This is a genomic window from Mesorhizobium delmotii (genome assembly GCF_900149755.1).
GTDB lineage: Bacteria > Pseudomonadota > Alphaproteobacteria > Rhizobiales > Rhizobiaceae > Mesorhizobium > Mesorhizobium delmotii.
The window spans coordinates 8895-66565 of the sequence record NZ_FUIG01000024.1; the positions used below are offsets into that span (position 1 = coordinate 8895).

General features: G+C 62.0%; 45 protein-coding genes (1 of these 45 only partly in view). 23 read left to right on the plus strand and 22 right to left on the minus strand.

Annotation, left to right across the window (positions count from 1 at the left end):
* Positions 1-366: 366 nt before the first annotated feature.
* Together BQ8482_RS14000 and BQ8482_RS14005 are read left to right on the plus strand one after the other, a co-directional pair.
* Positions 367-1440 (plus strand): P-loop NTPase family protein, encoded by a 1074-nt coding sequence (locus BQ8482_RS14000; protein ID WP_208867683.1) that lies wholly within the window; start codon positions 367-369, stop codon positions 1438-1440.
* Positions 1419-3026, plus strand: coding sequence for an ABC transporter transmembrane domain-containing protein (locus tag BQ8482_RS14005; protein ID WP_123148182.1), 1608 nt, complete (start codon positions 1419-1421; stop codon positions 3024-3026). The genes BQ8482_RS14000 and BQ8482_RS14005 overlap by 22 nt, the downstream gene beginning before the upstream one ends.
* A gap of 983 nt (positions 3027-4009) precedes the next feature.
* On the opposite strand, the gene BQ8482_RS39235 is transcribed toward BQ8482_RS14005, so the two are convergent.
* Entirely contained in the window at positions 4010-5482 is a 1473-nt protein-coding gene (locus BQ8482_RS39235; RefSeq protein WP_244602798.1) for a coiled-coil domain-containing protein, read from the minus strand.
* A 1327-nt stretch (positions 5483-6809) separates the two neighbouring features.
* Positions 6810-7661 (minus strand): ABC transporter substrate-binding protein, encoded by an 852-nt coding sequence (locus BQ8482_RS14020; protein ID WP_165848564.1) that lies wholly within the window; start codon positions 7659-7661, stop codon positions 6810-6812.
* A 296-nt stretch (positions 7662-7957) separates the two neighbouring features.
* Here BQ8482_RS14020 and BQ8482_RS14025 point away from each other — a divergent pair, with 296 nt between their 5' ends.
* From BQ8482_RS14025 to BQ8482_RS14035, 3 genes are all read left to right on the plus strand, one after another.
* On the plus strand, positions 7958-8398 hold the full coding sequence (locus BQ8482_RS14025; protein ID WP_244602799.1) for a hypothetical protein: 441 nt from the start codon (positions 7958-7960) through the stop codon (positions 8396-8398).
* Positions 8399-8681: 283 nt separating this feature from the next.
* Positions 8682-9500 (plus strand): aldo/keto reductase, encoded by an 819-nt coding sequence (locus BQ8482_RS14030; protein WP_244602827.1) that lies wholly within the window; start codon positions 8682-8684, stop codon positions 9498-9500.
* Entirely contained in the window at positions 9501-10166 is a 666-nt protein-coding gene (locus BQ8482_RS14035) for a DUF6064 family protein (protein ID WP_123148186.1), read from the plus strand.
* Between the two features lie 37 nt (positions 10167-10203).
* Here BQ8482_RS14035 and BQ8482_RS14040 read toward each other — a convergent pair whose 3' ends face one another.
* The 4 genes from BQ8482_RS14040 to BQ8482_RS14055 all read right to left on the minus strand — a co-directional run bounded on the left by BQ8482_RS14040 (position 10204) and on the right by BQ8482_RS14055 (position 13152).
* Positions 10204-10845 (minus strand): ThuA domain-containing protein, encoded by a 642-nt coding sequence (locus tag BQ8482_RS14040; RefSeq protein WP_123148187.1) that lies wholly within the window; start codon positions 10843-10845, stop codon positions 10204-10206.
* A gap of 67 nt (positions 10846-10912) precedes the next feature.
* Entirely contained in the window at positions 10913-11554 is a 642-nt protein-coding gene (locus BQ8482_RS14045; protein ID WP_123148188.1) for a LysE family translocator, read from the minus strand.
* A gap of 24 nt (positions 11555-11578) precedes the next feature.
* Positions 11579-12508, minus strand: coding sequence for a dihydrodipicolinate synthase family protein (locus BQ8482_RS14050; RefSeq protein WP_123148189.1), 930 nt, complete (start codon positions 12506-12508; stop codon positions 11579-11581).
* Between the two features lie 11 nt (positions 12509-12519).
* Positions 12520-13152 carry a LysE family translocator gene (locus BQ8482_RS14055; protein ID WP_123148190.1) on the minus strand — a complete coding sequence of 211 codons (633 nt, stop codon included), beginning with the start codon at positions 13150-13152 and terminating at the stop codon, positions 12520-12522.
* 171 nt (positions 13153-13323) lie between these two features.
* Here BQ8482_RS14055 and pdxR point away from each other — a divergent pair, with 171 nt between their 5' ends.
* Positions 13324-14832 (plus strand): MocR-like pyridoxine biosynthesis transcription factor PdxR, encoded by a 1509-nt coding sequence (gene pdxR / locus BQ8482_RS14060; RefSeq protein WP_123148191.1) that lies wholly within the window; start codon positions 13324-13326, stop codon positions 14830-14832.
* A gap of 178 nt (positions 14833-15010) precedes the next feature.
* Here pdxR and BQ8482_RS14065 read toward each other — a convergent pair whose 3' ends face one another.
* The 3 genes from BQ8482_RS14065 to BQ8482_RS14075 form a co-directional block, all read right to left on the minus strand.
* Positions 15011-15346: a hypothetical protein gene (locus BQ8482_RS14065; protein ID WP_244602800.1), complete on the minus strand. Its 336-nt coding sequence runs from the start codon at positions 15344-15346 to the stop codon at positions 15011-15013.
* Between the two features lie 108 nt (positions 15347-15454).
* Complete coding sequence (locus BQ8482_RS14070) at positions 15455-16627, minus strand: acetate/propionate family kinase (RefSeq protein WP_165848565.1); 1173 nt, start codon at positions 16625-16627, stop codon at positions 15455-15457.
* Entirely contained in the window at positions 16627-19038 is a 2412-nt protein-coding gene (locus BQ8482_RS14075) for a phosphoketolase family protein (RefSeq protein ID WP_123148192.1), read from the minus strand. Before BQ8482_RS14075 ends, BQ8482_RS14070 begins: the two co-directional genes overlap by 1 nt.
* A gap of 288 nt (positions 19039-19326) precedes the next feature.
* On the opposite strand from BQ8482_RS14075, the gene BQ8482_RS14080 reads away from it, so the two are divergent.
* Positions 19327-21318, plus strand: coding sequence for a protein-L-isoaspartate(D-aspartate) O-methyltransferase (locus tag BQ8482_RS14080; protein ID WP_123148503.1), 1992 nt, complete (start codon positions 19327-19329; stop codon positions 21316-21318).
* 98 nt (positions 21319-21416) lie between these two features.
* The gene (locus BQ8482_RS14085) at positions 21417-21623 is read left to right on the plus strand and encodes a hypothetical protein (RefSeq protein ID WP_027151394.1); all 207 of its coding nucleotides are present in this window, start codon (positions 21417-21419) and stop codon (positions 21621-21623) included.
* Positions 21624-21644: 21 nt separating this feature from the next.
* On the opposite strand, the gene BQ8482_RS14090 is transcribed toward BQ8482_RS14085, so the two are convergent.
* The 4 genes from BQ8482_RS14090 to BQ8482_RS14105 all read right to left on the minus strand — a co-directional run bounded on the left by BQ8482_RS14090 (position 21645) and on the right by BQ8482_RS14105 (position 27617).
* A complete protein-coding gene (locus tag BQ8482_RS14090) occupies positions 21645-22235 on the minus strand; it encodes a DUF1772 domain-containing protein (protein WP_244602801.1) in 591 nt (196 codons plus the stop codon).
* Positions 22236-22760: 525 nt separating this feature from the next.
* Positions 22761-24329, minus strand: coding sequence for a SpoVR family protein (locus BQ8482_RS14095; RefSeq protein ID WP_123148193.1), 1569 nt, complete (start codon positions 24327-24329; stop codon positions 22761-22763).
* Between the two features lie 11 nt (positions 24330-24340).
* Positions 24341-25648: a YeaH/YhbH family protein gene (locus BQ8482_RS14100; RefSeq protein ID WP_123148194.1), complete on the minus strand. Its 1308-nt coding sequence runs from the start codon at positions 25646-25648 to the stop codon at positions 24341-24343.
* Positions 25649-25667: 19 nt separating this feature from the next.
* Positions 25668-27617 carry a PrkA family serine protein kinase gene (locus tag BQ8482_RS14105; protein ID WP_123148505.1) on the minus strand — a complete coding sequence of 650 codons (1950 nt, stop codon included), beginning with the start codon at positions 27615-27617 and terminating at the stop codon, positions 25668-25670.
* A gap of 387 nt (positions 27618-28004) precedes the next feature.
* On the opposite strand from BQ8482_RS14105, the gene BQ8482_RS14110 reads away from it, so the two are divergent.
* Entirely contained in the window at positions 28005-28184 is a 180-nt protein-coding gene (locus tag BQ8482_RS14110; protein ID WP_123148195.1) for a hypothetical protein, read from the plus strand.
* Between the two features lie 37 nt (positions 28185-28221).
* On the opposite strand, the gene BQ8482_RS14115 is transcribed toward BQ8482_RS14110, so the two are convergent.
* The gene (locus BQ8482_RS14115; protein WP_123148506.1) at positions 28222-28659 is read right to left on the minus strand and encodes a DUF2267 domain-containing protein; all 438 of its coding nucleotides are present in this window, start codon (positions 28657-28659) and stop codon (positions 28222-28224) included.
* Positions 28660-28869: 210 nt separating this feature from the next.
* Between BQ8482_RS14115 and coxB the strand changes: the two genes are divergently transcribed.
* The 6 genes from coxB to BQ8482_RS14145 all read left to right on the plus strand — a co-directional run bounded on the left by coxB (position 28870) and on the right by BQ8482_RS14145 (position 35834).
* Positions 28870-29847 carry a cytochrome c oxidase subunit II gene (gene coxB / locus BQ8482_RS14120; RefSeq protein ID WP_123148196.1) on the plus strand — a complete coding sequence of 326 codons (978 nt, stop codon included), beginning with the start codon at positions 28870-28872 and terminating at the stop codon, positions 29845-29847.
* Entirely contained in the window at positions 29844-32360 is a 2517-nt protein-coding gene (gene ctaD, locus BQ8482_RS14125) for a cytochrome c oxidase subunit I (protein WP_123148197.1), read from the plus strand. Before coxB ends, ctaD begins: the two co-directional genes overlap by 4 nt.
* Before the next feature lie 7 nt (positions 32361-32367).
* Complete coding sequence (locus BQ8482_RS14130) at positions 32368-32748, plus strand: hypothetical protein (RefSeq protein ID WP_123148198.1); 381 nt, start codon at positions 32368-32370, stop codon at positions 32746-32748.
* Positions 32745-33368 (plus strand): cytochrome c oxidase assembly protein, encoded by a 624-nt coding sequence (locus BQ8482_RS14135; protein WP_165848566.1) that lies wholly within the window; start codon positions 32745-32747, stop codon positions 33366-33368. Before BQ8482_RS14130 ends, BQ8482_RS14135 begins: the two co-directional genes overlap by 4 nt.
* Positions 33368-34453, plus strand: a complete 1086-nt coding sequence (locus tag BQ8482_RS14140) for a c-type cytochrome (RefSeq protein WP_123148200.1) — start codon at positions 33368-33370, stop codon at positions 34451-34453. The genes BQ8482_RS14135 and BQ8482_RS14140 overlap by 1 nt, the downstream gene beginning before the upstream one ends.
* Positions 34454-34559: 106 nt before the next feature.
* The gene (locus tag BQ8482_RS14145) at positions 34560-35834 is read left to right on the plus strand and encodes a PQQ-dependent sugar dehydrogenase (RefSeq protein WP_244602828.1); all 1275 of its coding nucleotides are present in this window, start codon (positions 34560-34562) and stop codon (positions 35832-35834) included.
* 95 nt (positions 35835-35929) lie between these two features.
* On the opposite strand, the gene BQ8482_RS14150 is transcribed toward BQ8482_RS14145, so the two are convergent.
* The 3 genes from BQ8482_RS14150 to BQ8482_RS14160 form a co-directional block, all read right to left on the minus strand.
* Positions 35930-37060, minus strand: a complete 1131-nt coding sequence (locus BQ8482_RS14150; RefSeq protein WP_123148202.1) for a GNAT family N-acetyltransferase — start codon at positions 37058-37060, stop codon at positions 35930-35932.
* The gene (locus BQ8482_RS14155; RefSeq protein ID WP_123148203.1) at positions 37057-38052 is read right to left on the minus strand and encodes a sterol desaturase family protein; all 996 of its coding nucleotides are present in this window, start codon (positions 38050-38052) and stop codon (positions 37057-37059) included. Before BQ8482_RS14155 ends, BQ8482_RS14150 begins: the two co-directional genes overlap by 4 nt.
* A 245-nt stretch (positions 38053-38297) precedes the next feature.
* Entirely contained in the window at positions 38298-40199 is a 1902-nt protein-coding gene (locus BQ8482_RS14160; RefSeq protein WP_123148507.1) for a heparinase II/III family protein, read from the minus strand.
* A gap of 126 nt (positions 40200-40325) precedes the next feature.
* On the opposite strand from BQ8482_RS14160, the gene BQ8482_RS14165 reads away from it, so the two are divergent.
* Together BQ8482_RS14165 and asnB are read left to right on the plus strand one after the other, a co-directional pair.
* The gene (locus tag BQ8482_RS14165) at positions 40326-41558 is read left to right on the plus strand and encodes a glycoside hydrolase family 5 protein (protein WP_244602802.1); all 1233 of its coding nucleotides are present in this window, start codon (positions 40326-40328) and stop codon (positions 41556-41558) included.
* Positions 41559-41879: 321 nt separating this feature from the next.
* Positions 41880-43769 carry an asparagine synthase (glutamine-hydrolyzing) gene (asnB, locus tag BQ8482_RS14170; RefSeq protein WP_123148204.1) on the plus strand — a complete coding sequence of 630 codons (1890 nt, stop codon included), beginning with the start codon at positions 41880-41882 and terminating at the stop codon, positions 43767-43769.
* Between the two features lie 75 nt (positions 43770-43844).
* Here asnB and BQ8482_RS14175 read toward each other — a convergent pair whose 3' ends face one another.
* Entirely contained in the window at positions 43845-44963 is a 1119-nt protein-coding gene (locus tag BQ8482_RS14175; protein ID WP_123148205.1) for a glycosyltransferase family 4 protein, read from the minus strand.
* 153 nt (positions 44964-45116) lie between these two features.
* Here BQ8482_RS14175 and BQ8482_RS14180 point away from each other — a divergent pair, with 153 nt between their 5' ends.
* Positions 45117-46556 (plus strand): lipopolysaccharide biosynthesis protein, encoded by a 1440-nt coding sequence (locus BQ8482_RS14180; RefSeq protein ID WP_123148206.1) that lies wholly within the window; start codon positions 45117-45119, stop codon positions 46554-46556.
* A gap of 110 nt (positions 46557-46666) precedes the next feature.
* Here the strand turns inward: BQ8482_RS14180 and BQ8482_RS14185 are convergent, their stop codons facing one another.
* Genes BQ8482_RS14185 through wecB form a run of 3 tightly spaced genes read right to left on the minus strand, consistent with a single transcriptional unit; the run spans position 46667 to position 49951 of the window.
* Complete coding sequence (locus BQ8482_RS14185; RefSeq protein WP_123148207.1) at positions 46667-47470, minus strand: WecB/TagA/CpsF family glycosyltransferase; 804 nt, start codon at positions 47468-47470, stop codon at positions 46667-46669.
* Complete coding sequence (wecC, locus tag BQ8482_RS14190; protein WP_123148208.1) at positions 47467-48804, minus strand: UDP-N-acetyl-D-mannosamine dehydrogenase; 1338 nt, start codon at positions 48802-48804, stop codon at positions 47467-47469. The genes BQ8482_RS14185 and wecC overlap by 4 nt, the downstream gene beginning before the upstream one ends.
* On the minus strand, positions 48797-49951 hold the full coding sequence (gene wecB, locus BQ8482_RS14195) for a non-hydrolyzing UDP-N-acetylglucosamine 2-epimerase (RefSeq protein WP_123148209.1): 1155 nt from the start codon (positions 49949-49951) through the stop codon (positions 48797-48799). The genes wecC and wecB overlap by 8 nt, the downstream gene beginning before the upstream one ends.
* A 263-nt stretch (positions 49952-50214) precedes the next feature.
* Here wecB and BQ8482_RS14200 point away from each other — a divergent pair, with 263 nt between their 5' ends.
* Positions 50215-51594 (plus strand): glucosamine inositolphosphorylceramide transferase family protein, encoded by a 1380-nt coding sequence (locus BQ8482_RS14200; protein WP_123148210.1) that lies wholly within the window; start codon positions 50215-50217, stop codon positions 51592-51594.
* Positions 51595-51612: 18 nt separating this feature from the next.
* Here BQ8482_RS14200 and BQ8482_RS14205 read toward each other — a convergent pair whose 3' ends face one another.
* A complete protein-coding gene (locus BQ8482_RS14205) occupies positions 51613-52926 on the minus strand; it encodes a VpsF family polysaccharide biosynthesis protein (protein WP_123148211.1) in 1314 nt (437 codons plus the stop codon).
* Between the two features lie 172 nt (positions 52927-53098).
* Between BQ8482_RS14205 and BQ8482_RS14210 the strand changes: the two genes are divergently transcribed.
* The 4 genes from BQ8482_RS14210 to BQ8482_RS14225 form a co-directional block, all read left to right on the plus strand.
* Positions 53099-54664: a GumC family protein gene (locus BQ8482_RS14210; RefSeq protein ID WP_123148212.1), complete on the plus strand. Its 1566-nt coding sequence runs from the start codon at positions 53099-53101 to the stop codon at positions 54662-54664.
* Positions 54665-54673: 9 nt separating this feature from the next.
* Positions 54674-55780, plus strand: a complete 1107-nt coding sequence (locus BQ8482_RS14215) for a glycosyltransferase (RefSeq protein WP_123148213.1) — start codon at positions 54674-54676, stop codon at positions 55778-55780.
* 163 nt (positions 55781-55943) lie between these two features.
* On the plus strand, positions 55944-57152 hold the full coding sequence (gene uxuA / locus BQ8482_RS14220; protein WP_123148214.1) for a mannonate dehydratase: 1209 nt from the start codon (positions 55944-55946) through the stop codon (positions 57150-57152).
* Between the two features lie 181 nt (positions 57153-57333).
* Positions 57334-57671, plus strand: the start of a protein-coding gene (locus tag BQ8482_RS14225; protein ID WP_123148215.1) for a tripartite tricarboxylate transporter substrate-binding protein. The gene runs 634 nt beyond the window's last position; 338 of the gene's 972 nt are visible here — the first part of the coding sequence; its start codon is at positions 57334-57336; its stop codon lies beyond the right edge, outside the window.

Here is a 57671-nt window from a genome sequence, read left to right on the forward strand (position 1 = left end):
AAACCATAGCGCGCCATGGCGAAGGCGGCTTCGGCGCGCTCTGCCAGGTCGTGCAGCCGGGCAAGATCAGGCAGGGCGACCGGGTCACCTTGAACGAAGCCTGACCTTCTTCCAGCTTTCGATGCCGGACGGCGGCAGCACGTCATGGCGCTAGCGGTCAAAACCTGACGCTTGGTACCCGAAACGAAATACCGCTTTTGCCCCCCAAGCATTCGTCTGCGTACAAAATCGAATCCTAAGCAGACACCCGACCGGCTGAGCCTTCTGAAAACGCGGAAAAATTGCAACTTCGCCGAGAATAATCCTGGTTCGTCCACGTTCTCCCTCCCGCATCGCGCCCCTCGGGCGCCTATTGAGGAGACCACTATGGAAATTCTCGACTCCGCACGCATTGCCAAGGCCAAACGGGCCTTCACGACCCGCCGTGTACCCGTCGAGCGCATGCAGATGTTGCTTCCGCCTCCCGCCGAACCGAAAGCAGGCGACCTGGTGCTCGCGCGAATCGAGGCGCTCGGTCACCACAAGTCAGTCGAGCTGCCCTCAGGACGCAAGGCGGCACTTGCCGCAACGGACGAAATCGTCCTGGCCTACGGCAACCGCTACGCCCCCGATCAGTTCGAGGCGATCGTGCCGCCAGATCTCGGGCCGTGCCATATGGTGGCGGCAGGCGGAGTGGCTTCGCGGGCGACGGCATGGCACGACAAGACCATGTCTCCGACCGCGATCGTGCCGCTCGGCCTCTCCTGCGGCCGCGTTCTGAACGTTGCTGACTTTGCGGTCGCGCCGAAGCCGGCGCGGCTCACACCGCCGGCAATCGTTATCTACGGAACGTCGATGAATTCGGGCAAAACGACAACAGCTGCCAGCCTCGTGCGTGGACTCGCCAAGGCGGGTTTCGCGGTTGGTGCGGCAAAGGTGACCGGAACTGGCGCCGGCAATGACCTCTGGTCCATGATGGATGCCGGAGCATGCGCCGCGCTCGATTTCACCGATGCGGGCTTTGCCACGACCTATCTTGCTCCGATCGATGCCCTCGTGGAGGGCGCGCAGCATTTGCTGCATTCTCTTGCCGCGACCGGGGCGGAGATTGCGGTTCTGGAGGTCGCAGATGGGCTATTCCAGCCCGAGACAGCCGCGCTCGCAAAGTCCCCGAAATTCCGGGAGCTGACCCGCGGCGTGCTGTTTGCCGCAGGAGATGCGATGGGGGCGGTGGCGGGCTGCGAAAGGCTGCGCGAGCTTGGATACGACGTGCTCGGGCTCAGCGGGCTTCTGACGTGCTCGCCGCTGGCGCGCCGAGAAGCAGGCGCTGCCAATGCCCCTGTCTACGGCGTCAAGGAACTCACCGATCCGGGGACCGCGGCAAGCATCGTCTCCGGGATTTGGAACCCGCGCCTGATGGTGATCGCTGGAGGTGCCCAATGCGCCTTCCAGGAATCCTGACCCGCGCACGAATGGGCGCTTTGGCGGTTCTCATAGCCAACGGCTTTGCCCAGGCGGCCACGTCGCTCGCTCTTGTCGCCATCGTCGGCACGGCGGTTTCCGGGGGGCAGCCGGCGGTCGATCAAGGCTGGCTGATCGGTGCGGCCAGCCTTTCGCTCGGCATCACCCTGTTCTCACTCAGGGTGATGCAGCGCCGGCAAGGGGCGGCTTTTGCGCTGGACTATGTGCGCGAGGTCCGCGGGCTGCTGGTCGAGCAACTCTTCACACTGCCGCCGACGGCCGGCCGGACCCGTCTCGGCCTCGTCGTGACTCGCCTGATCACAGACCTTTCCGCCATCAGGTCCTGGCTGGCGGACGGCGTCGCCTCCCTCTTTGTCGCGGGTCCGTCCGTTGGCCTCATCGTGCTTGGCGCTTTTTGGCTTGCGCCCGGCGTTGCGCCGTTCCTGCTTGCCGGCGTTCTTGTCTGGTTCGCTGTCACCCTTATCGCCCTGCCGTTCCTGCATCGTGCCATTCGCGAAAGCCGCCGTCGGCGGGGACGCCTTGCCGGCCGTCTCGGAGATGTCGTCCTCACCCGAGCAACATTTGCCCATTTCGGAAGAAGCGGACCGGCCGCGCGCAAGATCGACCGGATGTCGGAGGCTCTCAACGAGTGGCTCGTTCGCCGGGCCGCGTGGTCGGGTGCCGCCCGTGCATCCAGCGATTTCGTCATACCGGTCATCATCGCGATCCTTGCGGCCTATGCGGCACCGAGCGGTCCGGTGATGCCTGCCGGCGAGCTCAGCACTCTCCTGCTCCTTGCCGGCTTGACGGTTGCACAACTTTCCGACCTTGCTCGCGCCGCCGACTATCGGCTGGCCTATGTCGAGTCACGTCGCCGGATTGCGTCGGTCCTCGCAATGCCAGTCCTTCCGGATCCTGAGGATCCGGTTCCTCTGCCGCGATTGGCGGTGGGCCGGCGGCTGCGCATCGAACTTCGTTGCTCGAACGGCAAGCCGTCACGTGTTCTGGAGGCAGCGCCCGGTGCCAGGATTCTGCTTCGCGGCGACACAGCGGAAGCACGCAGCGCCCTGTTTGCCAGTGTCGCCGGATTCGAGGAAAATAACGGTCTTGCGATTTTTCTTGACGACATTCCTCTCGACAAGGTCTCGCGACGCGACCGGCGCCGTGCGATCACCCTCTTATCTCCGGCGATCCCGCTGATGCGCGCAACCATAGCCGAGAACATCGCGATCGGCGCGCCCTCAGCGACCCTCCAGGAAGAAATAGTCGCCCTTGCGTCGCTGTGCGGCCTGGCGGCCGATGGGGCTTCGGAATGTGGTCAGGGGCGACTGGCGCCGCCTCACAGCGTCAATCCCATGCTGGCTGCCCGGATCCGGGCAGCGCGAGCGCTGGTCCGAGCGGCAGCCGTGCTTCTGATCGACGATATCGATGTTTGCAAGGATCGGGATTTGCTTGCCGCCGTTCTTGCGTGCGCGCGAGCCACGCATACGACGGTGATCGCATCGTGCGATGTGGCTGCCGGGACCACCGAGTTCGATGGCACCTGGCTTCTTGATGGTGAATGGTCATCGAGAGACAATCCATGAGAGCGGTCCCGACCATGACCGTCCGGTCAATTCGCGTCCCGTGCGAGGCCACTAGCACGTACCCGCGTCCTTGATACACCGGATTCATCCCCTAGTTACCTCCCGTGGGCGCCTTAGTCGCGAGTTTGCCTGGGGGCGGCGGCGGTTGCGCCGTCCTGACTGCATGCCGCGGAAAGACGGTTCGACCGACGCACTTTATGGAGGTGGTCGTGCGTCAATCCCTTGAATCCAGCTGGGCATATTTCGCATTCGTTTGCTCGATCGCGGTAGCTTGCGCAGGAGCTGCCGCCGGCGGCGAGCGCGGCGGAGGCAATAGCGCTGGCAACCATGGTGGCGGAGACAATAGCGCTGGCAGCCATCACGGTGAAGGCCGCAAAGGCGGCGCGCACAAAGGACCCGGCGGCTCCAGCAGTAGGTCACCGGTGGACGACGATGGGACCAGCACCACTGCAACGGCAGCAGTTGCGGCAACTACGGCCGCCACTGCCGTCAGTGTCGCCCGGTCCGCAGGGGCCGGACGGTCGCTCGACCTCCCGGCCAGCCTCCAGCCTCCCAGCGACATCAACAGTCCATCGACGGTTAGTCCAATCAAAGCGCTGCCGGGCGTCCCGGATGAAATCGTTCGCGCCTGCCATGATGCAATCGAGTCGGCCGCCGCCCCGTTTGGCGCGACCAGTGTGCGCGTCAGCAGCGCAGGTTCCATGCGTCGGTTGAGCCCGGATACGATCTCAGCTCCCGTTGAGGTCAGCATCGACTATGGACGGCAAGGCAAGGTGGAGACGCGGCAGGCGCCGATCAGATGCGAATTGAACGCGACTGGCGGCGTGATCGGGCTGACATAGCGCATCGCGCAGACTCCTCGCCGACGAGAGCAGGATGAATTCGAACGGGGTGATTCATCGCGGTGTCGTGAGAGGGTGCGAGGCAATGCCTGCCAAAGGCCCTGGGCCTTCGACAGGAGGACCGCATAGTCGTTTTGGAAATCACTCCAACGTCGCTTGTCTTGGCCTGAGGGGATAGGGAAGTGTGAGAGAACGCACCCGGGCAATCCGCGCCGGGGCACGAACCTTGCTGCGTGCAGTCTTCTGGCTGACGGCCTTCAACCCGCCGGCAGCGGCTGCTGCGCGGCCAGCGCGCGGCTTCAGCGGCGGCTCAATCTGGGCGCTGCGACGCTCAGCCCTGAGTCTGTCATTGTCCGCGCGCGCGGCGGCCAGGTCGCGGGCAAGAGAAACAGTGACTTCACGTTGCTTGTCCAGAGCCTCCTTCAGCCTGGCGACCCCTACCAAAAGTGCTCGGGCGGCGTCGCGTTCGAGGCGAGCTTTATCGAGGTCCTCATGGATAGAGACTGCCGCAGCGCGTTCTCGTGCCAGAGCCTGCGCCGTCTCGATTGCAGTCTGCTCGGCACGCTCTCTCGCTGAGACTGCTCTGGCTCGTTCCTGTTCAGCCGCGACGCCCTCGAGGCGAGCTTTTTCCAGCTCGTCACGCGTCGACGCTGTTGCAGCACGTTCTCGTGCCAGAGCCTGTGCCGTCTCGGTTGCAGTCTGCTCGGCACGCTCTCTCGCTGACACCGCTCTGGCTCGTTCCTGTTCAGCGGCGTCGCGCTTGAGGCGAGCTTTCTTGAGCTCCTCACGAGTCGACGCTGCTGCAGCGCGTTCTCGAGCCAGCACCCCCTCCGTCTCGGCTGCGGTCTGCTCCACTCGTTCTCTCGCTGTGACTGCACCGGTCCGTTCCTGCTCAGCCGCGTCCGCGCGCTCCATGAGCGCGGCATTGGACAGTTTCACTTCGGCGAGGTCGCCACGAAGGTCCTCTGACTTCCGGCGTTCGTCGTCGAGCATTCCGCTCGCTTGCGCCAGCGAAGCCTTGGCCTTGGCGCGATCCTCGGCGGCCTCGGCCTCAAGCTGTTCAATTTGCGCCTGCGCTCGCGATAGATCGCGTGCCACCCATCCGGCTCGCTGACGCTCCAGATGAGCAGCGGGCATCTCCGTAAAGACATAGTTGGTGGCCTCGCGCAGCATCGTGCGGGTATCTCCCGCAATGCGCCGCAATGCGTCAACTGTGCGGGCTGCCGCGAGTTCGTTGCGCAATTGCTCCAGGCGTGCGCTATCGGCGGCTGCCATGCCTGTCCTCAGCGCGTCGATCTCCTTGCGCGACTTGAGCAGCGCTCGCTGCAGAGCGGCGCTCCTGGCGCGCTCGCCTTCCGCCGCCTGGTGCTCCTCCTGGCCGGCCAATTCCCTCGCTGCGGCTGCCTGAGCAGCAGCTGCTCCGACTTGCGCCCGGGCAGCTGTGAGATCCGGGCTGAGCAATTCGACACTCGTGCGCTCGTCTCCCTGGGCTGGCCCACGCACATCTAATGCAGCACTCGCCGGAAGCTCGATGGGTCGCGAAAGGTCCGGATTGGCGTTACCCTGGACCCGTGAAATGACGGGGGCGGTTTCGACCCAGTTTTGTCTCGTCATCGCATAGCTAAGCGGCACGGCCAGACAGATTGCGGCGACGCCAAAGCGGGGCACAAGACCAATCGGCCTGCGAACGGGAGGAGGTGAGTCCGTCGCTGTGGTGGGGTCGGGATCCTCCGCAAGGGCGAGTTGCGTCGGCATACCGCTCAGAGCCCTCAATGCTGGACGAGTTAGGGCGGCAAGATTAGCCGCCACCTGCCTATGAACATAGCCAGCGATTTCCCTGATCGATGTCGCAAGTCGGCCGGATTGCGCTATGTTCGTCGCGGAAGCGAAAGCGTTGGTCTGGGCCACAGACGAGCTCTCGCAAGCTTCGGAGATCACGTCGAAATACTCGATTCGCACGCCGAACCGAAGGCAATCGGCATCCTGATGCCGAATATCCAGGTTTACGGTGTCTGAGGGCACCGCAACCTGAGAAGAAGAAGCAGGCTCGGTTGCAAGGTCGACCGGGCTTTCCCAATCCCAAGAAACCTCCTCCTCGGGGGGATCAGATCCGCCTTCGCTCACATCTGATTTGAGGCGACGCCGTTGCACCGCGATAAGGATACGCCGGAGCACAAGATAGAGGCCCACCGAGGCAAATGTTGCTATCCCGCCCAGGATGGCGAGATCTGCGTCGTTTGCGTAAATTTCGGCAAGAGGATTCGACATTGCCGTGCCTGTGCGGTCTTGGGTGTATTCTCAAGTTCGTGAAGCGGTGTTTGCCCCCTCGTCTTGGTGCTGGCTAAAGCCTTTGATCGCTTTCGAAGCTGTCACTTGCTTCGAGCAGTGTCCCTCCGACACTTGCTCCGAGATCCCTCCAGTGCTCGAATTGTTGTTGCATGACGGAGCGCCTGTCGCGCGCTGATAGACATGCCGGCGCAGATGACTTTTGTTTGAATCGAAACTTGAAGATGCCGTGGCCGCCGATTGTCGGCCGCCAAGGGCGCACAGGCTGTGAGACCCGACTTGCACCTCTGCATCTCAACGTCCCAAAAGTTCTCCCACGGTGCGTACCATTCCGCCATTTCCGGCTCTGGACGGTCCGCCTGAGCTTTAAGCTAGGTCATAAAGCTAGGTCACAGACCTCCACGGTCAACCGTCACCTTATACTAAACGTCAGAAGCACTTCGGCCATGCACAACGGCCATTGCTGCTCGGATCGCTGTCGAACGGCCGCTCCTGGCGCACACGCGCCGTCGGAGAGCAGTTTAGGTCTCCTTCCGCCCTGAGCGGGTTTACGGCCCCGGAACCAAGCGCCAGACTTTCACCACCAGGTACTTCAAAACGAAAGATCGGAGGCAACACGCCTCCGATCTTTCGAGCAACAGACAATCGCCAGCTCCTATTCGCTTTTCCAGACACCCCATACGCGGGGGTTTGCCGCCGGCCATACCGAATAGCCCTTCACCTTCGGCGACACTGCGTCGACGGATGGCTCGTAATAGAGGCCAAGGATCGGCACATCCTTTGCCATGAGGGCGTGGAGCTGCTTGAACAGCGCCTTGCGCTGCGCGGGGTCGGTCGTGGCCATCGACTTCGTGTAGAGGTCGAGGGCCTCCTTGCTGTCCCACTGCGCAGTCGGATCTGTCGTCTTGTCGCCGAGGATGACGCCATACATCAGCGATGGATCGAGACGCGCCGAATAGCCGAAGGACTGGATCTGGAATTTGCCGGCAAGGTAATTGTCGAGTTGTGCCGCCCAATCCAGCACTTCGAGCTGGGCATTGAAGCCCGCGGCCGTCAGCATCGCCTGCAGCAGCACGGCGTTCTCACACATGCCCTGGTAACGCGTGTTGGTCTGGATCTTGACCGGCTCGCCCTTGTAGCCGGCCTCGTCCAGTAGTGCCTTGGCTTTGACCGGGTCGTATTCCGGCCATTTGAGGAATTCGTCGTCGAAGAACGAGCTCGCCTGGGCGACGGCAGAGGGATCTCCCGTGGCGACACCGTTGGTGCGGGCGGCGGCGATCTGGTTGATGTCGGTGGCATGCGCCAGCGCGGCGCGCATCTTGGCGTTCGACAGCAGCGGATCCTTGGTCTGCAGCAGGATCGCCGTCCACGACAGGCCCTGCGTCGACAGCACCGTCATGCCCCGCGACTTGGCTTCCTCGACACGCGATGATTCAAGATCGGGAAGGACATCGAGCTCGCCGGCAAACAGCGCGGTCTCCGCTGCCGCCGTGTTGGGAATGATCATGAAGCGCACCCTCATCGACATAGGCCTCACGGCTCGCCTCGTTTTCGTCGCGCACGATAGCGGCGCGTGCGCGTGGCCCATCTGATCGATCGCGGCGACGATCGCATCGGCGCCGTCAGCTCAAGGTCGGCCGGGCGGCACGACAAACGACATCGTGATGCCGTGCAGGTTGACTCGATTGTCTGCTTGCCTAACTAGGATCTCGGGGCTCAGCGCAAATCACCACAGTCGGTATGATATCTTCCCGCATCCGAACGCTTGACCTTGTTGTTGTTGTCTTGGCCGGCAGTTCCATCGTGTCGTCTTGCGTCGCCCCTGACGACACGTCGAACCTCCCAAAGGAAGACGCCACAACGGCGGCAGCCCGCAAAGAGATGGTCGGTCTCAGCGAGGCGGACGTTCGAATGTGCGCCGGCTTTCCGACTGCCACCGCCGATGCGGGCGGAAGCCAGATCTGGACCTATCAGCGCACCGTTCAACGCGGCAACCTCAACGTCGTGATTCCAACTCTGGCCCTGGGTGCGATCCCGACGGTTGGAGGATCGCTCAATGTCGATCCCGGCGGCTATTGCAACACGCAAATCCGAATGGTCGATGGCCGTGTTGCCGAGGTTGCCTACGCCGGCGACAACAACACGCCGAACCACCGCGATGCGCTCTGCGTCAGCACGGTAGACGGCTGCGTGGCATATGCCCGCCAGCGCCATCAAGTCAGGACAGGAGCCATTTCCAGGTAATCGGGCTGGTTGGCGCAACCCAGGCCTGCACCGTTCGTTCCCATTTCAGGCAGACGTTCTATATTCCGAACAGTCGCCAGAGACCGACCGCACTCCCCGCCGATCAGCCATGCGAAGGCCGGTCGCCCGGAACCATTCTTGTGGTCGGGAGTACAAGGAGTCGGGAGTACAGGGATGGCAGACGATGATCATCACCCGCAGGATATTCGTGAAGGCTGCCGCCGCTTCCGGAGCGGCTCTGGTGTTGCCGGGAACCGCGCCCGGCGCGCCGCGTGCGCCGGTGATGCGGGCCGTGCCCTCCTCGGGAGAGATGCTTCCCGCAGTGGGGCTGGGCACCTGGATCACCTTCAATGTCGGCGACGATCCGGTGCTGCGCGACGAATGCGCCGAGGTGATCGCGGCCTTCTTTGCGGCAGGCGGCCGCATGATCGATTCCTCGCCCATGTACGGCTCTTCGCAGCCCGTGATCGGCTATGGCCTCGAGAAGCTCGGCCGGCCCGAAGCGCTGTTTTCCGCCGAGAAGGTCTGGACCTCCTCCGCCGCCGACGGACCCGCGCAGATCGAGCAGTCGCGCCGCTTCTGGGGTGTGCCGCGCTTCGACCTAGTTCAGGTCCATAACCTCGTCGCTTGGGAGACCCATCTCGAAACCTTGTTCGCTATGAAGGCGGACGGGCGGATCCGCTATGTTGGCATCACGACGTCCGAAGGACGACGGCATGACCTGTTCGAACAAATCATGCGCGCGCATCCGCTCGACTTCGTGCAGTTCACCTATAACGTCGTCGACCGCGAGGCGGAGGAACGGCTCTTGCCGTTGGCCGCCGAGCGCGGCATGGCCGTCATCGTCAACCGGCCGTTTCGCCAGGGCGCGCTGACCCGCCAGTTCCAAGGCGAGACTCTGCCGGACTGGGCGGCCGAGATCGGTGCCGTGACCTGGGCGCAGTTCATTTTGAAGTTCATTCTTTCGCATCCCTCCGTCACCGTCGCCATCCCCGCCACCACCCGCGTCGACCATGTGCGCGAGAACGTGATGGCGGCGACCGGTCCCCTCCCCGGCGCATCCATGCGTGATCGGATGGCGGCCTACGTCCGGGACCTCTAGATGTCGGAATGGTGGACCTACCGGCTGGAAGATTTCCTGCTCTTCTCGCCGCGCGTCTACTGGCGCATGTTTGAGCTGGCCAATGCCGCGTTCTGGCCGCTGCATTTCCTGACGCTCGCCGCCGGCCTCGCCATTGTCGTGCTCGTGCTTAGGCGGCCGCGTCGCCCTGGTCTCTGGATTGCGCTCGTCCTCTCCGCGCTCTTTGCCTTCGTCGGCTGGTCCTTCCTGTGGAGCCGCTATGCCGCGATCAACTGGGCGATCGGCTATGTCGCGCCGGCCTTCGGCCTGCAGGCGCTGCTGCTGGCGATCGGCGGTGCCGCGCGCGGCGGCCTCGCCTTCGACCGGCGGGACATCGCAGGGCGGCTCGGGCTGCTGATCGCGGTCGTTGGCCTCGTCGCTTATCCCCTCCTGCCGCCGCTCTTCGGGCGGCCATGGTCGAGCGCCGAGGTCTTCGGCATCGCGCCGGACCCGACGGCGATCGTAGCGCTCGGCGTCCTGCTTGCAGCGAGCGGCGGGCTTATGCCGCTGCTGTTTGCGATCCCGCTGCTGTGGCTGCTGCTCAGCGGCCTGACGCTCCATGCCATGGGCGATCCGCAAGCCTGGCTGCCGCTTCTGGCAGCGGCCATCACTGTCGCTGCCTTAGCCCTGCGCCGCATTGCTCGGTGATGCGGCGGCGCGTTCGGCATTTGCCTCGTCGGCGCTCTCAACGCGCCGCCCAGACCAGGCCGCGGCGAAATATCGTTCGCATCTGCGGCACCGCGAACTCCTTGGCGACATGGCCGAGCGCCGAATAGAACACTCTTCCCTTGCCGTGCCGGCGCTTCCAGACGACCGGCATGACCACGCCTTCTATCCAGGAGGCGTGCACGCCGGAGAAGGTGGTAGTCGCCAGCACCTCGTTCGATGGGTCCACGTGCATGTAGTACTGCTCGGAGCGGTACGAGAAATCATCGATGCCGTTCATGATCGGATCGTCGCGCCTGGTGATGTCAACCCGGTAGTCGATGATGTTGCCCGGGTGGGCCACCCACTGACCGCCGCACATGAACTGGTATTCCGTGGCTTCACGAAAGGCATCGCACATGCCGCCGTGATAGCCGCCAAGGCCGACACCGCCCTCGACCGCCTTTGTCAGGTTGAGCTCCTCGTTCTTCGCAAGCTTGGCCATCGTGTAGATCGGGACGATCAGACTCAAATCGGCGATCGCGGGATCGGCGAATATTTCGGTCGTGGTTTCGACGCGCACGCCAAACCCTTCTTCTTCGAGCATCGCCTTGACGACGCGCGCACCTTCCTCCGGCTCGTGTCCATCCCAGCCGCCCCATACGATCAACGCTTGCCGCATATTCTTCTCCGTCAGTTGGTTGTATCGCCAAACGAGCCTTCGGCGGCAGTGCGGCCGGCCGAACCGGTCAAGCAACCGGGCGCTTTGCTAGCAGGAGCCCACATCCAAGCATGATCATAGCGCCGCCCGAGCCTTCACGAAGACAGCGAATGAGATTCGGACGGGACGCCGCGCCATCGCGAAGTCTTCCGGCTGCAAACGCCACGACAATATCGGCGAGCGTGTTAAGAGCAACCGAGACGGCGCCGAGGATCACGAACTGCAGGGCAACGTGATCCGACGATGTGTCGACAAACTGGGGAATGAAGGCGAGGAAGAATGCGGCCGTCTTCGGGTTCATCGCTTCCACAAGAACGCCATCCCTGAAAGCCCGCATCGCGCCGACGGGCGGCTCTGAATGACCCAGCGACTTGTAGTCGAGCCTGGCATGGCGAATGGTTCGGCATCCCATCCAGACCAGATAGAGCGCGCCGACCACCTTGAGTGCCGTGAACAATTCGGCGCTTGCCAGCACGATCGCCGAGACGCCAAGACTGCCGGCTAAGACATGAAACAGCCCGCCGAGACCATTGCCAAGGCTCGAAGCGATTCCTTCAGAGCGGCCGCCGGAAAGAGTTCGGGCGGCGACATAGAAAATCCCCGGACCCGGAGTAATCGCCAGAAGGAATGCCGTGAACAGGAAGACGGTGAAGGCGTTGGAATTCAGCATGGAAATGTCCTGATGAAAGACTGTCTATCGAAGTTCAATACAAACTTTGGAACCAGTGGAGAAAACCGCATCGAGATGGTCGAGAGCGGCGGCGACGCGCTGCCGTGCCTGGTCCCTCAGTGGGAGGACGGGGCGTGGCGGATCGACGTCGCAGAGGTTCAGAAGCTTGGCGACGACGTACATCACCCTAAAACTGCCGAATTCCTGGAACAGCGCCCAAAGCGGTCCGAAGGCGGCGTCAAATCGCTCGACGGTGGCGGCGTCCCCGGCTTGCGCCGCTCGCGTCAGGGCCAGAGCCTGTGACGGCAGAAGTCCTGCGACGACGGAATACCAGGCGTCGCTCCCGGCGAGCAGCGCAGGCGCCCCGCCCCAGTCGCCGCTGTAGCCTATCTTGAATGCCGACCCGGTCGCAGACCGGAGGGAGGCGAGTTCGGAAGCGACCTCACCACCGGACGGCAAAGGCATCTTCACGGCTTCGATGTTCGCCACCTTCGACAAGCGGGAAATGAGGTCCAGGCTGAAAGTGAACCTGGTCGTGCCGGGATTGTTGTAGATGCAAAGCGGGAGCTGCCCCGCATCGGCGACTGCGGCGAAGTGTTCGAAGACCTCGTCGTCAAAGAGCGGTGTATAGGAAACCGGAGCGAGCAGCAGGCCGTCGGCGCCCGCAGCCTTCGCGTCACGGGCAAGCTCCACCGCATCGCCGGTCCGGATCGCTCCGACGCCGACCATAACCGGGATTTTGCCGCCGACCGTGTCCATCGCCGTTTCGACGGCGCGTCGACGCTCTTCTCGCGTGAGGAAAGCGTAGGCTCCGGTACTGCCGAGCAGTCCGATGGAGTCCGCTCTCGCCTCCTCGATGTGCTTCAGAAGGCGCGCGAGGGCGGCGGTATCGAGCCTGCCGGAAGCGTCCGCCGGAGTGATCGGGAATGCCGAAAGGCCTTGGAAGATAGACATGAAAGAACCTTTCAGATGCGGGTCAGGAGAAGCTTCAGGCCGGCAAATCCGAAGAATACGGCCAGCGTGCCTTCGATCCAGTACCGCGCCCGCCGATACAGGCGGATCATGGGAGCGGTCGAAAAGACGATCGCGTAGCCGCAGAAGATGGTGACGCTCAGGACCGCGCAGCCTGCGAGGATCACGAGTACCGTATACGGCGACGCCCCAGGGCCGAGCCCCAGCATCATCAGTGCGATCCATGCCAGGATCGATTTCGGATTGGTGAGATGCATTAGCAGTCCGCGCTTGTAGAGAGTGGCCGCCGTCGCCTTCCGTTCGTTAGTCGGGCGAAGCTGATCCTTGTCTGAAGAAAGCGCAGCCTTGCCCGCTTTGAAGGCGAGATAGAGAAGATATAGGCCTCCGAGCACCTGCAGGACCACGAGTGCCTGCGCGTATCGACTGAGGATCGCCGAGACACCTGTCGCCGCCATCAGGCCCCAAAAGATCGAGCCGCTGACTACGCCAGACGCGATTGCCAGCGCGGCCCTGCGGCCGTCGTTCATGGCGACGGCCATGATGCGCATATTGCTCGGGCCGGGACTACCGGCAGCGATGACGTATGCGGTAAAGACGATGATGAATTGGTGGATTTCGGCCAGCATTTTACTTCCTCGGGAGGTGCAAACTGGCGTCATCAATACCAGTACAACTGGCCCTGACATAGAACCAGTTTTGGATAAAAATTTCTGGTCCAGTTGCCCTCAGGCCTTTGCCTGACTGAGTTTTCCCGGTAATGCCTGGATCAACGAAACGTCTTCATTTGGGTAATCGCGATGGTCCAGTTACGGCCCCGCAAGCAGAATTCGTCGTCGGGAAATTCGTCGTCGGGACTGGGCGCGCGCGGGATCTATGAGAACCTGCGGGAACAGATCGTGGCGGAGGTATACGGCCGCGGAGACGTGCTTCCGTCGGCTCGTGCACTGGCGGTCGAGCTTGGCGTCTCGCGAACGACTGTGACGTCAGCTTACGAACAGCTCGCCGCCGAGGGGTTCGTGGTCATTCGACATGGCGCTCGGCCACGGGTGGCCATCAAGATCGCGCACAGCGAGCCGGGAGACCTCGTTCATACAGCTGCAGAGCCACACGGCCTCTCCGCTTTCGGGGAAAGGCTTCGATCCCGAGCCATTCCGATGCGGGTTCCGTCGGAGAGGCTCGTCGCCGACTTCCGCTACGGCGACATGTCGGCCTTTGACTTCCCGACCCTTGCCTGGCGGAAGGCAATGAACGATGCTGCGCTGGGACGGCCGCCCAAGTTATCCTATGGCGAGCCCTGTGGCTTGATCCGCCTGCGTACCGCCCTGCAGGGTTATCTATGGCGAGCGCGGAGCATCAGGTGCGAGGTGGGCGAGATCGTCATCGTCAACGGCTCTCAGCAGGGACTAGATCTCTGCGCCCGGCTCCTTCTCGATGAGGGCGACGGGTTCGCCATCGAAGAGCCCTGCTATCCGATGGCACGGAGCGTCTTCGAGATGACAGGGGCCATCGCTGCCCCGGTGGAGGTTGACGCCGAAGGCATCAGAGCGGACTTGTTGGCGGATGTTGGCGCGCGGCTGGCTTACGTCACGCCTTCACATCAGTTTCCCTTGGGAAGCGTAATGTCCATGGGGCGACGCCAGCAACTGCTAAGATGGGCGGAAGAGAAGAGGGCCTACATCGTCGAGGACGACTACGACAGCGAATATCGATTCGACATGAACCCCATACCGCCGCTTCGCGCGCTTGGAGGCGCGTCGAACGTCATCTATATTGGTACGGTTTCGAAGACACTGTCGCCGACGCTCCGGATCGGCTACCTCGTCATCCCGCGAGAGTTGCAGGAGGTTTTTGCCCAGGCCAAGCGCCTGACGGACAGGCATGCCCCCATCCTCGAACAGGAGGCGCTTGCGACCCTGGTGGAATCCGGCGTCTACGAAAGCCACGTGCGCAAGGCCCGTCGTCAAAATGCCCGCCGACGTGCAGCGCTCCTCGACGCTCTGCACGCTGAATTCCGGGATGTCGTTCGGGTCGAAGGCGCGGAGGCCGGTCTGCACGTCGTCGTCTGGTTCCGCGACATGCCGCCCTCTATGGCGACATCATTCATCGAGAGAGCCGCCTCGCTCGGAGTCGGCATCTACTCCATATTACCTCATTATTTCGATCAGACGTTGGATCGGAGGTGCCTCGGCCTGGTGATGGGATACGCAAGTCTTACCGAGAGCCAAATCCACAGAGGACTAAAGCTCCTTCGACGCGCTTACGAGGACACAATAAGCTGCTGCGACGTGAGCGTTGCGGTCAGGTAGGCCAGTGGATCGACACCATTGAGCTTGGTTTCGACGAGTGGCAATCGCTCCAGGTGCTTTACGGCCCGCCTTGGGGGACAGATGCAATGGGTCTCACCGCCGCCGGCGCCGTCGGCGACCTCCTGGGTATCTCGATGCCGAAGGGAGCCTCGGCACCACAGGGTGGTGATCTGTCCCTCTAGAACCACCGCCGTTCAGGCTCGGAACTCTTTGCAATCACAATCCCCAAGAGAACACCGAGCACGCCGCCAAGCATCATCGCCGAAGAAATTGTGCCTGGGTTCTGCTGGACAGTTTCAGTCACGGTGTGCGCCTGGCTACGCAATTGCCGGGCTGCGCGCGAGGCCCGTTCGGCGGCGCTGTCGTACCAGCCCTGTGCCTCCTCGGCGCGTTCGGAAAGGGTCCGATTTATCTTGGTGATTTCGCGGCGAAGCTCAGCGATCTGCTTCTTCATCGCCTCCTGGGCTTCGTTTGCCGCCTTTGAGGCGCCTGCCATACTGGTGGTTTCGGCCATTGGATTTCTCCCTTTGGTGATCAGATCTCCCTTAGGTAATCAGACAGGGGAAACGGTCGCGGACGCGCAGGGTTCCTTGCCCTGGCAAACCGCGCGATGATTGCGTCATCAAGCATTCCCTTGTGCGCGCGCGTGGCGGGCAATGATGCTCTCCTCGTCGGTCGCGACGACGCGTATTTCGACCTTGCTGTCCGGCCGGCCTATGATCTCGGCATGAGAGGCATTGGATGGCTCGTCAATCGCCACGCCAAGCCAATGAAGCCTTTCGCATATTGCCTTGCGGACCAGCGCCGAGCGCTCGCCAATGCCGGCGGTGAACACGAGGCATTCGAGGCCGCCCAACGTGTTGGCGAGCGCGGCAGCTTCCCTTGCGGCCCGGAAAGCAAAAAGGTCTACCGCTTCGCGGGCGTGGGGGTGGTCGCTCGCTTCCAACGCGCGCATGTCGCCCGAGATGCCGGATATTCCGAGCAGCCCGGATTCCTCATAAAGCATGTGCTGCAGAGCCTCCCCCGCGATGCCTCTCTCCAGCACGAAGTACAAAAGCACGCCCGGATCGATGGCACCGCAACGCGTGCCCATGACCAGGCCGTCGAGGGCGGAAAAGCCCATCGTCGTATCGACGCTTCTCCCGTCGCGCATGGCGCACAGGCTCGCTCCATTGCCGAGATGGGCGACGATCGTGCGCTTCGCTGCAAGAGCGGGCGATATCTCCTTGAGCCGCCCGGCGATATATTCGTAGGAAAGACCGTGAAACCCGTAGCGGCGGATCCCTTCCGCATCGTATTTGCGCGGCAGTGCGAAGCGGCTCACGATCGGATCGATCGTCTGATGGAAGGCTGTGTCGAAGCACCCGACCTGCGGCAGATCCGGCCGCAGCGCGGCAAGTGTCCGGATCGGCGCAAGACTGCGAGGCTGGTGCAGCGGAGCAAGCGGCGTCAGACTGTCCAAGCCCTCGATCACGGCAGGCGTCAGACGGACGGGTTCGACGAACTCGCGCCCGCCATGCACGATGCGATGGCCGGCGGCGATTAGTTTCCTGCCGCCAAGTTCGCTCTCGATCCAATCGAGCAACGCGTCGATGCCCGCGTTGCGCGCGTCTCCGGCAAGCGGCCGATCACACTGCACTGTTCCATCGGCCGCCTTCGCGCTGAGCCTCGCCGCATCGCCCAGATCCAGCTTGCCACGCGAGACAAGTTGCAGTTCCGCGGAGGGTTCAAGGTCGTATAGTCCGAACTTGATGCTGGAGGAGCCGGCGTTCAGTGCAAGAATTGCGTGTCGCATCAATCGCCAGCCTTCGTCGCGCTGTTCTCGGGCCAGTTCCACTCCTGGATCTCGGGCATGTCTTCGCCGTACTCGCGGACATAGGCCCTATGTTCCACAAGCTTCGCTTGAAGTTCGGCAGCAAGGCCTTTCGCACGTTCGGCGAGCCCAGGTACGTGTTTGATCGCGGCGAGCGCCAGGTGAAAACGGTCAAGTTCATTGAGTACGACCATGTCGAACGGTGTCGTGGTGGTGCCTTCTTCGCGAAAACCATGCACATGCATGTTGTCATGGTTGGCGCGTCGGTAGGTCAGGCGGTGGATGAGGTAGGGATAGCCGTGATAGGCGAAGATGACTGGCTTGGTTTTCGTGAACAGTGCGTCGAAATCCTCATCGGCGAGACCATGCGGATGTTTTGAATTCAACTGCAGCGTCATCAGGTCGACCACGTTGACGACGCGAACCTTGAGGTCCGGAAGCGCCGAACGCAAAATGTCGGTGGCAGCGAGCGTCTCCAGTGTCGGCACGTCGCCGGCGCAGGCCATGACCACATCCGGATCCTCGCCCTTGGCAACCGTCCCGGCCCATTCCCAGATCCCCGCCCCCGCCCTGCAGTGCGCTTCTGCGTCTTCGACGGACAGCCATTGCGGCGCTGGCTGCTTGCCGGCGGTGATCACGTTGATGCGGTTGTAGGTTTTCAGGCAATGCTCGGTGATCCAGAGCAGCGTGTTGGCATCCGGCGGGAAATAGAGCCTGACCGTATCGGCCTTCTTGTTGGCGACGAAATCGGCAAAGCCCGGATCCTGGTGGCTGAAGCCGTTGTGATCCTGCCGCCAGACATGGGAGGTCAGCAGGTAATTGAGTGAGGCGATCGGCTTGCGCCAGGCAAGCTCGCGGGATGTCTTCAGCCATTTCGCATGCTGGTTGACCATGGAATCGACGATGTGGATGAACGCCTCGTAGCACGAGAACAGGCCATGGCGGCCGGTCAGCAGGTAGCCCTCCAGCCAACCCTGGCAAAGATGCTCGCTGAGCACTTCCATGACGCGGCCGTCACGGGAGAGGTGGACGTCATGGGGCTCGATCCGCTGCATCCAGACCCGGTTCGTGACCTCGAAGACGTCGTCAAGGCGGTTGGAGGATGTCTCATCCGGCCCCATCAGCCGGAAATTCCTGGCATCCGCATTCAGGCGCATGACGTCGCGGAGATAGCTTCCGAGAATCCGCGTCGCCTCGGCCTTGGCACCACCCGGACGCGGCACATCGAGCGCCAGGCTTCTCCAATCGGGAAGCACGAGGTCGCGCTTCAGCAATCCGCCATTGGCATAGGGGGTTGAGCCCATGCGCTTGGGCCCGATTGGCGCAAGCGCCGCCAGCTCTGGAAGCAGACGCCCGCTGTTGTCGAACAGCTTTTCCGGTTCGTAGCTCCGCATCCAGTCTTCGAGGATCTTGCGGTGTCCTTCGTTGCCGCGAGCGTTCGACACCGGCACTTGATGCGAGCGCCAGAAATCCTCGACCTTCTTGCCGTCGACCTCCTTCGGTCCCGTCCACCCCTTCGGGCTGCGCAGCACGATCATCGGCCACAGCGGGCGCTCTCCCTGCCAGCCCGAAGCACGGGCTCGCTTTTGGATGAAACGGATTCTGTCCAGCGCGGTGTCCAGCTTCGTGGCCATCATCCGATGCATGGGAACTGGCTCGTGACCTTCGACGAAAAATGGTTCGTAGCCATAGCCGGCGAACAGGCTTCGCAATTCCACGTCATCCATGCGGGCAAGGATCGTCGGGTTGGCGATCTTGTAGCCGTTGAGATGCAGGATCGGCAGCACGGCGCCGTCGGATGCCGGGTTGAGGAACTTGTTGGAGTGCCATGCCGCCGCGAGCGGACCGGTCTCCGCTTCGCCGTCGCCAACGACGCAGGCGACCACCAGATCAGGATTGTCGAAGGCCGCGCCGAAAGCATGGACCAGCGCATATCCCAGTTCTCCGCCTTCATGGATCGAGCCGGGCGTTTCCGGAGCAGCGTGGCTTGGCACCCCGCCAGGGAAGGAGAATTGCCGGAAGAGTTTTCTCAGGCCGTCTTCGCCCTGGCCGATTTCGGGATAGATCTCGCTGTAGGTGCCCTCGAGCCACGTGTTCGCGACCATCGCCGGGCCGCCATGACCTGGGCCGCAGATAAACAGAATTTCGAGACCGCGTTCACGGATGACGCGGTTCAGGTGGACATAGATGAAGTTGAGGCCAGGTGTCGTGCCCCAATGGCCAAGCAGCCGCGGCTTGACGTGTTCGGCCTTCAGCGACTCGCGCAGCAGCGGATTGTCGAGCAGATAGATCTGGCCAACCGAAATGTAGTTCGCGGCGCGCCAATAGCGGTCCATGAGATTGACCTGATCAAGGCCTGTTGGCTGCGCGGTGGTCCGAGCCTCGTCGTTCATCGAAACGTCTCCAGAATGCGTTCGCCCGTCGATATCTGGAGTGCGATCGCCCCGGAGAAAGGATTTTCACGGAAATAAGTTCGGCTGGGGCCGCCATTTGCGCCCGCCAATCGCTCTTTTGCAGGAACCTGGAAGCTCGCCAGCGGTTAAGGAGACGAGCCGCCGAAACGAGATCAAGCGCTGCCGAGCCGAGCGCACGCTGATCGAGGGATTGTCGCCGGGGAGCCGTTAGGCACGATTGGGGGACAATCAGTGCGGAGGACCGCCAGCCAGCAAAAGGAGCAAAAGATGCTCGATCTTTCCGATGCACGCAACCGAATGGTCGAGGTCCATCTCAGCCGCCGTGGCATCCATGACCGCGAGGTGCTGGAAGCGATGCGTGAGGTTCCGCGCGAGGCTTTCGTCGCTCCCGGCTTTGAAGAATTCGCCTACGAGGATGGGCCGCTGCCGATTGCCGAGGGTCAGACGATATCGCAGCCCTACATCGTCGCCTTGATGATCGAGATGGCAGAGATCGGACCGGGCGACCATGTCTTGGAGGTTGGCACCGGCTCAGGGTACGCGGCTGCCGTGATGAGCCGGATCGTCGAACACGTTTACACGATCGAACGCCACGCCGGGTTGGCGGAAACGGCGAAACAGCGGTTCGAAGAGCTTGGCTATGACAATATCGAAGTCCGCACCGGCGATGGCACCAAAGGCTGGCCCGACGCAGCGCCCTTCGACGCCATTCTGGTCGCAGCCGGCGGACCCGGTGCGCCGCTTGCCCTTCAGGAACAGCTCGACGTCGGCGGCAGGCTCGTCATCCCGGTCGGCGACGAACCGCATGATCAGCGCCTTCTCAAGGTCACCCGAACGGGCGCTGCAACTTACAGCGAGGAGGATTTCGGCGGCGTGCGGTTTGTCCCGCTCATCGGCGAGCAGGGCTGGCCCGAGAGCGGCAACCGTATCGCGGATCGTCCGTCCGGACGCGCGCGCACGCGCAGCCTGCCGGAGATGATCGCGGCGGCGGCCGAACCGCTGCCGGGCTTCGACGATCTGGCATTCGGCGAACTGTTCGACCGGTTTGGCGACCGGCGCGTCGTCCTGCTCGGTGAAGCGAGCCACGGCACGTCGGAGTTCTACCGGGCCCGCGCGGCGATCACCCGCAGGCTCATCGAGAAGCACGGCTTCACCATCGTCGCAGTCGAGGCCGACTGGCCCGATGCAGCGGCGATCGACCGCTACGTCCGCCATCGGCCGCCGCGGGCCAACGCCGATCCGCCGTTCCAGCGGTTTCCCACCTGGATGTGGCGCAATACGGACGTCGCGGCGTTCGTCGACTGGATGCGACAACACAATGAGCGCATCAGGATATCGTCCCGACTGGCGGGGTTCTATGGCCTCGATATCTACAATATGAGCGGATCGATCGCCGCGGTTCTGCAATATCTCGACAGGGTCGATCCGCAGGCAGCCAAGATCGCACGTGAACGCTATGGCTGCCTGACGCCTTGGCAACATGAACCATCCACCTACGGCCGTGTCGCGCTCACCTCCGGCTACCAGAAATGCGAGCAGGCCGTGCTCGAACAGTGCCGCGAACTGCTTGCCAGGCAGCTCGACTATGCGCAGCAGGACGGCGTCGATTTTCTGGATGCCACCCAGAATGCCCGGCTGATCGCTTCCGCGGAACGCTACTACCGGATCATGTACTATGGCGGCGCGCAGTCGTGGAACCTGCGCGACACCCATATGTTCGAGACACTCGAGCATCTGCTGGAAGCTCGCGGGCCTAACGCCAAAGCGGTCGTGTGGGCGCATAATTCCCATATCGGGGATGCCCGCTATACCGAAATGGGGATTGTCAGGGACGAAGTGAACATCGGCCAGCTCTGCCGCCAACGCTTCGGCGACGAGGCAGCCTTGATCGGGCTCAGTACGCATTCCGGGACAGTGGCCGCGGCCTCCGACTGGGACAGCAAGATGGAAATCAAGCGGGTGCGGCCTTCCCATAGCGATAGCTACGAGCGGCTTTGCCATGATTGCGGCGTCTCGCGTTTCCTGCTCGACATCAAGCGCGACGACGATCTTCGCGATCGGCTTCTGGAGCGTCGGCTGGAGCGCTTCATCGGCGTGATCTATCGGCCGGAAACCGAACTGCGCAGCCATTACGCGGATGCCTCTCTTTCCCAGCAGTTTGACGCGTTCGTCTGGTTTGACGAAACCGTCGCGGTGACGCCGCTTGGGCCGGAGCATGTGGGAACGGGCGTTCCCGACACCTATCCGTTCGGGCTTTAGCCGCCTCTCGGACAAGGCCGCGTCAAGGTGAGTTTCGGCGGAACATTCATCGCGCCCTGCTGTTTCTAGAACAGGACCCTTTTCGAAGGAGTTGTGCCATGAGCGGAACCAAACATCCAAAGTGGAAAAAGCCGAGCGATGCCGATCTGAGGAACAATCCCGGTATCGGGACCTCGAAGGGCACGATCAAGGAAGGCGACGAACTCGTACTCGAAGGCGAAAACACCATCGAGGGCGACGTCGAGAACGACACGAACGCCCTTGGCGGGATCAATCCAAGGCAAAAGATGCGGACGAACAAGTAGCGTCGCTGCGCATCCCGCGCGCTATTCACTCCCAGCAAAAAATGTCGCGGCGACAGTTATTGAGATCAGGCTCAGCATCGCCAGGCCTGCCCTGGCGACGTGCGAGGCTTCCCAAACATCGCGCAAGTCTTTCCAGTCGCCGCTTTGCTTCCGACGGAGCATTGAAAAAAACGTCGCGGCTGGTTTCGACACAACGACATCCTCCAGCCAGAAATTGTTGACGGGATGCGTTACCAGCCAATAGGTCGCATGCTCCGCCACCAAGAAGACAAGGGCCGCCAAGGTCCACCAGAATCGAGCGCCTGGATAAGGCGTGAGGTAAAGCAGGATGGCGAGTGCAATGATGCCGCCGATCTCGGCAAACCCGCCGATCGTGAAGCCGGGATAGTAGATCGCCTGCACAGATTTGTAGGTCGCCTCCTTGAGGCGCAACTTGCCGGGCAACTCCAACGCGTGCGCGAGCGAGAGCGCCATTGTGATTGCGACCAGAAGAAGGGTGACAATCATGAACGCGCGCATGCTGTTGCTCCCTGAACCGTCCTGGTAATACGCGGCGTAGATAGCGTGCTCGCCGACACGGTAAAGGCGACGAAGGTGGAGCCGCCGCTCCATTTTTCAACACCGCTGGCATTGAGCCCCACCGCAACGGCAGGGAACCATCGTTCGGCGCGATGGTTGTCACCCTGGATGATCCTCCTCCGAGGAAATCCCGCTGCGAACGACCCACGTCCACGCCGGGGTCGACAGCAAAAACGAGCTACTCATGGGCGCCGGTGCTGTTGAATTGGAAACACATTGGCGCCGAGGAGATGTGAAGCAAGCTTCGGGGAGTGTCCATGACCGATCCTGATCCTGATCCGAATAATCCTGTGCCGATGCCGGATAATCCCAATCCCGAGCCTGCCCGGCCGCCTGCTCCGCCGGAAACTCCGCCGGGTGAGCCTCCGGGCGTTCCTCCGCCTTCGCCTGATCCCGTTCCCAGCCCGGAAAGGCAGCCCGTCGAAATTCCGCCCGAGACACCATCCGAGATTCCCACGGAACCGACCTTCCCGGGTCCAACGGCTTGATCACGAAACTGCGCGGATTTTGCAGCGATTGGCGGCAGAACGACGCCGTCGCCGGCCATCCCGGTTTTGGTCATTCGCCGATTTGGCTGGTCGAACGTTCGTTGAGCGTCCCGCCCGTTTGTGCATCGATCGCCGCCAGGCTGACCTCATAGCCCCACAGGCGACGGATATGGCGCAGTGTGGCGTCGCGACTGGCCTCCTCCAGCACGATGCCGTCCTTCACCTTGTGCTCCAGTCGCAACTGTCGGTCGCCGAGCAGATCGACATCCACCACCTGGATATCCGGCCGGCTCGCGCCGATGTCGTAGCTTTGGGCGAGCCCGGCGCGTATTTTTTCGTAGCCACGCTCATTGTGTATCGACGCAACTTCGTAATGCGGTTCGCTGGCGGCATCGGCGAGGATAAAGAACCGCCACTTCCGCATCAGAGCGGGGCTCAGATACTGGCGGATGAAAGATTCGTCGCGATGGTTCGCCCATGCGTAGAGCAGGGTTTCGCGCCAATTGCCGTTGCCGGCGATATCGGGGAACCAGTCACGATCCTCGGCGGTCGGCTCAGTCGATATGCGCTGGATGTCCTGCATCATGTCGAGGCCCAGGGCATAGGGATTGATGCCGGAAAAACGCGGGTCGTCGAAGCCCGGCTGAAAGATCACGTTCGAATGGTTGCGCAGGATTTCCAGCATCGCGCCTTCGGTGATCAGACCGCGATCGAACAGCATGTTCATGAGTGTGTAGTGCACAAACGTGGCGCAACCTTCGTTCATCACCTGCGTCTGCCGCTGCGGATAGAAGTATTGCGCGACGACGCGGACGATCCTGATGATTTCACGTTGCCAAGGCTCCAGGGCCAGGCTGTTTTTTTCCAGGAAGTAGAGCAGGTTTTCCTCGGGCAGGTTGAGCGTTTTCTTCCGCTCCGCCATGCCGAGGTCCGTTTCGCTGGCCTTGGTCCCGTCCTTCGATCGCGGGAGTGTGCGCCACAGGTCATTGTAGGAACGCTCTTCGTACTCCAGGCGCTCGCGAACGCCTTCACGCTGCCGCTCCGACGACAGCTTCGGCGGCCGATGGTATCTGAACACGCCCTGTTCCATCAGCGCGTGGGCCGAGTCGAGGATCGCCTCCACCGCGGCCACACCGTGCCGCTCCTCGCAACGGGCAATGTAACCCTTGGCGAAATCGAGATAGCTCAGGATCGCGCTGGCGTCCGTCCACTGCCGGAACAGATGATTGTTCTTGAAGAAATGATTATGGCCAAGCGCTGCATGAGCTGTCACCAGGGCCTGCAGGGCCATGGTGTTTTCCTCCATCAGGTAGACGATGCAAGGATTGGAATTGATGACCAGTTCATAGGCGAGCCCCCGCCCGCCTTTGCGATAGAGCAATTCCTGGTAGAGGAAATGCTTGCCGAAAGACCAGTGGCGATACATCAGCGGCATGCCGACCGAGGAATAGGCGTCGAGCATCTGCTGGGACGAGATGATCTCCATCTGCACCGGATAGACGTCGAGGTGAAGCTCTTCGATCGCGATCGCCTCGATTGCTTCGTAGGCGCGCGACAGTGTCTTGAAATCCCAGTCGGACCCTGAAAAGAGCAAACCGGATTTGCTGGTTTGGCTGGATTTGCTGGCCTGGTTCGCCATCAGTTCCCCCCTCAAGCACTTTTCTGGAAGGCCGGCTGCCTGGCAAAGAGCTGGCGAAAGACCGGATAGATGTCGGCTGCGTTGGCGATACGGCTCATCTGGAAATTCGGCCATCTCTGGTTGACAGCGCTGTAGGCGCGCCAGAGCGAGGTTCCATTGTCGGTGCTGCCGAAAATATGGCTCTCGCGTTCGTCAATGATCTCGACATAGGCGAAATACTGGCACAGGCGCATGATCTGGCCGTCCATGAGACCGATGCAGCGCTCGGAATCGGTTACGAAATTGTCGCCGTCCGATGCCTGGGCGGCATAGATGTTCCACTCGTTGGAGGGATAGCGTTGCGCGATGATGCGATGCATCTCCTCGAGTGCCGTGGAAACGACCGTACCGCCGCTTTGGGTATTGTAGAAGAAGGTCTCCTCGTCCACCTCCTGCGCCTCGTGCGTATGGCGGATGAAGACGATTTCGGTGCGGTCGTAGCGCCGTTTCAGGAAGAGGTGCAACAGCACGAAGAAGCGCTTGGCCAGATCCTTCTCGCGTTCGCCCATCGAGCCGGATACGTCCATGAGACAGAACATGACCGCATTGGCATTCGGCACAGGCTGGGCGTCGAAACGGTTGAAGCGGATGTCGACGGGGTCGACATAGGCGATCCGCTTGCGGCGGCGCTCAAGTCGCTCAAGCTCTTCCCGCAACGCTGTAATGCGCTGGTGTGCCGCCGCGCTCTGGGGCTCTGCCTCCAGGATTTCGAGTTCCTTCTCAATCGCATCAAGTTCCTCGCGCCTAGGACGCCTGAGCGCAATCCGGCGACCATGGCTGTGTCGCATCGTGCGCCCGACATTGATATTGGTCGGGGAACCGGTCGCGGCGAATCCGGCCCGGCGCGGCTTAAAGGCAAGTATCTCCTTGAGGTTGAGCTTGACCATGTCGGGAAGTTCGAGATCCTCGAAAAAGAGGTCGAGCACCTCTTCGCGCGAGAGCACGAAACGAAAATCGTCTTCCGAGACCGTTTTCCCCGGAGACGAGCCGCCGCCGCCCTGGCCGGGCTTGGGAACCCGGTCGCCTGGAGCGAAATGCTTGTTGCCCGGCAGGATGTGCTGCCGCCTGCCGCTGTCCTTCGCATCGCTGAAGCTCGGCTCGGCTGTGCCCCTCGCCGGCATGGAGACGGCGTGCTCGCTGTCGACATCGGCGATCTTGCCGATACGGATCCGATCCCGGATGCTTCGCTTCAGCTCTTCGCGCGCACGCTTCAGGAAGCGCTGGCGGTTGCCGAGGCTCTTGTCCTTCGGGTTCAGTCGGCGATCGACAAAGATCGGCATGGAACCATCCCGGCCGGACTCAGCCCGCCTTGTTCACCCGCATGTACCAGTCCACCAGCCGGCGGACCTGACGTTCGGTGTAACCGCGTCCGACCATCCGATGCACGAACTCGGTATGCCGCTTCTCCGTTACGCTGTCCTGCTTGGAGCCGAAGCTGATCACCGGGAGCAGATCCTCGACTTGGCCGAACATCCGCTTCTCGATGACTTCGCGCAGCTTTTCATAGCTTGTCCATGACGGGTTGCGGCCATGGTTCCTCGCCCGGGCGCGCAACGTGAACTTCACGACCTCGTTGCGGAAGTCCTTGGGATTGGCAATGCCGGCCGGCTTTTCGACTTGCGACAGTTCGTTGTCCAGCACCCCGCGGTTGAGGATCTGGCCTGTATCGGGGTCTTTGTAGTCCTGATCCTCGATCCAGGCATCGGCGTAGGCGATGTAGCGGTCGAACAGGTTCTGGCCGTATTCGCTGTAGGATTCCAGATAGGCCTTCTGAATCTCATGGCCGATGAACTCGGCATAACGCGTCGCCAGTTCCGACTTTATGAAGTCGAGATAGGCGGCTTCCGTTTCCTTCGGGAACTGCTCGCGCTTGATAGCCTCCTCCAGAATGTACATCAGATGCACAGGATCGGCGGCCACTTCCTTGGTGTCGTAGTTGAATGTCTGCGACAGGATCTTGAAAGCGAAGCGTGTGCTGACGCCGGTCATGCCCTCGTCGACTCCGGCGGCATCGCGGTATTCCTGAACCGACTTCGCCTTGGGATCTATGTCCTTGAGGTTCTCGCCGTCATAAACGCGCATCTTCGTGTAAAGCGGCGAATTGTCGTGCTCGGCCAGACGGGTCGAGACGGTGAACCGGCTGAGAATGTCCAGCACCTCCGGTGCACAGGGACTGGAAGCCAACTCGCTTTCGCGCAGCAGCTTTTCGTAGATCTGCCTTTCTTCGGTGACCTGCAGGCAGTACGGCACCTTGACCACCAGGATACGGTCGAGGAACGCCTCGTTGTTCTTGTTGTTCTTGAACTGCAGCCATTCCGACTCGTTGGAATGGGCTACGACGATGCCCTGATAAGGGAAAGATCCGAAGTTTTCCGTACCGTTGTAGCTGCCTTCCTGGGTAGCGGTCAGCAACGGATGGAGGACCTTGATCGGCGCCTTGAACATCTCGACAAACTCAAGCAACCCTTGCGTGGTCCGGTTCAGGCCGCCGCTGTAGGAATAGGCGTCCGGATCGGATTGGCTGAAATGCTCGAGCTGTCTTATATCGACCTTGCCGACCAGGGCCGAAACGTCCTGGTTGTTCTCATCGCCCGGCTCGGTCTTGGCGATGCCGATCTGGCGCAGCCGCGAAGGCATCAGCTTCACGACGCTGAACTTGGAGATGTCGCCGGACAGTTCATCGAGGCGCTTGGCCGCCCACGGCGAGATCAGGCCGTTCAGCCGGCGCCGCGCGATGCCGTATTTGTCCTCCAAAAGGTCGCCCATGCGGTCAGGATTGAAAAGCCCGAGCGGCGATTCGAAAACCGGGCTGATCTGGCCGCCCACCTTCAGCGTATAGATCGGACGCTGCTCCATCAGCTTCTTCAGCCGTTCGGCGAGCGAGGACTTACCGCCGCCGACAGGGCCAAGCAGGTAGAGGATCTGCTTGCGTTCCTCGAGCCCTTGAGAGGCATAGCGGAAATAGCCGGCTATGCGCTCGATCGTGTCCTCCATGCCATAAAACTCGGAAAAGGTGGGATAAATCTTGATTGTCCTGTTGGCGAAAATGCGGCCGAGCCGCTCATCCATGCTGGTGTCGACCAGGGTGGGCTCGCCGATCGCCTCGACCATCCGTTCGGGCGCCGAGGCATACATCGATTTATCCTCGCGGCAGGCAAGGAGATATTGCTGGATGCTTATCTCCTCCTGCGCCACATTCGTGTAAATCTCCGAAAACAGATCGAAGACGTCGGACTGGTTCTCGCGCATGGTATCCTCGCCCCGGCCGGTCTGGTTGCTGTCGCCCTTCATTCAACTATCGGAAAGCCTTTGTGGTTCCCTATCATCACGTAGTGCGTCTGCGACCGGATGTTAGGGGTCGAGACAGATATAGTGAACGCCTGAAAGCCAGCCAGCGAATGGCTCGCACAATGGAACGTTTCCGAGGGATGTCCATTCTTCCATCAGCGCGTGCCGAGTGCAACAGCCCGCTGTGAACAAGCTGTTTTTCTGGAGGAAAACCATGCCGCCTGCGCTCAGCAGTTGAATTGGCGGCGCACGGGTGATTCGGTGAAGAGAGCTACACTGCGGTGCCCAACCCTGCACCAGGAGCAACGGTTTCGCTCCTTCTCGGTAACGAGGGAAAGGAGATGTTCCATGTTCGAGAACAGTATGTGGTTGATCGTCGTTGCTGGCGGCCCGCTGCTGCTGGCAATCCTGATCGCCTACGCACTCCTCACGTGGCGCCATCGGGGGCCTGCAGAGCGCAGAGAAAGCGATCGGGCCACTGAGCGACTGTATCGCGAGGGGAAAGACCGGCCGGGCGGAGGCAGCTGAGAACCGTATCGGCAGCCGGACTTTTGTCTTGCTGCTGCTAGACTCCAACACTTTCGGGCCAAAGCGCCCGGATCTGCTTCGGCAACGCGTCCCGCACCTTGGCCGACTGGCCGAGGTCGACATGCCTGGCGAGTACCTTGAACACGGATCTCGTCGCATCCTCGGGATTCACGGGTCGAGTGGATTTCATCTCCTCGGCCACCCGCTGCAGGAATTCCTCCAATGAACGGCTGGTGGCCGGCAGATCACGCGGCCTATACCGATCATAGTAGGCTCCGCGCACGAGAAGCGGCAGTTCCGCTCCCAAATTGGCAGCCAGTTCGATCTGCAGCCAATCCCGCCAGGTGCGTAAAACGGCTCCCAGCATATGCCAGGCAACGCGCCTATCGGGCCCGTGGTCGGCCATGATCTCGTACAGCCAGATGTTTGTCGTCTGCAGGGTTTTGTCAAAAACTTCCAGGCCGGTTGCGCTCATCGTCGCCTCCTTTGGCATGGGCGATCCCAACACCCGCCCCCAACATTCCCCCCAACACTCGCTATGACGGGCAAACGGGGATCGAGCGCAATTGTTTCGTCACGCGTTGAAAAATTGCCCAAAGAGCAGCGGCGAATGCAGCTTGGTTCGAAAGCTCAGTTGCCCGGAACCTTCCGCCCCTCTCGCCGGTTTACGGCGGAGGGGTTGGAAATGGGTCAATATTTCAGCCTGTCCGCCGCGTCATTATTGCTCGCGAGCGGCTATGCCGGCGCCCGGTCGGTACTTGAGCCCGCGGGAGCGGAAGCGCAGCAGATAGCCATATTGTTCTGGGTAATGCTAAGCGGCGGCGCCGTCATCTGGCTGGGCGTGGTCGGCCTGCTTCTTCATTCAGCCCTATTCAATCGCCGCAGGCTGGCCGAAAAGTCTGCCAGCAGCATCATCCTTTGGGGCGGCGTGGTCTTCCCGTCGGTCACGCTTTGTGCCCTGCTCGCCTATGCACTGTGGCTGATGCCTGGCCTTCGGCCCTTCGCGCAGGCGAGCTCCGCCGCCCTGCGGATTGAAGTCACCGGCAGGCAGTTCTGGTGGGAAGTTGTCTACCGCCCATCTCAGCGTCCGCCGATCGCTTCCGCCAACGAGATCAGGCTGCCGGTCGGCGAGCGGGTCGAATTGACCCTGAAAAGTGCCGATGTGATCCATTCCTTCTGGATCCCACCGCTCGGCGGCAAGATGGACATGATCCCCGGCCGCACCAACAGGCTTTCGCTGATGGCCACGAAACCCGGTATCTTCCGCGGGCCCTGTACGGAATATTGCGGCACGTCTCACGCGCTGATGGCGTTCTCGGCCGTGGCGATGGAGCCCGAAGCATTCCGGTCCTGGCTCGCCGCCCAGGCAATTCCCGCGGAAGGGGCCGGCGCGAGCGGCGGCGCGCTGTTCCTGCGCCATGGCTGCGGGTCCTGCCATTTCGTCGCGGGCACCGATGCGCGCGGCCTGATCGGCCCGGATCTTTCGCATCTCGGTTCCCGCGTTGCCGTCGGAGCCGGCATCCTGCCCAACACCGAAGACGCAGTCGCCCGCTTCATCGCCCGGCCCGACCTGATCAAGCCCGGCTCCAGGATGCCGGCCTTCGACATGTTGCCGCCGGATGACATTCGCGCCATCGCCACCTGGCTGAGAGGTCTGCAATGAGCGCTGCGATCAAGGAGCGTTCGCGGGAGGAACACAAGGCGCAGGAAGAGCGGCTGCGCGCCGTCTGGGCCAATCCGGCCGGCTGGCGCTACTGGACCTCGGTGAACAATTTCCAGATCGGCCTCTGGTACGGCTCGGCTGCCTTCGCCTTCATGCTGTTCGCCGGCGCGCTCGCACTGCTGATGCGGCTGCAGCTCGCCGTGCCCGACAACGACTTCCTGTCGGCCGACTTCTTCAACCAGGCGTTCACCCTGCATGGCACGGTGATGATGTTCCTGTTCGCGGTGCCGATCTTCGAGGCGGTCGCGATCTTCCTGCTGCCGCCGATGCTGGGCGCGCGCGAGATGCCGTTCCCGCGCCTCGGGGCGTTCAGTTTTTGGAGCTTTCTCCTCGGCGGTATCTTCGTCTGCGGCTCAATCTTCTTCAATGCGGCGCCGTCGGCAGGCTGGTTCATGTATCCGCCGCTCGCCACCGACAAGCAGTTCTCCGGCATCGGCGCCGATATCTGGCTGCTCGGCCTTTCCTTCATCGAAGTCGCCTCGATCGCGGCCGCCGTCGAGCTCATCGTCGGCATCATGAAATGCCGCGCGCCGGGCATGCGCATCAACCTGATGCCGCTCTTCGCCTGGTACCTGCTGATCGTTGCCGGAATGATCCTGTTCGCCTTCCCGCCGCTGATCGCCGGCGACCTCCTGTTCGAGATGGAACGGATGTTCGATTGGCCGTTCTTCGACGCAGCGCGCGGCGGCGACCCGCTGCTGTGGCAGCATCTGTTCTGGATATTCGGCCATCCGGAAGTCTACATCATCTTCCTGCCGGCGATCGCGCTGATGGCGATGATCGTGCCGACTTTTTCCCAGCGTCCGATCGTCGGTTATTCCTGGATCGTGCTCGCGGCAGTGGGGACGGGGTTCCTCTCCTTCGGCCTGTGGGTGCACCATATGTTTGCCACAGGCCTGCCGCAGATCTCGCTGGCCTTCTTCTCGGCGGCCTCGGAGACGGTGGCGATCCCGACGGGTGTGCAGATCTTCGTCTTCATCGCCACCATGCTGGCCGGCCGGGTGATCTTCTCGACACCGATGCTGTTCGGCACTGGAGGATTGGCCATCTTCGTCATCGGTGGCCTGACGGGCGTCATGGTGGCGCTCGCACCCTTCGACTGGCAGGCGCACGACACGTATTTTGTCGTCGCGCACCTCCATTATGTGCTGATCGGAGGCATGCTTTTTCCGGTCGTGGCGGGGCTCTATTACTACTATCCGCTGATCGACGCGAAGAAGCTCTCCGACCGTCTCGGGCGGCTCGCCTTCTGGCTAATGTTCTGCGGCTTCAACATCGCCTTCTTCCCGATGCATCTGAGCGGGCTGCGCGGCATGCCCCGGCGCGTCTTCACCTATCCGGCCGAAATCGGCTTGGACTGGCTGAACCTGATCTCGACGGCCGGAGCCTTCATCTTCGCCGCCGGCGTGCTGGTGGTCGTCTTCGACGTGCTCAGGCCGAAGCACAGGGAGCCGCGCGGCGAATTCAACCCATGGAACGCCGGCACGCTGGAATGGATCTCCGAGCCGGAGGAGAACTGGGGCGTCCGCTCGATACCCATCGTGCGCAGCCGCTATCCCCTCTGGGACCAGAAGGACCTTGCGCGCAAGGTCAATGGCGGCCGCTATTACCTGCCCGACGCGGAAGAGGGATGGCGCGAAGGCCTGGTCACCTCCGTGCTCGACGCCGAGCCCATCCAGGTGCTGCGCGTCGGCGGCACGTCCCATGTCACCATCGTCTCGGCCCTCTCGCTCGGGGCCGCCTTCATCGCGCTTACCTTCCACTGGTGGATCGCGACGGCGCTGGCGGCAATCACCTGCTTTTGCGCCGTCATCTACTGGCTCTGGACGGGCACCGGAGAAATCCCAGAGAAGCCGGAAAAGGATGTCGGTCTGGGGCTCAGCCTGCCGCTTTATGCCTCCGGCCCCGATTCGGTCGGCTGGTGGGCGATGTTCATCACCATGGTGGGCGACGGCACGGCCTTCGCCAGCCTCGTTTTCGGCTATTTCTTCTACTGGACGATCCATATCGACTTCACCGCGGGGATTGCCGGGCCTGACGCAGCCTGGTCGCTGGCGGCTGCCATCCTGTTCGCTGCAGCGTGGGGATTGATGGTGGCGGCCCGCATGTTCAACAGGCGCGGCGCCACGGCCGCTATGCGCGGCTTGCTGGTGCTGTCCCTGCTGACGACCGTTGCCGCGTCCGCCGCAGGCTTGGCCGCGCCGTGGTCTCCCGGCATGGACCCGACGCGCCACGTCTATCCCGCAATTGTGTGGATCCTCGTGATCTGGGTGCTCGCCCATGCGGCGCTCGGCACGGTCATGCAGGCCTACTGCCTAGCACGCTCGCTGGCCGGCCGACTTACGCCGAAGCATGACATGGATCTATGCAATGTGGTGCTCTACTGGCATTTCCTGCTAATTACCGCCGTCATCACCTTTGCCACTATTGGCCTCTTTCCGGCAGCGATGTGAGGCGGCGATGCGGCTCATTCCGAGAGAGATCGAAACGCTCTGGACGCTGTTTACCGCGCCCGTGGTGTGGGTTGCGCATTTCCTCGTTTGCTACATAGGCGCGGCGATCTATTGCGCTAAGCCCGAGCTTGTCGGGCTGAGTTTCAGCGCTGTGCGCGCGGGCATCGCCGCCGCCACTGTGATCGCCCTTTCACTCATCGCGCTGTCCGCATGGCTCGCTTGGCGGCAATGGGGCTTCGGCACCGACGATCCGCCGCATGACGATCCGACGAAGCGGGACCGGGCCCTGTTCCAGGGTTTTGCGACGCTGCTGCTCTCGGGTCTCAGCTTCATCGCCGTGATCTTCACCGCGATGCCCGCGTTGTTCCTGACGGAGTGTATCCGGTGAGACGCGCATGCCTCATCCTCGGTCTCTTTGTCCTTGCCCTGGTCTGGCTCGGACCGCTGCTCGACGCCTGGCAGGATTCGTTTTCGGCGCACATGCTGGCGCATATGGGAGTGGTGGCGATCGCTGCGCCGCTGATGGCGATTGGGATCCCGCTCGGCCCGACACCAGATGCAAGCCGGGCGTTCACCCTCGCCCTTCCCGCCTCCCTCGTCGAACTCATCGTCGTCTGGTCCTGGCACGCGCCGGCCTTGCGGACGCTGGCGGAAAGCTCGCTGTTTGCGACCGCCATCGAGCAGGCCACGTTCCTCGCCGCCGGGCTGTTCTTGTGGCTGGCCTGCCTGCCGCGCCGCGACTCGGATACCGCAGGCAATGCCGCCGGCGCTTTCGCCCTGCTTCTCACGTCCATCCATATGACGTTGCTCGGCGCGCTGCTGGCGCTGACCCCGAGGCCGCTTTATGGGACGGGCGAGGTAAGCTGCTTCGGCGTCGCCCTTTCCGCCCAGCAGGATCAGGAGCTTGGCGGCGTAATCATGCTTCTGCTCGGCGCCGCGGTCTACCTGACCGGCGGCGTGACGCTTTTCGCGCGCATGCTCGCCACCCCGCCGCGGAAGGCGGTCTGATGCATATCAGCTGGAAGAAGCTCGCCATCGCGCTTGCCATTCTGCCCTTTGTCGTGGTGCTGGCGGCCTGGATCGGCTTTTTCAATGTCGGTGCCTCAAGCGGCCATTGGAAGATCACGGAATGGTTTCTCCATTTCGCCATGCGATCGGCTGTGCGCACCTATGCCCTGGCGGTCGATGTTCCGGAAGCTTTGCCGCGCCATGCGGTCCAGCCGGCCGCCGGGCATTTCGCGCGCGGCTGCGCCATCTGTCACGGTGCGCCGGGCGAACCGCGATCTCCTGTCGTCATGAGGATGCTGCCGCAGCCGCCTGACCTTGCCGGGACCGTCGGCGAATGGTCCGACGCGGAGCTTTTCCGCATCGTCAAGCACGGCGTGCGCTTTACCGGCATGCCGGCTTGGCCGACGCAGGAACGCGACGACGAGGTCTGGGCGATGGTCGCCTTCCTACGCGAACTGCCGTCGATGGACGAGGCCACCTATCGTGACCTCGCCTATGGAGAAAGGCTTGCGCCTCCTGCAGGCGCTGCCGGAGCCCTAAGGCAGGCGCTCGCGGATTGCGCCCGCTGCCACGGTGCGGACGGGCTCGGGCGTGCTCCCGCGATACCCGTTCTCGCCGGGCAGAGCGAGGCCTATCTCCTTGAAAGCCTGCGTGCCTATGCCGAGGGAGGCCGGGCAAGCGGGTTGATGAGCCTGCCCGCAACTGAGGCAAAGCCTCAGTTCTGGCCGGACCTGGCCAAGCATTTCGCCGCCCTGCCGACGATGCACCCCGGCGTCGGGGGCGATCCCGCACTTGTGCGGCGCGGCAGGGAAGTCGCCGAGAAAGGGGTGAAGGACGCCGGCGTGCCTGCCTGTCTCGGCTGTCACCGGAGACACGACCGCAGCCCGCTCTATCCCTCCATTGCCGGCCAGCCGGAGCGCTATATCGAGGCGCAGCTTGGGCTGTTCAGGGCGGGAAAGCGTGGCGGAACGCGCTTCGGCCATCTCATGGCCAATGCCGCGAAGGGCCTGACAGACGACGACGTCCGTGCGCTTGCGGCCTACTTCTCCCTATCGGCCGCTCCGTCCGCAACCGGAACGCGATAAGCGCGTTTGCGTTCATTCGACCTTCCGAGGTCTGGTGAAAAACTTGCTTACCGCCCTTCTCGTGCTGATCATTCTTCTTGTCGTCGCCGGCGGGGCCGTCTTCTTCCTGTCCCGCGAAGAGGCGACAGTTCCGATCGCGGAGACCTATGGCCCCAACCCGACCCTGCCGGAGCCCAATCCGACCTGGCTGCCGACCGTCCATGTCGCCAAGGCCAGGCCGTGGCCGCAGGGCACGAAGCCGACGGCGGCCCAGGGATTTGCGGTCAACGAGTTTGCCGGCGGGCTCGACCATCCGCGCTGGCTGTACGTGCTGCCAAACGGCGACGTGCTGGTGGCCGAGAGCAATGCGCCGCCCAAGCCGGACGAGGGCTTCAGCATACGCCGCTTCTTCGTAGATTTCTTCCAGAGTCAGGCCGGCGCGGGAACGCATAGCGCCAATCGCATTTCGCTGCTGCGCGATCAGGATGGCGACGGGGTGGCTGAAACCAAAACCGCCTTTCTCACAGGGCTGTTCTCGCCATTCGGCATGACCCTGCTCAACGGCAAGCTCTATGTCGCCAACGCCAATGCAATTGTGGCCTTTCCCTACCAGGAGGGCGCGACCGAGGTCACCGCACCGGCGGAGAAGATCGTCGACCTGCCTGCGGGAAGGAACCACCACTGGACCAAGGACGTGACCGCCTCGCAGGACGGGACAAAGCTCTATGCGACGGTCGGATCCAATTCCAATGTCGGCGAGAACGGCTTGGAGGAAGAGGAGAACCGCGCCGCCGTGCTGGAAATCGATCTCGCCTCGAAAGAGACGCGTCTCTTCGCCACCGGGCTGCGCAATCCGAACGGCCTGTCCTGGAATCCGGAAAGCGGCGAGCTGTGGGTCGCCGTCAATGAGCGTGACGAGATCGGCAGCGATCTCGTGCCGGACTACATGACTTCGGTGCGGGATGGCGGCTTCTACGGCTGGCCCTACAGCTATTTTGGCCAGCATGTCGACGATCGCGTCGAGCCGCAGCGGCCCGACCTCGTCGCCGAGGCGATCAAGCCGGACTATGCGCTCGGGGCGCACACGGCTTCATTGGGCCTGACCTTCAACACGGGCGACCTGTTCGGTCCTCAATACAGGAATGGCGCCTTCGTCGGGCAGCATGGCTCGTGGAACCGCAAGCCGCACAGCGGCTACAAGGTGATTTTCGTACCGTTTACCGGCGGCAGGCCCTCCGGTCCGCCTCAAGACATCCTCACCGGCTTCCTCAGCGAGGACAACAAGGCTTTTGGCCGTCCTGTGGGGGTGGCGATAGACCGGAGCGGCGCCCTGCTGGTGGCGGATGACGTCGGCAACAAGGTCTGGCGGGTTGTTCCATCTCAGACACAATCGACACTTTGAGCGGTTGGTGCTGCCGGCGACCCGATGAGGAAGCGATAGGACACCGCTTGCCATTGCCTGTCGGACACGGTGTTCCGGCGCCGATCAAGCCGAAATCAAGATGTCGGCACCGGTCCGCGCCCGCGTACGTGCCGGACCCTCTGACGCATACGATCGGCAAGAGAAGCGATCGAGCCTTGCGCCGTACGCGCCCCAAGAACGGACTGCAGGACAACACCCTGCGTTGCGAATTTGTGCTTGAACGACTCTGCGCCGCACAGGAAATCGACCGTGCCCAGGCCGTGATCGATCGACCACTGTATGTAGTCCATCATCAGGATCATGCCGGGCGACGCCTGGCTGAAATCCGGATCGAAAGTGGTCACGAACGCCATCATGGTGTGGTGCTGGACGAAGTTGATGGAGACCGCGACCATCGCGCCATCGCATTCAAGTACGAAAATGCGCAGCACGCCGGCGCGCGCCAGCGCGTCGACGAGTGCCGCGAGCACTGGCGCTCCCTCTTCAAAAAGTTGGGATTCACGCTTGCGCTCCACCAGCCATCTGCGCTTCAGGGCAGAGAGCCGGTCCAGTACCGGCTGCAATGGCTCGTCTGGCGCAAGCAGGCGAAATTTTATTTTCCCCGCTTCTTCCAACGTCTTGACGCCGCGCCGATAGTTCTGCCGCGTCTTTTTCGATTGCTCCGCGAACCACGCGGCTCCGCTCTCCCACTGTCCGGCCACGCGATAACTGACTTCCTCTCTGTGATTGGGGCGAAGCCTGATCCCGCCGGAGGTATCCGGAGTGAAAATTTTGCGGACCGCCGCACCCGGCAAGAGATGATTGAGAAAGGCAATATCGAAGCCACCGGCGTCACAGATCTGGGCCCATACGTCCTGCAGGGCCGATAACGAGCATTCCGGAGCAACGAGGATATCCCCGTAATCAGTATAGCTGCTGGCCGCCCATTCGAGAAACCGCAGGCCTTTGCGCTTGCCGATCGTCAGGGGAACGACGGCAACCAGCCTGTCACCGTTCCAGACCAGGCCGATCCGCAGCGCGCGCTGGTCACGGTCCGCTACGGTACTCCACCATGCCGAAATCCAGGCATGACTCTGAAAGATCAGCCCATCGGTGCGATGCCAAAGATGCATCCAATCGGATTCGATCGCAGCCAGGCGATCCGCCGAACGGACAACTTCCAGGCGCTCTGCGCTCGAAGCGTCAATCGAAACAATGGTGTTCATGAAGGGGAACGATCCTGTGGCTGAGCGATGACATCGGGACGCCTCGGGAACAGTCGGACGACATGCCCTCCCATCTTCTTGAGCGGCAGGATGTAAAGCCCAAAGAGCGACTGATAGTCGCGTACATCGCGATCTATCAGGCCAAATTTGAGGTCTTCATCCGGATCCGGGACAAACTGCGTCCCGAAGAGGCGATCCCAGAACGAAAACAGCAGGCCAAAATTTTTGTCGTAGTGGCGAGGGTCGATGCTGTGGTGCACCTGGTGCCAGTGCGGACACAAGATGATGCTGTTCAGCGGGCCGAAGGAAATCTTGAAATGGGTATGGCGAACAAAGTCCATCATCAGGATGTTACGGATGACATAGACGTTGATGCCGAAGATAGCGATCTCTACTGGATCGAGCGCGATCAGGCTCCAGATGCCGAAGCAGATCCCCGGGATGACGCCATCCCAGATACGGTTCATCAGGTCGTCCAGCGGATGAACCCGATCCTTGGTGATTCCCACCATCACCTCGGCCGAATGATGCACTTTGTGCAATTCCCACAGGAACGGGAAGTGGTGCTGGGCGACATGGTAGAGATAGTACGAAATATCGTAGGCGATCAGCATGGTTGCGGTGAAGATGACGATCGTCACCGGTCCGGCCGGGCCGTCGATGAGCGGCGCCTGGATATCAAAGAGCCAGCCGATTGCCTGGTGTGTCCCATAGCCCACGGCGGCAACGAAGGTGACGCCGGCAGGGATGAGCAGGAAAGGCATTATCGCCCGTTTGGTGACCCAAAATAGAACATCCGCTCGCGCCGACGGGTGCAGGATGACTTCCGCCGGAAAAGCGAAATCGAAAAAGTCCCTGAGGGATTTATGCTCGACGGTTCGCCAGTAAGCGATGACCGCGCTGCCCAGTGCTGTGAAAAAAAGCAGGCCGAGCGTCAGCAGATTGACGTTCGCAAGCTTTTCCACAATCAATCTGGCGAATTCAGAAAACATCTGTGCAGTGGCTCCTGGGCCGTGAGATGGCGATCCGGCGAATTGCGAAGCAAAAAACTTGCCAAATCCACTGCATGTTGCCCGCAACCAGGTGGCTATTGCGGCTGCAACGAGCAAAGCACGCCGGATTTGTGCCAGAACTAGCCGATCAACCGTAACAAAACGCTAAATGCCCGAGCGTAATTAATCTCGAATACGGCCGGAACACCGGATAGGCCGCTCTGCAGCGGCGCCGGGCGCTGTCTTTACGACGGGGGGATTGCCGCGAGGTGGATCTTAATTCCGTCCTCGCCCACTTCGCCGTGCCAGGCGATGCGTTCGGCTGGCTGCCTGGCGCCAAAACGCGGTGAAACCCAGCCGCCTTGCCCCGGTGCGTCGCCGCCGGCGCGGATCTCGACCGCAGCGTCCGGAAAGCGAATCGCCATCAGCGGCTCATCGCCGCGCAGCACCATGATCGTGCTTCCGTCCCGGTTGGTGCCGAGGCCGGCTGCGAGTTGAAAGACGACCTCGACCACGCGCCTGCCGCCGAGCAGTTGGTCGGTCACGACGATCCCGTCGGCCTGGTGCATCACGGTGCGCTGATGCACAACGCCGAAGCGGCTTCTATACCCGTCATGCTGGGCGCGCAGCTTCCAGTGCGTTCCCGGCTCGCTCTCCACCAATGCCGCAACCGCCTTGTGCGACCAGTTGAACTCCCCGGCAATGATGCTTTGGCTTTTGCCCTCGATATTCAGCGTGTTATGCGCCGGTGTTGAGCGGAACCAGTCGCGCCAGACGCCCCCCGAACCATAGAGCCAGGTGCCGGGGTCGACCAGCACCGGCTCGCCATCGACGCACAAGGTGAGCGACAGCGCGTCGGCATGGCCGTGAGCCGCTATCGAGAGATAGCCGAGCGGGCCGTGGTCGAATGTCAGATCGATGCTGCGGCCGTTCATCTCACCGCGCCAGACGGAGAGCCCGCCTTGCGTGAACGTTTGCAGCCCATGCGACGCCGGTGCCGGTTCCGACGGCGTGCCAAAGAAAAGCGCACGAAAATCGTCTGGCGCCGCCGTGTTGCCCGGCGTCCGAAGAAAGCCATGGATGGCGGCGGCGACGGATCGGACATAGTCCGGGTCATCCCCGAGCGTCAGCACGCGACCTTCATCGTTGTCGCCAAAGCCGGCGGCTGGTGGGAGCCAGGCGACGAAATTGGCAAATGCGGCCAGACGCGCTTCGACGGGCGAGGGAAACGGCGTTCCGGCCTGGCGTGCCGCAGCGGCGCACAGCAAGATGAGTTCGGCGGTGAAGGCCGCATATGTCGGGGTCTGCTCGGCACCGGCGCCATCGGCGAGAATCTGCTTGCGCGCCTCAGCCAGGAGGGCGCCGCGTGCAGCGTCGGGTGCGGTCCCCAACGCCAGGCCGACCAAATACTCGCCAGCCAGTTCTGCGACGAGATGGTTGTTGGCGGAGGAAAATCGAGAAGGGAACCGTGGCAGCCAATAGGCGCTTGCCGCCAGTATTTCACCCACTTGCTGCCGTGTCGCCGCGCCCAGTCGGTCGCCGACGAGGTCCATGGTGACAATCAGGCTGATGGCTCGCAGCGCTACTTCGATGCCGGAGGCCCAGCCAACCCCTCGAAACGGCGGATTGGCTGAATGCCAGCTGCCGATCGCCGCCTCTATGGCCATCCGGGACCGGTCGTCGCCGGCGAGAAGCAGGTGGGCGGCCAGTGGCGGCAGCTGCTGCAGCCGGTTGATCTCCCAAACGTATTTTACATCGCCGCGGCCGCAGCCATGGCGAAAATCGATATCGAAAGTATGGGTCTCGGGGCCCGGCCAAAGCCTGCCGGTCACCGGATCAAGGCGCCAAAGCTCGAGAGGAAACAGCCGATCGCTGTCGCGCCGTGGCCATGTCCGCCCAAGTGCGGAAAACTGGCCCGCAAGCGTGTTTTGCACCGCCGCCGCTATGGCTTGCCGTTGTGCCGGTGTCGCAGCCAGCGCAGCATCGCGCAATCCATGCAGCACCGGGTGCAACTGGGGCGAAGCAAAGCGCTCCCAGCCATCGTCGCGGCGGCGCGAAGCGATCCTTCGACGCTGCTCGCCCAGCCGGTGCAACACCTCAGCCGGCTCCATGCTGCGCAACCGGTTGATGTACCAGCCGATTCTCATACGCGCTCCGCCAAGGTTTCGATTCTTATATACCATGCTGTCGAAAAGCCGCGCGACGGCAATCCTCCTTTTCCGATCCTGCGGTTAATATCTCCGACCATGATACGGAGAGTGATGATGAGAAGGATGGCGTGTGTTGCAGCGTGGGTGCTCGGCATGGCGATAGCCGCCAACGCTGCGCCGATCCCGCTCCAGCGCGGCGTCGGCGTGCATGAATGGCTGAACTGGTCGTCGGTAGACGACGATGGATCCTACCGTTGGCCGCCCTATCGCAGCGAGAAAGAGTGGCGCGCTGGACATAGGCCGCTCACCGATTGGCCCGGCGGCGACGCGTTTGCGCGCATTCGATCGATGGGCTTCGACTTCGTCCGGCTGAGCGTCGACCCCGGCCCTCTGCTTGCCAGCGAGGGCGCCAAACGGCAGCAGGCGTTGGACATACTTGCCGCCGCGGTCGAGCGGGTCACGTCGGCCGGGCTCAAGGTGGTTTTCGACCTGCACGGCGTCACCCAGATTAAGGCCTATAGCATGGAGATGATCTATGACGGTGCCGACAGCGAGGGCGTTGCCGGCTATCGCGAAATGGTTGTGGCGGTCGCCACCATGCTGGTCAAGATTGGCACCGACAAGGTAGCCCTCGAGCCTTACAACGAGCCGGCATACTACCCTTGTGATTCGAGCGGGAGCGATGACTGGCAGCGGATAATGGCAGACACGGTCCGCGATATTCGCGCAGTCAGCAGCGAACTCACCATCGTCGCAACAGGCGCCTGTGGCGGCAGCATTGCCGGACTGGTCAATCTCACCCCGGGGTTTGACGATCCGAACCTCTACTACAGCTTCCACATGTATGAGCCGCACAGTTTCACGCACCAGCGGCCCGCCGGGACAGGCGCCTTCGCCTCGGGCCTGCCCTGGCCGGCCGACAGCAGTACGCCCGAAAAGGTGACCGAAACCCTTAAGGCGCAGATGGACGCGGCCGGCTTGAGCCCGGTCGAGCAGCTGATGAACATGGTCGCGACGCGTGAAGCAATCGCCCGATATTTCGAGCACAATTGGGGCCTGAGCCAACTCGAAGCGAGCTTCCGTCAGGCGGTCGACTGGGCCGAGGCGCATGGCATTCCAAGCCGGCGGCTCTTCATGGGCGAATTCGGCGCCATCCTCATGTCGGCGGACGGCCGAATGGGCGCGTTCGACGCTGACCGTCTGCGTTATCTCACGGCGGTGCGCCAGCAGGCGGAACGCTTCGCGATACCATGGTCTGTCTGGGAATTCTCGAATCCCTATGGAATGACCGTCATCCGGCCCGAAGGGCCTGCGGTCCCGGACCAGGAGATGTTGCGGGCACTGGGCCTGCCATAGTTGCCATACCCTCTGCGGGTAGGCAGCCGGGCGGCAACGCCACCTGTCCCCGCCACATTGGATCGAGATCGGCTTGCCTTTGTTAAATAGCCGTCTAGCCAGCATTCTTGCTGGCTATCAATCAAGCAACGGAGCTACGGTCTGCGGCCGCAACCGTCGGTGGCACTTCAATAAGGCCGGCAGAGTCTGATTGAACCGATCAACCTCTGCCTTGAATCACCTTGGCGGCTTTTTCCTCGCGATCCGGTTTCGTCGGCAACCAAGTGTTTAATACATTCGTCGTAAATAGCGGCGCCAATACGCGCGCCCAGGGAAGAGATAATGTGTGGAATTGCCGGCTGGATCGGGCCGAGGGTCGAGAATCCACAAGATCGGGCCGCCGGAATGTCCAACGCATTGCGGCATCGTGGTCCCGATGCCGAAGGCACCGAGTTCTTGGACTTGAACACCGGCGAGAACCAATTGGCATTGGTGCATCGCCGCCTGGCGATTATTGACTTGAACGCCGATTCAAATCAGCCGATGCATATCGACGACGGCCGTCTCAGAATTATTTTCAACGGCGAAATATACAACTATATCGAGTTGCGCCAGGAACTGATCGGCCTCGGTCATCGTTTTCGAACGCGCTCCGATACCGAAGTGCTGCTCAGAGCTTATGATCAGTGGCACTTGTCCATGTTTGACCGATTGAGCGGCATGTTCGCTTTTGGGCTCTGGGATGCTCAGAGGCACGAATTGATCCTCGGCCGGGATCCCTTCGGCAAAAAGCCCCTTTACCTCATGCAAAGCGAAAAATTGCTGTCCTTCGCCTCGGAGATCAATGCGTTGCTGTCATCGCAGCCAAATGCGCAGCAGCTCGATCTGGACGCCGTGCACGAGTATCTGCGCTGGCGTTACGTGCCTGGACCACGCACGCTTTTTAAACAGATCCGCAAACTCAACCCCGGAAGCTATGCTGTTTGGTCGCAAGGGACAGTGACGGAAACGCGCTATTATACGCCTCCAGATCAAACGGATCTGACCGAAGAGATCGACGACGAAACCGCCAAGCGACGATTCCTGGAACTGCTCGACCATTCCGTCGAGATCAGAATGCGCAGCGATGCGCCCTTTGGCGCCTTTCTCTCCGGAGGCCTCGACTCGTCAGCAATCGTCGCCCTGATGACCAAGCACAGCGACAAGCCCATTCGTACATTTTCGGTCGGTTTCAGCGAACCGGCTTATAGCGAACTCCCATTCGCCCGACGCGTCGCCGATCATTTCAAGACTGATCATTGCGAACTGGTCATTGAAGCGGACGACCTGATTGACCACCTGCCCAAGTTGATTCGCCATCTAGGGGCGCCCGTTTCACAAAGTTCGGATATTCCAATTTACCTGATGTCGGAGCGAGCCTCGCAGGACGTCAAGATGGTGCTCACAGGGGAAGGGGCAGATGAGATCCTCGGCGGGTATCCCAAACATCGCGCAGAGTCGCTGGCTGGAATCTACCGGTCGCTCGTTCCAGCCTTGCTCCACGACAACCTCCTCGCCCCTTTGATACGCGCCATGCCTGGCGCATCGGCCAAGTTCGATACATTTGCCCGAAGCGCGGGCGAAAGGGACTTTGCCACCCGGATGATCTCCTGGTTTGGAGCCATGACGGCGCGGCAACACGGTCGCCTCACCGGTGCGCCGGCCAATTGCCGCAATCAGCGTAACAACCTCCCGTTCTCCTCAAGCGCGAAGGCATCCCATCTTCGCCGGGCGCTGTTTTTCGATCAGACGTCCTGGTTGCCCGACAATCTCCTGGAACGAGGCGACCGCATGATGATGGCCGGTTCAATCGAAGGAAGAATGCCGTTCCTCGATCGCGATCTGGTTGCGTTCGTCAGCAAATTGCCCGATCGCTACAAGGTGGGTTGGCGGAAGGGTAAGCTGATCTTGCGCAACAGCATGGCCAACATGCTTCCTGAGGAAATTCTCAACCGCCGCAAGATCGGGTTCAAGGTGCCCGTCGCCGAATGGTTCCGCGGGTCGATGAGGAACTACGTGCACGACCATCTTTGCTCCTCTCATTCCGTCATTCGCAGCTATTTGAGCGCGAAATACCTTGATCAAATCGTCTCGGAGCACACCAAGGGCGCCGCAGACCACGAAAAGCTGATATGGGCGCTGTTGAATTTGGAGATATTCCATCGCGAGTTCGAGCTTGGGGCGCCTCAGTGACGCCAATGGGATCGGTGTCGCGCTCGACCCGCAGCTGCGCGTCGCAATCTCAGCGTCCGAATTTACAGGACAGCGTCAGCGCTTGACCGATTGAGCCTTTAACGCGACCGACCTCCAGACGTCGCAGATCGCGCCGACAAATGGTGCGAGCTCAAGCCGTTCCCGATGCACGGCCATCGCGGCAGCACCAAGCCTGGCTCTCAATGCCGGATTCTCGACCAACCGTGTCAGCGCCTCGGTCAACGCCGCAACATCGCCGGGCGGCACCAGCAACCCGGATTGCTCGTTGGTGATGATGTCCTCCACGGCGCCGACAGGCGTCGTCACTATCGCGAGGCCTGCGGCCATGCCTTCGATGACCGAGACGGGCAGGTTTTCGGCAAAGGAAGGCAGCACCAGAATGTCCGCCGAAGCGATCAGCGATGCGACGTCGTCGGGCCCGACCCAGCCAGGAAGGGTAACGCGCTCGGCAAGGCCCAGTTCGGCCGTTCTCATCCGTGCCGCCTCGACATCGCCATCGCCGGCGATCGTGGCGCGCCAACCCTCGATGGGTTTCATGCGGTGCAGCGCATCGATCAATTGCGGCACGCCCTTGCGGTCGCCGATGCGGCCAAGGAACAGGATATGGACATGGTCGCCGCCACCGACATGCGCCAAGGAGGGAACCGCCGTGGCGTTGGGAACAATGACAATTTTGCCGGCCGCCCCAGGTGCCCGGCTGGCGACGAAGTCGCGCCAAAGCCCGCCCAAGACGATCACCCGACCGGCGCGCTCGAACAGAGCTTCGATGCGGCGGCTCATGAAACTATGATCGCCTTTCCAGAATGTCTCATACTGCGCCCCGTGCAGATGCAGGACATAGGGTATCGACAGCAGCCGTGCGCAGGCGGCGATCACCATCTTGCGATAGGTGCTGCCGGAGACTGATATATTGATGTGGATGACATCGGCGCGCTTGGCCAAACGCGCGGCGAGCATGCGCAAGCAAAAGTCCAACATATAGAAGATCGAAAACCCGACATGCCCAGGGCCGCGGCTGGCAAGGAAGCGCACATCGATGTCGGCGATCTCCTGCCGCTCGAACTCCTGCTTCAGCGCCCCCATGATGCGGTCGATGCCTCCCTGCCCCGAAACGCCCGAAGGCGTCGCGACAAGCACATGAACTTTTCGATTGTGAACCAGACGCTGCAACATGAGCCCATTTCGGAACGACACGGCAAAGGTTTCAAATAAGGTCTACGACGAATCCGTTAGTTCAAACTGAATCTGTTCACCCTTTGCCGTCATCGCGCTGGATTTTCCGCCGGTCGACGGTTACTCGAAGATGAATTTCCCGGGGACAACCCTTTGCTGCTCCGCTCCACGCTTATCTATGCCCCGGCGATCCTGCTGACGCGGATTTCCGCGCTGCTCCTGCTGGTCATCGTGACCCGGCTGATCGATCAGACCGAGTATGGCCTGCTGACCCTGGTGGTGACGGTCGGCGAAATGACCGACATTGCCGTCACCAACTGGCTGCGCATCGCTTTGCTCAGGCTTGGCGGCAAAGGCGACGTCAGCCGCGGCAGCCTGATGCTGGCCGGGCGGGTGTTGCTTGCCAGCACCGCACTGGCGCTGATTATATCCGTGGCCGCCTCCGCAGTGATCGTGCCGGAGCGCTGGGTCGAGTTCGCGATCGCCGTCTGCAGCTACCTGATCGCCGGCTCCATCGGCCGCTTCGCGCTGACGGTGCTGCAGATGCAGCAGCGTCATTCGGTCTATTCGATGCTCGAGTTCCTGCGCGCCGTGCTGCAACTCGCGCTGCCGATCGGCGCCATCGTCATGTTTCAAGACTCCTTTCTGACGGTATCGCTCGGCTCGAGCCTCGGCGTTTTAATCGCCGGTATCGTGGCGGGCCTAATGGCATCCCGACGCGTCGTTGCCGGTCCGCCACGTTTCACCCAAAAGGAGTTCTTCGTCCTCGGTGTGCCCCTGGTCATCATGGCGCTGGTAGGCTTCGGCCTGCACAGCGCCGAGCGCGTGTTCCTCAAGATCTATTACGATGCCGGCGCGGTGGCGATCTTCGCCGCAGCCTATGCACTGGCCCGCCAGCCCATCGATATGGTCGCCAACTCCATCAACATGGGCGCCTTTCCCGAGGTGGTCAGCCGGTTCGATGACGACGGGCCTGCGGCATCGGGCCGGCTGCTGTCGCAATTGATGGCCTTGATGATGCGCCTCTGCCTGCCGGTCGCAGCGATGCTGGTCGCACTCAGCAGCGACATCACGCAGCTCCTGCTGCCCGCCGAATATCACGGCCGTTTCGGCCTGCTCTTTCCGATCATCGCCTTCAGCGTGCTGTGTGCCAATCTGGCGAGCTTCGTCTATGGCACCGTGGTGCATGCGCACAAGCGTCCATGGCAGCTGATCATCGCCAATTCCTTCGGCTCGGTGGCGACAATCGCACTGTCCGTGCTGTTGATCCCTCCGATGGCGGAGGTCGGCGCTGCATTGGCGCTGGCGGGTGGATCGCTGGCAGGCCTTTTAGCCTGCATCATCATCAGCGAACGGCTCACGCCGGTGCCGGTGCCATGGCGCGACATCGGCGTTTCGGCCGTCATCTCGCTCAGCACGGGGCTGGCCGCCAGCCTCGCCAGCGCTCTGTTCGGCGATGTGCCGGCCATCTTCTCGCTCGTCGCCGGCGGCACCGCTGGCGCAGTGGTTTTCTTTGGGCTGACCTGGCTGTTCTACCCTGCCGCCGCGATACAACTCGTAGCCAAGCTGAGGGCGCGGCTACGGCTCGCATAGACCCGCGATGGCATTTTGAATTGCCGTGCCGTAGTCCTGGAAAGCGGTTCCGACTTCGGACCGATGCTGTAGCCCCAGGCGGTTGCCCTGTTTGCTGGGGCAATCGCTCCTTAAAGATCGACCTTTCGGCGTCCCCGACGGCCCCATAACTCCCGGCACAGCAGCGCTGCGTAGGCCGTGTTGGTGTCATAGTAACGGCGCCACAAGCGTCGCGGCTCCTGTGCCACGCGAAACAACCACTCCAGACCGGCCGCTTGAACCAGTTTTGGCGCCCGGGCAACCTTGCCGCCATAGACGTCGAAACTGCCGCCCACGCCCATGACGAAACTCGGGGTGAGTTCGTCACGATAGCGCTTGAGAAAGCGCTCCTTGCGCGGCGTCGGCATCGCCACCAACAGGCAGTCGGCGCCCGAGGCGTTGATCGCCTCGACGATGCCGGCCTCGTCTTCCGGCTTGAAATAGCCATTGCGCATGCCGGCGACGACGAGACCCGGATGATCCCTGGCAAGTCGCACCTTAACCGCATCGAGCACGGATTGTTCGGCGCCCAGGAGGAAGGGCCTGAAGCCACGATTCGCGCAGAGGCTCAGCAGATTGATCATGATGTCGACGCCGGCTACCCGCTCCGGCAGCGCGACCCCGCAAAGACGCGCGCCCCAAAGCACGCCGATGCCGTCGACGTTAATCACATCCGCCGTCGCGACATCGTCCCGCAGCTCGGTATTGTTGCGCATGTTCACAAGCTTGGCGACATTCACCACCACATGATGCAGCGGCCGTCGCAGGGTCATCGCCTCATCGGCGATGGCCAGCGTCTCGGCCATGGTCAACGCATGGATCGGCGCGCCAAGGAATTCCCGGCGCTGTGACGCCAACAGGCGATGCTGCGCCCATGCCGGGTCGTGCGCGTTCATGCGGCCTCCTCTGCACCTGCAGGAAGCGCCAGGTGTTCGAGCGCTGATTTCCTGCCTTCGATGCGGGCGTCGGGCTTGCGTGCCTTGCGCCAAGTCCACAAACCCCTTGTGTCGATCAGCTTCTTGTCCTTGAGCGCTTCGGGATCAACCAGATTAAACTGCCGATGGTCGACCAGCAGGACGACGATATCGCACTGATCGATCGCGGAAAGCGCATCGGTGAAGACGATGCCTTTGCCCTCGAGCTCATGCGGCAGCCTGTGTGCGTTGGGTTCAGCCGCAATGATCTTCAGGTTGGGAATATCTGACAAAAGCTTCACCACCTCGACGGCCGGGCTCTCGCGCATATCATCGATATTGGCTTTGAAGCTGAGGCCAAGGCAAGCGATCGTCTGCTTGCGGGAAGGGTCGAGCAAGGCTTGTATATCCCTGACCACCGACAAGGGACGCTCGGAATTGATCCGGCGTGCCGAAGCCATCAGCCGCGTGCTGTTAGGCGCGGCGTCGATGATAAAATATGGGTCGACCGCAATACAGTGGCCGCCGACGCCCGGACTCGGCTGCAGGATGTTCACGCGGGGATGCCGGTTAGCGAGATCGATCACCTCCCAGACGTTGAGCGACAGATCCTGGCACACCGCCGCAAGCTCGTTGGCAAAGGCGATATTGACGTCGCGGAACGCGTTCTCGGTCAGCTTCACCAGTTCCGCGCTTTCGGCCTGGGTCGTGAACAGGTCGCCGGCAACAAAGGTTGAATAGAGTGCGGCGGTGCGTTCCGACGACTTGCGCGACAGTCCGCCGATCGAGCGATCGTTGTTGATCAGCTCGGTAAGGACCTTTCCCGGCAACACCCGCTCGGGCGAATAGGCGACCAGGACATCGGCCTGTTCGCCATGCACCAGAGGAAATTTGAGATCGGGCCGCAACTCGGCAAGCAGCCCCGTCATGATGCGCGTCGTGCCGACCGGCGATGTCGATTCCAGCACCACAAGGTCTCCCCGCTTCAGCACCGAGGCGATGCTTCGTGCCGCCGCGAGCACATAGCTCACGTCAGGCTTGTGGTCCTCGGTCATCGGGGTCGGCACTGCGATGACAAAGGCGTCCGCCGGCTGCGGCATACTGAAAGCCCTAAGCTTGCCGTTGGCTACAACCTTCTGGATCAAACCATCGAGGTCCGGCTCGACGATGTGGATTTCGCCGCGATTGACCTTCTCGACCACCGCTTCGTTGACGTCGACGCCAATGACGTCGAGCCCGCGACTGGCGAAGATGGCACAGGTCGGCAGGCCGATATAGCCCATGCCGATAACGGAAACGGTCTTGATCTCAGCCATGATGCAGCAATTCCTCAACGATCCGGTTACCGGCCCGGCCATCGCCATACGGGTTGTGTCGTTCCGCCATGCCGCGATAGGCGGCCTGATCGTCGAGCAGGCTGTTGGCATTCAACAGGATTTTTTGGATATCGGTGCCGACGAGACGGGCGGTACCCGCCGCGACCCCCTCGGGCCGCTCGGTATTCTCACGCATCACTAGCACCGGCTTGCCGAGCGAAGGCGCCTCTTCCTGCACACCGCCGCTGTCGGTCAGCACCAGATAGCTCTGCTTCTGCAGATACAGGAACGGCAGATAATCCTGCGGGTCGACGAGATGGATGTTCGACACGCCGCCCAGTTCTGCGTTGACCACCGAGCGAACATTGGGGTTGGGATGGACCGGATAGACGATCTGCACGTCCTCGCGCATTGCCAGCCCCTTCACCGCCGTACAGATACGATGGATCCCGCCGTCGAAATTCTCACGGCGATGTCCGGTGACGAGGATCATTTTCTTGGCGGGATCGAGGAACGGGAAGCGGGCGGCGAGTTTTGCGCTCATCAGCTTGTCGGCGTCGATCGCGCCGGAAAAATGCAACAGCGTGTCGATCACCGTGTTGCCGGTCACGAAGATGGTGCTCGCAGCCTTTCCTTCGGCGATGAGATTGTCGCGCGCCTGGATGGTCGGCGCGAAATGCCAGGTCGCGATGTCGCCGGCAATCTTGCGGTTCAGTTCCTCCGGAAAGGGAGAGTTGATGTCGTGGCTGCGTAAACCTGCCTCGATATGGGCGACCGGGATGCGCTTGTAGAAGGCAGCCAGAGCCGCAGTCATCGCCGTGGTCGTGTCGCCTTGCACGAGGACGATATCGGGCTTCGCCTTCTCCAGCACTTCGGCCATGCCCAGCAGCACGCGCGAGGTCACGTCGAACAATGTCTGGCCGGGCTGCATGACGTTGAGATCGTGATGCACCGGCAGGCCGGTCAACTCGATGACCTGGTCGACCATCTCGCGATGCTGGCCGGTGATGCATGTCTCGGTAATAAAACCCGGATGGGCAAGCGCGGCACGCACCACCGGAAAGCATTTGAGCGCCTCCGGCCTCGTGCCGAACACGATCAGCAATTTTTGCCTGGATGGCAGTTTCGGATGTGAAAGGACGTTCATTGCTGATCCTGGTCGCCGGAAGGCGTCGCGACCTGCTGATTATTCGCTACAAGAGCTATAATAGCGGCAGAAGCCGCCTTCGTGACCTTAAATCTTAATATATGATTAACAGCCAAGCCCGCGTTCTCCCCAGTAACTCTTATGAAAGCCTAAGCCGATAGGTATCCTGGCAGAGTAGTCTTGAAAAAGAACATATTCGATTGAGTAATATTTTAATTATCGGCCACACTGCCGGATCTCGGCGCTGGGAAAATGAGCTTCTGGTGCGGTTGAACGCAGCGGGTCACGTGGTTTCGAGCAGCCGCGCGCCGACGCCCGCGCCGACCGCACGCGGCCTGGATATTGTGCTGGCGATCGAGAGCCGGCGCTTCGGTCCCTCATTGGCAAGCCGCTCCGAGCCGTTGCCGTCTGGCGGTTCCGGTCCAGCCGACCTCGTAATCGATCTCACCGGCACTGCCGCACGACGAGGCACGCCGGTTCTGACGCTCGAATTTTGCGGCCAGAACACCTTCCCCGCCGGTGTGGCCGAGATGCTGGCGAGCGGGCGATTGCCCGAACTTGCTGTTCGCCTCGACGGTATCACAGTCGCCCGCGGGCGCCCGATGCTCAGCGACCGGTTCTGGCTGTCTCGCAGCTGCAACGACCTGCTCGCCGGGGCCATCTCGCTGGTTGCGCAAAGCGTCGCCCGTTTTTCCGCGGGCGAACTTGTGCCGATTGCTGATAGTCCGGCACCGATCCTCAGGAACGGCGGTTTTGTCCGGCATTACCTGCCCGTTTTCTTCAAGGGATTGATCGATCGCGCCGCGCAAAAGCTCGGACGTGGACGGCGTCCCTTCTATTGGCAGGTTGCCTATCGGCTGATCGACGGGCCAGGTGTCGCCGAAACCGGGCGACTCAACGGTACGCCGTTCACCGTCCTCGCGGACGACGGCCGGCGATTCTACGCCGATCCATTCGTCATCGAGCGCGATGGCCGCCACTATCTGTTTGTCGAGGAATTTCCCTACGCTACCGGTCGCGGCGTGATTTCTGTCGCCGAACTGGGTGACGACGGCACCTTCGGTGTGCCGAGGGTGGTGCTGGAGGAAGCGCACCACCTGTCGTATCCGCAGGTGTTCGCTCAGGCCGGCGAGATTTTCATGATTCCTGAAAGTGGAGCGGCACGCGAGCTTGTGCTCTACCGCGCCGCGCAGTTTCCCGATCGCTGGGTACGCGATACCGTGCTGATGACGGACAAGGATTTCAATGACGCCACGCTGCTCGAATCGGATGGGCGCTTCTGGCTGTTGGGGACGGAGCGGTTCGGTTACGGCAGCGCGTCGGATACGATGACGGTCTATTCCTCACCCTCGCTGCGCGGGCCGTGGGTTGCGCATGCGCTCAATCCCATCGCCGTCGATCACTCGGCCGCCCGGCCCGGCGGCGCCTTTATTCGCCAGGGTGACACCCTGGTTCTGCCGGTGCAAAACGGGTCGAGAGCCTATGGCGGCGGTCTCGGGTTGATGCGCCTGGATCGGCTTGACGAACTCGATGTCCGTTTTGCGCCGCCCCGCCCGATCGGCCCGGGGCCGGCATGGGCCCGCACGGGCATTCACACGCTCAACCGCGCAGGCAATGTCGAGGTTGTGGATAGCGCCGGCTGACGCGTCTGCAGCCTGCGCTTATCCGAGCCGATCCAGTTTCGGCTCGGATGCAGCCGCGGCCGAAGATGTGCTCTTCGGCCGGTTTCTATACGGCGCGTTTCTATAGGCAAGCAGCAGCACCACGATAATCGCGATCTCCGGCGATTTTGACGAGAGCGCGTTGTTCGAGAGCGCCGCAAGCAGGAACGTCATGGTGCCGATCCATGCCGGCAGCGGAGCCGCGCGCAGCAGCCGAAAAATGAACCAGAATACCAGCACGATGAAGAGCACGGCTATGGGCAAGCCGAAGAGCATGATGATAACCACCGGCGCGCTCTCGATGTAGGGCAGATGCAACTTCTCGTTGACGATCGCCAGCAGGTCGTCGACGTTCATGCCAAACAGGATGTCTTTCCAGCTAACAAGTCCGAACACCTGGTAGATCGTCACCCGCGCCATGAAATTTTCGTCAAAGATCGTGTTGCCGAATCGATTCAGCAGCCCGCCCGAAAACAGTACGGCCACCAGCACTGCGCCGCCCGCCAGGGCGAACAGCAGCACGACGGACTTGGCCTGCCGCTGGTGCTTGAGAGTCAGGCGCGGCCAAGGCACGAACATCAGCAGAATGAGGGTTTCTGCGGCAGCGAGCATCAGCGCGGCGCGAGCGCCTGAGGCAGCACAACCGACGAGCAATACGAAGATCGCCAGCACCCGCACCCATATGCGCCAGCGCGTCAGCGGCACGAATCCGATGGCTGTGGCGCAGAGCGCGCCCAGTGCCAGCGGGTGCGCCGACAGGCCGATTGGCCTGAACTGCAGTTCGTTGAGACCATAAGGCAGAAATCGATGTTGAGTCACCGCTTCGATCGTGCCCATCACGGCGCTGACGATCACCATTCCAAGCACGATGTCGCCCAACGCCCGCCGCACTTCCGCGTTCAAGGCAAGCATCAACAGGCCTGCGGCGCCCGCCACCAGATAGGTATCGATGATGAACCCTGAGGAGCCCGCGCGGCCGGTGATGAACAGATACGGTACCAGCGCGAATATCAGCGCAGAATAGAGCAGCAAAGCCTTGAATATTCCAATTTCGTCGCCCTGCAGCAGAAACGGTCGGCTGAAAAGAACGACAGGAAGCAGCAGAAAGATAGCATAGGTGCCGAAATGCAGTTTCTCGTAGAATGAACCACCGTCGGCAGTATAGTCGACGACCATGTTCATAATCTGCGGTGACACCGTGAAGCGGAGCAGGAACGCGAACGCAGCGCATAGGAAAAACAGAAGCGACAGCGCGTTCTGGCGGCGCGCCTGGCTTGACAACAATCGTTCCGATGCGGCAGCGGGATAACTCATGGCCCATCCAGGCGGGGGTATTCAAACGGCATTCTGGCCAACGAGATCCATTCAAGGGACCGCCGAACGGACGCGCGTGCGTGAATCGGGAAAATATGCCAACTTGGAAAATGAGATATTAACGATCTTTCTGTAGTGCTGTCCCGCGTAGCGAATAACCAGAGTTAGCACCATGTCCGCCGCTTCCGGCACAACCCCTCCCTCTGCGGCGGATTCCGAAATCAGCGCACTCGAGCGGATCGCCAATGCGCGGCGCGCCAGCAGGGCAAGGCTGCAACAGGATGCCCCAGTCATGGCACGGACCCCCGCCCCTGTCACTCCGCACACGCCCGAGCCTGTCCCGACGGTGACGCTCGACAAGATCGGCGATTTCCTTGAGCTCGATTTTCGACGCCTGTTTGTCTGGCTGCGGGCCGGGCTCGTCGTGGCATTGATGCTGGCAGTGGCCGGCGGCGTCATCGGCGCCGCCTATGGGTTGCTGAGCAAGCAGCGCTATACCGTTACGACGGAAATCCTCATCAATCCCGCCAATTTGCAGGTTGTGGAAAACGATCTCTACTCGCAACCGGGCCAGGTCGACAGCCAACTGCTCAACGCTCGCAGCAAGCAGCGCATTTTGACCTCGGGCAACGTGCTTGCACGGGTGGTGGACGAACTCGCTCTAACCAGCGATCCGGAGTTTTTCGACCCGGACCAGAGCGCCGCCACGTCTGGTGCTGCAGCGAGTGGAGGCAAGTCCGATCCGAAGCTTATCGCCCAGAAAAGCCTGGCGGAGCGGGTCAGCGTCGCTGCAGATGAAACCTCGTTCGTTACAACCCTCGCGGTATCGGCAGAAACCAGCGGCAAGGCGATTTTGATCTCGCAAGCCATAGTCAAGGTCTTCCAGGAAGAACTGGCCAAGGCCGAGGCTGCTGGTGCCAGCCGTGCCGCAGCTGCTCTTGAGGGCCGGCTCGGCCAACTCAAGCGCGACGTGCAGGCGGCCGAAGAGAAGGTCGAGAGCTACAGGCGCAGCCACAACCTGTCCTCCAGCAATGGCCAGCTTGTCAGTTCGCAGACGATGACGCAGCTCAATAGCGAGATTGGACAGGCGCAATCACGCGTCATCGCTGCGCAGGCAAGTTACGACGCTTTGATTGCCTCCGGTGTCAATGGAGCCAATCCTGACCCCGCGGTTTCGGCAGCACTCGCAGCCCTGCGCGACAAGGCAAATAGCTTGCGGCAGCAAATCGATTCGCAGTCCATGACCTTTGGTCCGCGCCACCCGACGATCGTCAGGCTGAGGACAGAATTCGAAACCGTCAGTTCTCAACTCAGGGTAGAGTTCTCCCGCACGGTCGGCACGGCAAAAGCCAACCTGGATAAGGCCAACGCCTCATTGGCTTCTCTCAGCGCCAAGATGAACGATCTGAAGAGCAATGTTTTCACCGACAGCGAGTCCCAGGTCGCCCTGCGTGAGCTTGAACGCGATGCCGCCTCGAGAAGGACGGTCTATGAAAGCTTCCTGGCTCGCGCGCGCCAAATCACCGAGCGCGAGCAGATCGACACCACCAACGTACAGGTAATTTCCACTGCGGTGCCGCCAAAGGGGCGGTCGTGGCCGCCCCGCACCCCGGTCACGGCAGCGCTGGGAGCTTTCGCTGGCTTCGCTCTAGGCATGCTGCTCGCCCTTGCCATGGGCATCGTGCGCGACGTGCGCCAGCCGCCGAACCGATCAAGCGGCGGCGTCAGCCGAGACTAAAATCCAGGCATGGCGAAGCGCATTGTTTTTCATATTGCCAGTCTCAGGGGCGGCGGCGCCGAGCGTGTATTCGTCCTCATGGCGAATGAATTGGCATCGCGTGGCCACGATGTCACACTTTTTACCTGGAACGCGGAAGGACCTAACGCCGCGCTGCGCTCCCCTGCCGTGCATATGGTCGATTTCGACCTTCCCATCCGGGGAGAGGGTTACGGCAAGTGGGCGACGCTGAAAGGCATCGCGCGAAGCGCAGGTCTATTCAACCGCCTTGGTCCGCATGCGGTCTATAGCGCCCCGGAATTTGCCAATCTGGTCGTAGCGCTGGCGCTTCTCCTAGCGCGAAGCAGAGCGAGGTTCTTTCCAAGCTTCCACGCGGCGGCCTCACTGCCTTCCAGCAGCCTCGGCGCGAGAATAGCGGTCTGGCTTTCCGCGCTGGTTGCGGCGCGCGCAACCAAAGCCATCGCCGTCTCAGTGGGTGTCGGCCGCGACATTGCGGCCCGCGGCTTTCCCCAATCCAAGGTTGTCGTCATCAACAACCCGCTGCCGCCGGCTGCGGCGCCACAGGAACACCCCTATGCCTGGCACGCCAGGCTGGCGACGATGGGCGACGGCCCGGTCATCGCCACCGCCGGGCGCCTGGTGCCGGTCAAGGATCATCGGACCTTGCTGCGGGCTTTCGCCATCCTGCGCGCCGGCCGCCGCGCTCGGCTTGTCATCTTCGGCGAAGGTCCGCTGGCTGCCGAGCTGCACGCCTATGCCCAGGAATCCGGTATTGGCGCGGATGTGCTCTTTGCTGGCTACGTCAACGACCCCGCGGCCTGCTATGCCGCAGCCGATCTGTTCGTCCTTTCCTCGACGAGCGAAGGGTTTGGCAATGTGCTGGTCGAGGCCATGGCTGCGGGCGTGCCCGTAGTCTCCACAGATGCGCCACATGGCCCGCGCGAGATTCTCGGTGACGGCCGTTTCGGTGCCTTGGTGCCGGTCGGCGATGCCGCGGCCCTGGCAAAGGCTGTAGCTGATATGCTGGACCACCCCACTTCTATCGCCATCCTGAAAAGCAGGGCAGCGGATTTCGAAGTTGAAAAGATCGGGGATCTGTACGAAGCGCTGCTTTAGCCGGGGAATTTCGCGCTGGCGTTGATCGATGCCAGCCGCTATCGCCATTCGCGCCGACACCGGAATCTGGTAGCAGCCGAGGAAGGGAAGCAGCGAGGCGGTCACGGCGGCGGGAAGCGCGGGCGGGCAGCCGCACGTCGATTCTTTTTAACGGAGTGTTCAAATGAGACATGTGTGGCGTTGGTTCGGCCCGGTCGACAAGGTGACGATCGCGGATGCGCGTCAAGCCGGGGCGCAAGGCATCGTCTCGGCGCTTCACCACGTTCCTCACGGCGCCGTATGGCTGCCCGCCGAAATCGAAAGACGTCAGCGCGAAGTCGCGTCTTTGCCGGATGGAAGCGCAAGCGATCTGAACTGGGAGATAGTCGAGAGCCTGCCGGTTTCCGAAGCGATCAAGACGCAGGTCGGCGAATGGCGCAGCCATATTGCCAACTACATTACATCGCTGGAAAACCTGGCTCGGGCCGGCATGTCGGTCATCTGCTACAATTTCATGCCCGTGCTGGATTGGACGCGCACCGATCTTGCCTGGCGCCTGCCGCATGGCGGCACCACCATGCGCTTCGATCTGATCGACTTCGCCGCATTCGACATCCATATCCTGAAACGCCAGGGAGCGCTCGGCGACTACACACCGGAGATCGCCCCCGAGGCGGAGCGCCGATACGCGCAGATGGATGACCGTGCGCGGAAGATCCTGGCGAGAAGCGTCAATTCCGGCCTGCCCGGCTCGACCGAAGATACGTCTCTCGATGGCCTCGCGGCTCAACTGTCAAATTATGACCGCATCGACGCAACAACCCTGCGCCGGCATTTCGTCGATTTCCTGGCGGAGGTCGTGCCTACGGCCGAACGCCTCGGCCTGCGTCTCTGCTGCCACCCTGATGATCCGCCGTTTCCCCTGCTGGGCCTGCCGCGCGTCATGTCGACCGAGGCCGACTACAGGTACATTCTGGACGCAGTCGACAGCCCGGCCAACGGCGCGACACTGTGCACGGGGTCGCTCGGCGCAAGACCCGATAATGATCTGCCTGAGATGATCGGGCGGATGGGGCCAAAAATCCACTTCGCGCATCTGCGCAATGTGCGCAAGGAAGCAGCTGGCACCCCCTGCTCTTTCCACGAGGATGAGCATCTTGCCGGCGACACCGACATGGTGGCGGTGGTGGCGGCGCTGCTCCACGAGGAAGCGCGGCGCAAGAAGGAAGGCCGCCCGGACGCCGTCATCCCGATGCGCCCCGACCATGGCCAGGATATCCTCGATGACCTCACGCGCGGAGCCCAGCCCGGCTATCCCGCCATCGGTCGGCTCAAGGGATTGGCCGAACTTCGCGGCGTCGAACATGCCATTCGAAAGTCGACAAGAGCTTAATTCGCCGCGGGTCGGCCTCGCCCCCGGCCCATTTTGCGCGGACGGTTGTACATAATCGCAGTTTGCGGTTTGAGTCCGATTGCAATCCGCTAACATGCGCTAGTTATTGGTCCATCCACAGCCGGTATTGAGAGAAACTCTAGGCAGCGGTTGGGAATTCATATCCTGGGAGGAAATCACGATGAGAAAGTTCGCCGCCGCTCTGGCCGCAGCCGTCACGCTGTATTCGTTCGCCGCGGGCGCGCAAACCTATCCCGAACGCACCATCACCGTCGTGGTGCCGTTTTCGGCCGGCGGCCCGACCGACACGGTCACGCGCCTGGTCGCGGAAGCCATGTCGAAGGATCTCGGCCAGCAGATCATCGTCGAGAATGTCGGCGGCGCCGGCGGCACGCTGGGCGCCGGTCGCGTCGCGAATGCCGAGCCCGACGGCTATACGCTGCTCCTCCACCACATCGGCATGGCGACGAGCGCCACGCTATACCGAAAGCTCGCATACGACACGCTGAACAGCTTCGA

Excerpts from the sequence above, each read along its gene's own strand:
- BQ8482_RS14090 (WP_244602801.1), bottom strand. The coding sequence starts at position 22,235 with ATGGAGCGGCGGCTCCACCTTCGTCGCCTTTACCGTGTCGGCGAGCAC.
- BQ8482_RS14065 (WP_244602800.1), bottom strand. The coding sequence starts at position 15,346 with ATGGCCGAAACCACCAGTATGGCAGGCGCCTCAAAGGCGGCAAACGAA.
- wecB (WP_123148209.1), bottom strand. The coding sequence starts at position 49,951 with ATGAACGTCCTTTCACATCCGAAACTGCCATCCAGGCAAAAATTGCTG.
- BQ8482_RS14070 (WP_165848565.1), bottom strand. The coding sequence starts at position 16,627 with ATGCGACACGCAATTCTTGCACTGAACGCCGGCTCCTCCAGCATCAAG.
- BQ8482_RS14100 (WP_123148194.1), bottom strand. The coding sequence starts at position 25,648 with ATGCCGATCTTTGTCGATCGCCGACTGAACCCGAAGGACAAGAGCCTC.
- BQ8482_RS14005 (WP_123148182.1), top strand. The coding sequence starts at position 1,419 with ATGCGCCTTCCAGGAATCCTGACCCGCGCACGAATGGGCGCTTTGGCG.
- BQ8482_RS14045 (WP_123148188.1), bottom strand. The coding sequence starts at position 11,554 with ATGCTGAATTCCAACGCCTTCACCGTCTTCCTGTTCACGGCATTCCTT.
- BQ8482_RS14080 (WP_123148503.1), top strand. The coding sequence starts at position 19,327 with ATGCTCGATCTTTCCGATGCACGCAACCGAATGGTCGAGGTCCATCTC.
- BQ8482_RS14055 (WP_123148190.1), bottom strand. The coding sequence starts at position 13,152 with ATGCTGGCCGAAATCCACCAATTCATCATCGTCTTTACCGCATACGTC.
- BQ8482_RS39235 (WP_244602798.1), bottom strand. The coding sequence starts at position 5,482 with ATGACGAGACAAAACTGGGTCGAAACCGCCCCCGTCATTTCACGGGTC.
- BQ8482_RS14040 (WP_123148187.1), bottom strand. The coding sequence starts at position 10,845 with ATGCGGCAAGCGTTGATCGTATGGGGCGGCTGGGATGGACACGAGCCG.
- asnB (WP_123148204.1), top strand. The coding sequence starts at position 41,880 with ATGTGTGGAATTGCCGGCTGGATCGGGCCGAGGGTCGAGAATCCACAA.
- BQ8482_RS14130 (WP_123148198.1), top strand. The coding sequence starts at position 32,368 with ATGCGGCTCATTCCGAGAGAGATCGAAACGCTCTGGACGCTGTTTACC.
- BQ8482_RS14020 (WP_165848564.1), bottom strand. The coding sequence starts at position 7,661 with ATGATCATTCCCAACACGGCGGCAGCGGAGACCGCGCTGTTTGCCGGC.
- wecC (WP_123148208.1), bottom strand. The coding sequence starts at position 48,804 with ATGGCTGAGATCAAGACCGTTTCCGTTATCGGCATGGGCTATATCGGC.
- BQ8482_RS14160 (WP_123148507.1), bottom strand. The coding sequence starts at position 40,199 with ATGAGAATCGGCTGGTACATCAACCGGTTGCGCAGCATGGAGCCGGCT.
- BQ8482_RS14175 (WP_123148205.1), bottom strand. The coding sequence starts at position 44,963 with ATGTTGCAGCGTCTGGTTCACAATCGAAAAGTTCATGTGCTTGTCGCG.
- BQ8482_RS14165 (WP_244602802.1), top strand. The coding sequence starts at position 40,326 with ATGGCGTGTGTTGCAGCGTGGGTGCTCGGCATGGCGATAGCCGCCAAC.
- BQ8482_RS14205 (WP_123148211.1), bottom strand. The coding sequence starts at position 52,926 with ATGAGTTATCCCGCTGCCGCATCGGAACGATTGTTGTCAAGCCAGGCG.
- BQ8482_RS14000 (WP_208867683.1), top strand. The coding sequence starts at position 367 with ATGGAAATTCTCGACTCCGCACGCATTGCCAAGGCCAAACGGGCCTTC.
- BQ8482_RS14150 (WP_123148202.1), bottom strand. The coding sequence starts at position 37,060 with ATGAACACCATTGTTTCGATTGACGCTTCGAGCGCAGAGCGCCTGGAA.
- uxuA (WP_123148214.1), top strand. The coding sequence starts at position 55,944 with ATGAGACATGTGTGGCGTTGGTTCGGCCCGGTCGACAAGGTGACGATC.
- BQ8482_RS14050 (WP_123148189.1), bottom strand. The coding sequence starts at position 12,508 with ATGTCTATCTTCCAAGGCCTTTCGGCATTCCCGATCACTCCGGCGGAC.
- ctaD (WP_123148197.1), top strand. The coding sequence starts at position 29,844 with ATGAGCGCTGCGATCAAGGAGCGTTCGCGGGAGGAACACAAGGCGCAG.
- pdxR (WP_123148191.1), top strand. The coding sequence starts at position 13,324 with ATGGTCCAGTTACGGCCCCGCAAGCAGAATTCGTCGTCGGGAAATTCG.
- coxB (WP_123148196.1), top strand. The coding sequence starts at position 28,870 with ATGGGTCAATATTTCAGCCTGTCCGCCGCGTCATTATTGCTCGCGAGC.
- BQ8482_RS14095 (WP_123148193.1), bottom strand. The coding sequence starts at position 24,329 with ATGGCGAACCAGGCCAGCAAATCCAGCCAAACCAGCAAATCCGGTTTG.
- BQ8482_RS14085 (WP_027151394.1), top strand. The coding sequence starts at position 21,417 with ATGAGCGGAACCAAACATCCAAAGTGGAAAAAGCCGAGCGATGCCGAT.
- BQ8482_RS14155 (WP_123148203.1), bottom strand. The coding sequence starts at position 38,052 with ATGTTTTCTGAATTCGCCAGATTGATTGTGGAAAAGCTTGCGAACGTC.
- BQ8482_RS14110 (WP_123148195.1), top strand. The coding sequence starts at position 28,005 with ATGTTCGAGAACAGTATGTGGTTGATCGTCGTTGCTGGCGGCCCGCTG.
- BQ8482_RS14030 (WP_244602827.1), top strand. The coding sequence starts at position 8,682 with ATGCGGGCCGTGCCCTCCTCGGGAGAGATGCTTCCCGCAGTGGGGCTG.
- BQ8482_RS14215 (WP_123148213.1), top strand. The coding sequence starts at position 54,674 with ATGGCGAAGCGCATTGTTTTTCATATTGCCAGTCTCAGGGGCGGCGGC.
- BQ8482_RS14075 (WP_123148192.1), bottom strand. The coding sequence starts at position 19,038 with ATGAACGACGAGGCTCGGACCACCGCGCAGCCAACAGGCCTTGATCAG.
- BQ8482_RS14105 (WP_123148505.1), bottom strand. The coding sequence starts at position 27,617 with ATGCGCGAGAACCAGTCCGACGTCTTCGATCTGTTTTCGGAGATTTAC.
- BQ8482_RS14035 (WP_123148186.1), top strand. The coding sequence starts at position 9,501 with ATGTCGGAATGGTGGACCTACCGGCTGGAAGATTTCCTGCTCTTCTCG.
- BQ8482_RS14185 (WP_123148207.1), bottom strand. The coding sequence starts at position 47,470 with ATGAACGCGCACGACCCGGCATGGGCGCAGCATCGCCTGTTGGCGTCA.
- BQ8482_RS14140 (WP_123148200.1), top strand. The coding sequence starts at position 33,368 with ATGCATATCAGCTGGAAGAAGCTCGCCATCGCGCTTGCCATTCTGCCC.
- BQ8482_RS14115 (WP_123148506.1), bottom strand. The coding sequence starts at position 28,659 with ATGAGCGCAACCGGCCTGGAAGTTTTTGACAAAACCCTGCAGACGACA.
- BQ8482_RS14210 (WP_123148212.1), top strand. The coding sequence starts at position 53,099 with ATGTCCGCCGCTTCCGGCACAACCCCTCCCTCTGCGGCGGATTCCGAA.